This window comes from Gandjariella thermophila (genome assembly GCF_005405885.1).
In the GTDB taxonomy this organism is placed as follows: Bacteria; Actinomycetota; Actinomycetes; order Mycobacteriales; family Pseudonocardiaceae; genus Gandjariella; species Gandjariella thermophila.
The window spans coordinates 1-57,671 of record NZ_BJFL01000029.1 but is presented as its reverse complement, the minus strand read 5'-3'; the positions used below and the strand labels follow the sequence as shown (position 1 = coordinate 57,671).

General features: G+C 72.7%; 50 protein-coding genes, 1 pseudogene and 1 riboswitch (1 of these 52 running past the window's edge). Of the genes and pseudogenes, 43 read left to right on the top strand and 8 right to left on the bottom strand.

What is annotated here, in order from left to right; genetic code table 11:
- On the bottom strand, positions 1–642 hold the 5' portion of the coding sequence (locus FFT21_RS22015) for an AAA family ATPase (protein WP_137815824.1). The gene continues 450 nt to the left of window position 1, outside the view; only the first 642 of its 1,092 coding nucleotides appear in the window; its start codon is at positions 640–642; its stop codon lies off the left edge, out of view.
- Positions 643–1,152: 510 nt separating this feature from the next.
- Between FFT21_RS22015 and mraZ the strand changes: the two genes are divergently transcribed.
- From mraZ to FFT21_RS29270, 8 genes are all read left to right on the top strand, one after another.
- The gene (gene mraZ / locus FFT21_RS22010) at positions 1,153–1,584 is read left to right on the top strand and encodes a division/cell wall cluster transcriptional repressor MraZ (RefSeq protein ID WP_137815823.1); all 432 of its coding nucleotides are present in this window, start codon (positions 1,153–1,155) and stop codon (positions 1,582–1,584) included.
- Positions 1,585–1,917: 333 nt separating this feature from the next.
- A complete protein-coding gene (rsmH, locus tag FFT21_RS22005) occupies positions 1,918–2,898 on the top strand; it encodes a 16S rRNA (cytosine(1402)-N(4))-methyltransferase RsmH (protein WP_137815822.1) in 981 nt (326 codons plus the stop codon).
- Entirely contained in the window at positions 2,895–3,542 is a 648-nt protein-coding gene (gene ftsL / locus FFT21_RS22000; RefSeq protein WP_137815821.1) for a cell division protein FtsL, read from the top strand. Before rsmH ends, ftsL begins: the two co-directional genes overlap by 4 nt.
- Complete coding sequence (locus FFT21_RS21995; RefSeq protein ID WP_137815820.1) at positions 3,542–5,431, top strand: peptidoglycan D,D-transpeptidase FtsI family protein; 1,890 nt, start codon at positions 3,542–3,544, stop codon at positions 5,429–5,431. The genes ftsL and FFT21_RS21995 overlap by 1 nt, the downstream gene beginning before the upstream one ends.
- A gap of 122 nt (positions 5,432–5,553) precedes the next feature.
- Positions 5,554–6,021 (top strand): hypothetical protein, encoded by a 468-nt coding sequence (locus FFT21_RS21990; RefSeq protein WP_137815819.1) that lies wholly within the window; start codon positions 5,554–5,556, stop codon positions 6,019–6,021.
- Positions 6,022–6,029: 8 nt separating this feature from the next.
- Complete coding sequence (locus tag FFT21_RS21985; RefSeq protein ID WP_192909686.1) at positions 6,030–6,596, top strand: DUF3558 domain-containing protein; 567 nt, start codon at positions 6,030–6,032, stop codon at positions 6,594–6,596.
- Positions 6,597–6,632: 36 nt separating this feature from the next.
- Entirely contained in the window at positions 6,633–7,997 is a 1,365-nt protein-coding gene (locus tag FFT21_RS21980; protein WP_192909685.1) for a PPE domain-containing protein, read from the top strand.
- A gap of 7 nt (positions 7,998–8,004) precedes the next feature.
- A complete protein-coding gene (locus tag FFT21_RS29270; RefSeq protein ID WP_192909684.1) occupies positions 8,005–8,799 on the top strand; it encodes an ESX secretion-associated protein EspG in 795 nt (264 codons plus the stop codon).
- 53 nt (positions 8,800–8,852) lie between these two features.
- Here the strand turns inward: FFT21_RS29270 and FFT21_RS21970 are convergent, their stop codons facing one another.
- Positions 8,853–9,311 (bottom strand): hypothetical protein, encoded by a 459-nt coding sequence (locus tag FFT21_RS21970; protein WP_137815815.1) that lies wholly within the window; start codon positions 9,309–9,311, stop codon positions 8,853–8,855.
- 126 nt (positions 9,312–9,437) lie between these two features.
- On the opposite strand from FFT21_RS21970, the gene FFT21_RS21965 reads away from it, so the two are divergent.
- From FFT21_RS21965 to FFT21_RS21920, 10 genes are all read left to right on the top strand, one after another.
- The gene (locus tag FFT21_RS21965; protein WP_137815814.1) at positions 9,438–10,292 is read left to right on the top strand and encodes a helix-turn-helix domain-containing protein; all 855 of its coding nucleotides are present in this window, start codon (positions 9,438–9,440) and stop codon (positions 10,290–10,292) included.
- A gap of 23 nt (positions 10,293–10,315) precedes the next feature.
- Entirely contained in the window at positions 10,316–10,513 is a 198-nt protein-coding gene (locus tag FFT21_RS21960) for a DUF397 domain-containing protein (RefSeq protein ID WP_137815813.1), read from the top strand.
- A gap of 162 nt (positions 10,514–10,675) precedes the next feature.
- Positions 10,676–12,226, top strand: coding sequence for a UDP-N-acetylmuramoyl-L-alanyl-D-glutamate--2,6-diaminopimelate ligase (locus tag FFT21_RS21955; RefSeq protein ID WP_137815812.1), 1,551 nt, complete (start codon positions 10,676–10,678; stop codon positions 12,224–12,226).
- Entirely contained in the window at positions 12,223–13,710 is a 1,488-nt protein-coding gene (locus FFT21_RS21950) for a UDP-N-acetylmuramoyl-tripeptide--D-alanyl-D-alanine ligase (RefSeq protein WP_137815811.1), read from the top strand. The genes FFT21_RS21955 and FFT21_RS21950 overlap by 4 nt, the downstream gene beginning before the upstream one ends.
- Complete coding sequence (mraY, locus tag FFT21_RS21945) at positions 13,707–14,792, top strand: phospho-N-acetylmuramoyl-pentapeptide-transferase (protein WP_137815810.1); 1,086 nt, start codon at positions 13,707–13,709, stop codon at positions 14,790–14,792. Before FFT21_RS21950 ends, mraY begins: the two co-directional genes overlap by 4 nt.
- Before the next feature lie 4 nt (positions 14,793–14,796).
- A complete protein-coding gene (murD, locus tag FFT21_RS21940; protein ID WP_137815809.1) occupies positions 14,797–16,206 on the top strand; it encodes a UDP-N-acetylmuramoyl-L-alanine--D-glutamate ligase in 1,410 nt (469 codons plus the stop codon).
- The gene (ftsW, locus tag FFT21_RS21935; protein WP_137815808.1) at positions 16,203–17,627 is read left to right on the top strand and encodes a putative lipid II flippase FtsW; all 1,425 of its coding nucleotides are present in this window, start codon (positions 16,203–16,205) and stop codon (positions 17,625–17,627) included. Before murD ends, ftsW begins: the two co-directional genes overlap by 4 nt.
- A 33-nt stretch (positions 17,628–17,660) precedes the next feature.
- The gene (murG, locus tag FFT21_RS21930; protein ID WP_137815807.1) at positions 17,661–18,773 is read left to right on the top strand and encodes an undecaprenyldiphospho-muramoylpentapeptide beta-N-acetylglucosaminyltransferase; all 1,113 of its coding nucleotides are present in this window, start codon (positions 17,661–17,663) and stop codon (positions 18,771–18,773) included.
- Positions 18,774–18,874: 101 nt separating this feature from the next.
- Positions 18,875–20,311, top strand: coding sequence for a UDP-N-acetylmuramate--L-alanine ligase (gene murC / locus FFT21_RS21925; RefSeq protein WP_264081665.1), 1,437 nt, complete (start codon positions 18,875–18,877; stop codon positions 20,309–20,311).
- The gene (locus tag FFT21_RS21920) at positions 20,308–21,099 is read left to right on the top strand and encodes a cell division protein FtsQ/DivIB (protein ID WP_137815806.1); all 792 of its coding nucleotides are present in this window, start codon (positions 20,308–20,310) and stop codon (positions 21,097–21,099) included. The genes murC and FFT21_RS21920 overlap by 4 nt, the downstream gene beginning before the upstream one ends.
- Before the next feature lie 5 nt (positions 21,100–21,104).
- Here FFT21_RS21920 and FFT21_RS21915 read toward each other — a convergent pair whose 3' ends face one another.
- Positions 21,105–22,238, bottom strand: coding sequence for an alpha/beta fold hydrolase (locus tag FFT21_RS21915; protein WP_137815805.1), 1,134 nt, complete (start codon positions 22,236–22,238; stop codon positions 21,105–21,107).
- A 72-nt stretch (positions 22,239–22,310) separates the two neighbouring features.
- Entirely contained in the window at positions 22,311–22,523 is a 213-nt protein-coding gene (locus FFT21_RS21910) for a DUF5999 family protein (RefSeq protein WP_137815804.1), read from the bottom strand.
- Between the two features lie 636 nt (positions 22,524–23,159).
- Here FFT21_RS21910 and ftsZ point away from each other — a divergent pair.
- The 13 genes from ftsZ to FFT21_RS21845 all read left to right on the top strand — a co-directional run bounded on the left by ftsZ (position 23,160) and on the right by FFT21_RS21845 (position 37,030).
- The gene (gene ftsZ / locus FFT21_RS21905; protein WP_137815803.1) at positions 23,160–24,428 is read left to right on the top strand and encodes a cell division protein FtsZ; all 1,269 of its coding nucleotides are present in this window, start codon (positions 23,160–23,162) and stop codon (positions 24,426–24,428) included.
- Between the two features lie 9 nt (positions 24,429–24,437).
- Positions 24,438–25,178, top strand: coding sequence for a peptidoglycan editing factor PgeF (gene pgeF / locus FFT21_RS21900; protein ID WP_137815802.1), 741 nt, complete (start codon positions 24,438–24,440; stop codon positions 25,176–25,178).
- Positions 25,175–25,921: a YggS family pyridoxal phosphate-dependent enzyme gene (locus FFT21_RS21895; RefSeq protein WP_137815801.1), complete on the top strand. Its 747-nt coding sequence runs from the start codon at positions 25,175–25,177 to the stop codon at positions 25,919–25,921. The genes pgeF and FFT21_RS21895 overlap by 4 nt, the downstream gene beginning before the upstream one ends.
- 69 nt (positions 25,922–25,990) lie before the next feature.
- On the top strand, positions 25,991–26,572 hold the full coding sequence (locus FFT21_RS21890; protein ID WP_137815800.1) for a cell division protein SepF: 582 nt from the start codon (positions 25,991–25,993) through the stop codon (positions 26,570–26,572).
- A gap of 14 nt (positions 26,573–26,586) precedes the next feature.
- Positions 26,587–26,877 (top strand): YggT family protein, encoded by a 291-nt coding sequence (locus FFT21_RS21885; protein WP_371856848.1) that lies wholly within the window; start codon positions 26,587–26,589, stop codon positions 26,875–26,877.
- A gap of 43 nt (positions 26,878–26,920) precedes the next feature.
- Positions 26,921–27,739: a DivIVA-like cell division protein Wag31 gene (gene wag31 / locus FFT21_RS21880; protein WP_137815798.1), complete on the top strand. Its 819-nt coding sequence runs from the start codon at positions 26,921–26,923 to the stop codon at positions 27,737–27,739.
- Positions 27,740–27,809: 70 nt separating this feature from the next.
- Positions 27,810–28,418 (top strand): hypothetical protein, encoded by a 609-nt coding sequence (locus tag FFT21_RS21875; protein WP_137815797.1) that lies wholly within the window; start codon positions 27,810–27,812, stop codon positions 28,416–28,418.
- A 292-nt stretch (positions 28,419–28,710) separates the two neighbouring features.
- Entirely contained in the window at positions 28,711–31,842 is a 3,132-nt protein-coding gene (ileS, locus tag FFT21_RS21870; protein ID WP_137815796.1) for an isoleucine--tRNA ligase, read from the top strand.
- A 30-nt stretch (positions 31,843–31,872) separates the two neighbouring features.
- Positions 31,873–32,139, top strand: a complete 267-nt coding sequence (locus tag FFT21_RS21865; RefSeq protein WP_137815795.1) for a DUF167 domain-containing protein — start codon at positions 31,873–31,875, stop codon at positions 32,137–32,139.
- Positions 32,140–32,292: 153 nt separating this feature from the next.
- Positions 32,293–33,789, top strand: a complete 1,497-nt coding sequence (locus FFT21_RS21860; protein ID WP_371856847.1) for a potassium/proton antiporter — start codon at positions 32,293–32,295, stop codon at positions 33,787–33,789.
- A gap of 175 nt (positions 33,790–33,964) precedes the next feature.
- Positions 33,965–34,079, top strand: a riboswitch (SAM riboswitch).
- Positions 34,080–34,112: 33 nt separating this feature from the next.
- Complete coding sequence (locus FFT21_RS21855) at positions 34,113–35,462, top strand: aminotransferase class V-fold PLP-dependent enzyme (RefSeq protein WP_137815794.1); 1,350 nt, start codon at positions 34,113–34,115, stop codon at positions 35,460–35,462.
- Between the two features lie 45 nt (positions 35,463–35,507).
- Positions 35,508–36,104: a signal peptidase II gene (lspA, locus tag FFT21_RS21850; protein WP_225978631.1), complete on the top strand. Its 597-nt coding sequence runs from the start codon at positions 35,508–35,510 to the stop codon at positions 36,102–36,104.
- A 41-nt stretch (positions 36,105–36,145) separates the two neighbouring features.
- Positions 36,146–37,030: an RluA family pseudouridine synthase gene (locus FFT21_RS21845; RefSeq protein WP_137815839.1), complete on the top strand. Its 885-nt coding sequence runs from the start codon at positions 36,146–36,148 to the stop codon at positions 37,028–37,030.
- 7 nt (positions 37,031–37,037) lie between these two features.
- Here FFT21_RS21845 and FFT21_RS21840 read toward each other — a convergent pair whose 3' ends face one another.
- The gene (locus FFT21_RS21840; RefSeq protein ID WP_137815792.1) at positions 37,038–38,354 is read right to left on the bottom strand and encodes an Lrp/AsnC family transcriptional regulator; all 1,317 of its coding nucleotides are present in this window, start codon (positions 38,352–38,354) and stop codon (positions 37,038–37,040) included.
- 356 nt (positions 38,355–38,710) lie between these two features.
- Between FFT21_RS21840 and FFT21_RS21835 the strand changes: the two genes are divergently transcribed.
- The 7 genes from FFT21_RS21835 to FFT21_RS21810 all read left to right on the top strand — a co-directional run bounded on the left by FFT21_RS21835 (position 38,711) and on the right by FFT21_RS21810 (position 44,852).
- Positions 38,711–39,943 (top strand): cytochrome P450 family protein, encoded by a 1,233-nt coding sequence (locus FFT21_RS21835; RefSeq protein ID WP_137815791.1) that lies wholly within the window; start codon positions 38,711–38,713, stop codon positions 39,941–39,943.
- 62 nt (positions 39,944–40,005) lie between these two features.
- Positions 40,006–41,286: an adenosylmethionine--8-amino-7-oxononanoate transaminase gene (locus FFT21_RS21830; RefSeq protein WP_225978630.1), complete on the top strand. Its 1,281-nt coding sequence runs from the start codon at positions 40,006–40,008 to the stop codon at positions 41,284–41,286.
- A 184-nt stretch (positions 41,287–41,470) separates the two neighbouring features.
- On the top strand, positions 41,471–41,593 hold the full coding sequence (locus FFT21_RS30370) for a hypothetical protein (RefSeq protein ID WP_264081664.1): 123 nt from the start codon (positions 41,471–41,473) through the stop codon (positions 41,591–41,593).
- Between the two features lie 352 nt (positions 41,594–41,945).
- Positions 41,946–42,665: a dethiobiotin synthase gene (gene bioD, locus FFT21_RS21825; protein ID WP_137815789.1), complete on the top strand. Its 720-nt coding sequence runs from the start codon at positions 41,946–41,948 to the stop codon at positions 42,663–42,665.
- Positions 42,666–42,896: 231 nt separating this feature from the next.
- Positions 42,897–43,892: a biotin synthase BioB gene (bioB, locus tag FFT21_RS21820; RefSeq protein ID WP_371856849.1), complete on the top strand. Its 996-nt coding sequence runs from the start codon at positions 42,897–42,899 to the stop codon at positions 43,890–43,892.
- 96 nt (positions 43,893–43,988) lie between these two features.
- A complete protein-coding gene (bsaP, locus tag FFT21_RS21815; protein WP_137815787.1) occupies positions 43,989–44,192 on the top strand; it encodes a biotin synthase auxiliary protein BsaP in 204 nt (67 codons plus the stop codon).
- A gap of 54 nt (positions 44,193–44,246) precedes the next feature.
- Positions 44,247–44,852, top strand: coding sequence for a DUF2567 domain-containing protein (locus tag FFT21_RS21810; protein ID WP_225978629.1), 606 nt, complete (start codon positions 44,247–44,249; stop codon positions 44,850–44,852).
- On the opposite strand, the gene FFT21_RS21805 is transcribed toward FFT21_RS21810, so the two are convergent.
- Both FFT21_RS21805 and FFT21_RS21800 read right to left on the bottom strand, forming a co-directional pair.
- Positions 44,849–45,529, bottom strand: coding sequence for an LON peptidase substrate-binding domain-containing protein (locus FFT21_RS21805; protein WP_137815786.1), 681 nt, complete (start codon positions 45,527–45,529; stop codon positions 44,849–44,851). The genes FFT21_RS21810 and FFT21_RS21805 overlap by 4 nt on opposite strands.
- A 52-nt stretch (positions 45,530–45,581) precedes the next feature.
- On the bottom strand, positions 45,582–46,280 hold the full coding sequence (locus FFT21_RS21800) for an NUDIX hydrolase (RefSeq protein WP_137815785.1): 699 nt from the start codon (positions 46,278–46,280) through the stop codon (positions 45,582–45,584).
- Between the two features lie 254 nt (positions 46,281–46,534).
- Here FFT21_RS21800 and nadA point away from each other — a divergent pair, with 254 nt between their 5' ends.
- Genes nadA through nadC form a run of 3 tightly spaced genes read left to right on the top strand, consistent with a single transcriptional unit; the run spans position 46,535 to position 50,003 of the window.
- Positions 46,535–47,542: a quinolinate synthase NadA gene (gene nadA / locus FFT21_RS21795; RefSeq protein ID WP_137815784.1), complete on the top strand. Its 1,008-nt coding sequence runs from the start codon at positions 46,535–46,537 to the stop codon at positions 47,540–47,542.
- Positions 47,539–49,152: an L-aspartate oxidase gene (locus FFT21_RS21790; protein ID WP_137815783.1), complete on the top strand. Its 1,614-nt coding sequence runs from the start codon at positions 47,539–47,541 to the stop codon at positions 49,150–49,152. Before nadA ends, FFT21_RS21790 begins: the two co-directional genes overlap by 4 nt.
- Positions 49,152–50,003, top strand: a complete 852-nt coding sequence (gene nadC / locus FFT21_RS21785) for a carboxylating nicotinate-nucleotide diphosphorylase (protein ID WP_137815782.1) — start codon at positions 49,152–49,154, stop codon at positions 50,001–50,003. The genes FFT21_RS21790 and nadC overlap by 1 nt, the downstream gene beginning before the upstream one ends.
- Before the next feature lie 7 nt (positions 50,004–50,010).
- Here nadC and FFT21_RS21780 read toward each other — a convergent pair whose 3' ends face one another.
- Entirely contained in the window at positions 50,011–50,706 is a 696-nt protein-coding gene (locus FFT21_RS21780) for an SGNH/GDSL hydrolase family protein (RefSeq protein ID WP_137815781.1), read from the bottom strand.
- A gap of 833 nt (positions 50,707–51,539) precedes the next feature.
- Here FFT21_RS21780 and FFT21_RS30565 point away from each other — a divergent pair.
- A pseudogene (locus tag FFT21_RS30565) lies at positions 51,540–53,501 on the top strand (PA14 domain-containing protein); the annotation flags it as partial.
- Positions 53,502–54,735: 1,234 nt separating this feature from the next.
- Positions 54,736–57,516, top strand: coding sequence for a PA14 domain-containing protein (locus FFT21_RS29915; protein WP_264081663.1), 2,781 nt, complete (start codon positions 54,736–54,738; stop codon positions 57,514–57,516).
- Positions 57,517–57,671: the final 155 nt, after the last annotated feature.

The window sequence follows — 57,671 nt, the reverse complement described above, 5'->3', positions numbered from 1 at the left end:
GGCCTGCGGGTCGGGGTAGCCGATGGACACGCGGGCGGTGAACCGGTCCCGCTGCGCCTCCGGCAGCGCGTAGGTGCCCTCCATCTCGACCGGGTTCTGCGTGGCGATCACCATGAACGGCCGGCCCAGCGGGTAGGTCTGCCCGTCCACGGTGACCTGGTGCTCCTCCATGCATTCCAGCAACGCGGACTGGGTCTTCGGGGAGGCGCGGTTGATCTCGTCGCCGACCACGATGTTGGCGAACACCGGGCCGGGACGGAACTCGAAGTCGCCGTCGTGCCGGTTGTAGATGGACACCCCGGTGATGTCGCTGGGCAGCAGGTCGGGGGTGAACTGGATGCGGCTCACCGTGCAGTCGATCGACCGGGCCAGCGCCTTGGCCAGCGAGGTCTTCCCGACCCCCGGCACGTCCTCGACCAGCAGGTGCCCTCCGGAGAGCAGGGTGACCAGCGCCGTGCGCACCACCTCGGGCTTGCCGACCAGCACGCGCTCCACGTTGGCGGCGATGCGCTGGGTGATCTCGTGCAGCTCGTCCAGCGATTCGGCCGGTCGTGCGGGCGCATGCGGCGCACCCGCGCCTCCGCTCCCACCGCGGCCGTAGGTCTGACCGGAGAGTGCGGTGGGCTGGGTGCTCGGCGTCACTCGACCTCCTGCTGCTGCTCGGTGACCGTGGCCCCGATGGCCCTGCGGGGACCGGTGCGGGCGAGCTGCCCGCCGTACGGGCGATCGTGCCGGCGGCGACCAGCGTCGCACGCAGTGTGTCAAAACTCGGCGAAGAGACCCAGCCCGTCACACGGCGCGAGCAGGTCGCGGCCTCTCCCGGGGACCCACCCGCGACGTCCCACTTTCCACCACCGCCGCTCGACGGTGCGCACCGGGGGCGGATCGGCGGCTGGTCGTTGCGCCCTTCGGGCGCGCGCCTCGGCGGGGTGTCGCGAGCGCGGAGAGTGTCGGTCCGGTATCGACGCGTACCGCCGCACCACCGCCCCCCACTCGACCCCACCGGGTCTACCAGCGTAAACGCCGGGTGAATCGGGTCAGGACGGCTGGCGTCCGCGTTGACTGTGGGGAAAAGTGGGGTACTGTGGCGGCCGGTGGGGCAAGCGGGGTCCCGCCGCCGGTCCACATCGGATCGGTGGGGAGGTGTGTGCCGTGTTCCTGGGTACGCACACCCCAAAACTTGACGACAAGGGGCGGCTCACGCTGCCGGCGAAGTTCCGGGATGCGCTTGCGGGGGGTCTCATGGTCACCAAGGGCCAGGACCACTGCCTGTACGTGTTCCCGCGGGCGGAGTTCGAGCAGTTGGCGCGCAAGGTGGCGGAGGCACCGTTCACTAACGAGGCCGTCCGCGCCTACCAGCGCTACCTGTTCGCCGGCACGGACGAGCAGCGCCCGGACGGCCAGGGCCGGATCTCGATCGCGCCGGAGCTGCGGCGCTACGCGGGGCTCGCCAAGGACTGCGTGGTGATCGGGGCGATCAACCGGCTGGAGATCTGGGACGCCGAGCGCTGGGAGTGCTACCTCGCCGAACACGAGGACAGCTACGCCAGCGCCCAGGAGGAGGTGCTGCCCGGCATCTTCTGACCAGGAGGGGTCGCGCTCGCGCCGCGAGGGAGCCGCGGCGGCGAGGACGGCGGGGCGATCCGGGTGTCGTGAGGCCTCGGTCCGCTCGGCTATCGGCCCTGGCGCAACTTCCCCGGCGCCAGGTCCGACGGGCGGGCGGGGACCTGACGGCACCCGCTCCTGGTTGGGACGCGCCAGGGCGAAGCCCCCCGGTCGTGGCGGGGCGGCCCGTCAGGAAGGTGAGACGCGCGACCACGCCCGAGCCCAGGCGGTGCGAGCGCGCCGCGCGTCAGGAGGGACACCGCCGGGCACCGGCGTCCACCACGGCAGGCGGTACGGAGAAGGGGGTGGGGCATGCCCGAGCCGCCGCGGCACGTTCCGGTCCTCGTGGATCGGGTGCTCGCGCTGTTCGCACCCGCCCTCGCCGACCGGCCGGCCGTGCTGGTGGACGCCACGCTCGGGCTCGGCGGGCACGCCGACGCGCTGCTGTCCGCGCATCCCCGGCTCACCCTGGTCGGCCTGGACCGGGACCCGCAGGCCATCGCCCTGGCCGGTGAGCGGCTCGCCCGCCACGGGAACCGGGTGCACCTGGTGCACGCCGGCTACGACCGGATGCCGGAGGTGCTCGCCGAGCTTGGCATGCCGGATGTCCAGGGCGTGCTGTTCGACCTCGGGGTGTCCTCGCTGCAACTGGACGCCGCCGAGCGGGGATTCTCCTACGCCCAGGACGCGCCGCTGGACATGCGGATGAACCCGGAAACCGGGCTGACCGCGGCGGACGTACTGAACACCTACCCGGCCGAGGAACTGACCCGGGTGCTGCGCGACTACGGCGAGGAACGGTTCGCCGCGCGGATCGCCGCCGCGGTGGTCCGCGAGCGCGACCGCGAGCCGTTCCGCACCAGCGACCGGCTGGTTCGGCTGGTCTACGAGTCGGTGCCGGCGGCCACCCGGCGCACCGGCGGCCACCCGGCCAAGCGCACCTTCCAGGCGTTGCGGATCGAGGTCAACGGCGAACTGGAGGCGCTGCGCCGGGCACTGCCGGCGGCGCTGCACGCGCTGGCCGTGGGCGGCCGGATCGTCGTGGAGTCCTACCACTCGCTGGAGGACCGCATGGTCAAGCGCGCGTTCGCGGACCTGGCCGTCTCCCGCACCCCACCGGACCTGCCAGTGGAGCTGCCCGAGCACGCCCCCCAGCTGAAGCTGCTGACCCGGGGTGCGGAGAAGGCGACCGACGCCGAGGTGGCCGCCAATCCCAGGGCCGCGTCGGTGCGGCTGCGTGCCGCCGAGCGGATCCGGAGGCCGGCGGACGCGAGGGGGGTGGTGCCGGCATGACCGCACCGGAGCGTGTCGGCGACCCGCCGGCCAGGGGACGGGTGAGCGCGCCACCGCGGGAACGGGTCAACCCGGCCCCACCCCGGCGTACCCGCGGCAGCCAGGGCGGCGGCGGTGCGCCGCGGGCCCGGTCCGCGGCCGCCGAGCCCGCGCGGCCGCGCCGCACGCCGCGCGGCGACCGCTGGCTGCGGCTGGTGCCGCGGCGGGCGTCCGCGATCGCACCCAAGGCGCCGTTCGTGATCATGGTGATGGCGGTGCTGGCCACCGGCCTGGCCGCGATCTTGTGGCTGTCCACCCAGGCGGCCACCGACTCCTACCGGCTGGAGACGGCGCGCAAGCAGACCACCGACCTGTCCTCCCGGGTGGAGCAGCTGCGGCGGGAGGTGGCCGAGATGGACTCGGCGCCCTCGCTGGCCAGGCGGGCCCAGGAACTCGGCCTGGTCCCGGCCGGCGACCCGGCCCGGTTGGTGGTGCGGCCGGACGGCACGATCACCGTGTACGGCAGTCCGACGCCGGCCAAGGCCCCGCCGGCACCCCCGCCGACCACGCAGGCCGTGCCACCACCAGCGCCGGCCCCGCCGGCGCCGACCAGCCCGGTGCCCACCACCCAGCAGCAGGGTCGAGCCGGCGGAGGCGGTGGCTGATGCCGCGCGGCCCGGCCGCCCGGCCGGCGCGTCGCCGGCCACCCACCGTGCGCCGCGACCGGCGCACCGGTACCCGCAGCCACCGCGCCCGCATCCTGATCGGCCGGCTGCTCATGGTGCTCGCCCTGCTGGTCGCCGGGGTGCGGCTGGTGCAGGTGCAGGGCTTCGAGGCCACCGCCCTGTCCACCCGCGCCGAGCAGCAGCGGACCACCACCAAGGACATTCCCGCGGAGCGCGGCTCGATCCTGGACCGCAACGGCACCCCGCTGGCGTTCAGCCAGGAGGCCCGGTCGCTGTGGGTGCTGCCCCGGCTGATGAAGAAGACCTGGACCGAAGAGGCGCGGAAGGACCCGTCCCGGGGCAACTTCGACACGCACACCGCCGAGATCGCCGCCACCATGCACCGGGTGCTCGGCGACGCGGTGAACGAGCAGGACCTGCTGGCCAAGCTGCGCGCGGACACCTCGTTCGTCTACCTCGTGGACAACGTGGACCCGGTCAAGGCCGCCCAGATCACCAAGACGTTCCCGGACGTCGGTTCCGAGTACCGGGCCATCCGCGAGTACCCGCAGGGCACCGTGGCGTCCAACATCGTCGGGCTGGCCAACTGGCGTAAGGACCAGCAGCCGCCCGGCACGCACGGCATCGCCGGCCTGGAAAGCTCGCTGGACAACGTGCTGTCGGGCAGCCCCGGCCGGATGGTGGTGGACACCGAGCAGGGCAACAACGACGTGGTCATCCCGGGCACCGAGCGCGACCTGGTGCCCGCCACGCCCGGCTCGGACGTGCAGCTCACCATCGACACCGACGTGCAGTACACCGCGCAGCACCTGATGGCCGACTACGTCCGGAAGACCGGCGCCCGTGACGGCAGCATGGTCGTCATGGACGCGCACACCGGCGAGGTGTACGCGCTGGCCAACGACACCGCCTTCGACCCGAACTCGCGCGTGGTAACCCTCAACCAGCTCGCCAACCCGGCGGTGACCACGCCGTACGAGCCCGGGTCGGTGAACAAGGTGGTCACCGCGGCCGCGGGCATCGAGTACGGGGCGGTCAAGCCGGACACCGTGATCCAGGTGCCCGGCGAGCTACCGGTCGCCGACCGGGTGATCCACGACGCGTGGCCGCACGGCACCATCAACCTGACCTTCACCGGCGTGCTGGCCCGCTCCTCGAACATCGGCACCGTGCTCACCGCGCAGAAGGTCGGGCCGGACCGGTTCGCCGACATGCTGCAGCGGCTCGGCCTCGGCCAGCGCACCGGCATCGGCCTGCCCGGGGAGAGCCCCGGTTCGGTGCCGCCGCGCAACCAGTGGTCCGGGTCGACCTTCGGCAATCTGCCGATCGGTCAGGGCCTGTCCATGACGGTGCTGCAGATGGCCGGCATGTACCAGGCGATCGCCAACGACGGGGTGCGCGTGCCGCCGCGCATCGTCCAGGCGGAGATCAGGCCGGACGGCACCCGCCAGGAGGAACCCCGACCCGCTGGGGTGCGCGTGGTCAGCCCGGACACCGCGAGGACGGTGCGGGACATGCTGCGCGCGGTCACCCAGGACGCGCCGGGCGTGGGTGAGCGGGGCACCGGCACGTCCGCGGCGCTACCCGGCTACCAGATCTCCGGCAAGACCGGCACGGCCCAGCAGGTGGACCCGAACTGCGGTTGCTACAGCGACTCCAAATACTGGATCACCTTCGCCGGCATGCTGCCCGCGGAGAACCCGCGCTTCGTGATCGGCATCATGCTGGACGCCCCGGACTACAGCCGGCCCGAGGGCCGCTCCGCCGCGCCGATCTTCCACGACATGGCCAGCTACCTCGCCCAGCGCTACCAGATCCCGGTCTCCCCGCGACCCAGCCCGATCGTCCCGCTGACCCTTCAGCCCTGATCCGGGACGCGCCGCTTACCTTTCCGCGCGGCTCAGTTCACATTGTCAGAATGCGCCCACTGGCCTTCGTGATCACTGCTACTTTTTGACCATGACGGTCCGGGTCGGCCGAAGGGGGCGCGATGAACATCAGTGACACCACCGGCAGCGCGGCGAACGCCTGGGCGGCGCAGGCCACGGCCGGCGCGTTACTTCCGGGCGTGAGCGGCATCGCCGCCGCCGCCATGGCGGGCGCACAACAGCTCGCCGGCATGGTCCGCTCCGGCGCGCTCCAAGTGGACCCGGCCCAGCTCCCCGCAGCGATCTCGGAGATCGAAGCTCTCCGCGACGAGGCGAACGAAGCGCACGCGGCGGCACGGCGTCTGGCAGAGACACCGCCGAAGTTCGGCACGAGTCCGGTGGCGCAGGTGATGTCGCAGCGGCTGGTCCGGGTGGCGTCCGACGAGCGGTACGGGGGCTCTCAAGCATGGGCATACCTGAAGTACGCGGATGCCCTGCAGGCGGTCATCGACGCGCTGAGCGAGGTCAAGAGGCGCTACGAGACCGGTGAGCAGGCCAGCGCAGATGTGTTCCGGAAGCAGGGAGCTTGATGAGACGGATGACCAAGCGAACCGGCGGGACGGCGGCGCTGGTGTGTGCCGGGCTGCTGGCTGCGGGTTGCAGCAGCAGTATCGGCGGCGAGCCCTCGGCGACTCACACGGCGGATTCCCGGACCGCGTCGTCCGCGCCAGCTACATCCGCATCGGGGTCCGCCAGCAGTTCGCTCGCCAACGTCGACCCCTGCACTCTGCTCACGCCGCAGGCGACGCAGCAACTCGGCGTGATCAAGAACGGCCACCAGCCGACAATCAAGGATCAGTCCCTGGCCGGCATCTGCGAGTGGAACACGGATAAGGCACAGATCGCGGTTGCCTTCGACTTCAAGCGCACGTATGCCGACCCGTCGATCCCCGGCGTAGATCGCTTGCAGCGCACGCAGATCGCCGGCCGTCCGGCGGTGCTTGGCGACAACCTCGGTGATGGTCACGGGTGTCTCGCGCGGGTGGAGGTCGGGACCGGCCAGGTGGTCGACGGCGATGTTGAGCCCAATCGCAGCGGTTTGATTGATTCGTGTGCGCTGTTGAGGCAGGTAATGGACCTGGTGATGGCGCAGATTCCGGCTTGAGCAGCAAGGGGGGTTCTCATGGGGTGGATCAACAGCATGAGCGACGCGGCCGTGCGTGGGGTGTTGGACGCGGAGGGCGACGGGCTGCGCGGCGGCGTGGCGAGGATGGACCCGCCCGCGTTGACCGAGACGTATCACTGGCAGGGCTTTCGGCACCGGCAGCTCTACGACATGGTGCACACCGACAACGATCCCGGTCGGGCAGGCGAGTTTGGTGAGACGTCCCGGCAGATCGGCCAGGTGATCGGCGCCCACCAGCAGCGGTTGACCAGTGCGTTGGCCAAGGCGGGGGTCTGGCAGGGCGCGGCAGCCGACCAGGCCACCGCCGCGTTACAGCCGCTGGCGAACTGGAGTCAGACGGCGGCGGCCACGTCCGGCTTCTATGCCAACCGGGTGGCGCTGCAGGCGAATGCGGCGCAGCAGGCTCGCGACGCCATGCCGGAACCCGTGGACTTCGACCCCAAGCAGGTCTTCCTGCAGAGTTTGCACAACGATCCGTTCAACGTGTTCAAGGCGGGCACCGACGTCTACGTCAAGTACAAGCAACAGCAGCAGGCCGAGGAGCAGGCTCGGCAGGTGATGTCCACATTGGAGTCCAGCTCGCGGTCGGTCGACACGAGCACTCCACAGTGGACGGTGCCGCCGGACGCGACCGCTGGTGGCCCAGCCCAGCCGGGTCAGCAGCCGCCTCCGGGGTCGCCGCCACCGCCCGGCGGCCAACCGCCGCCCGGGCCGGGAGGGTGGACTCCGCACCAGTGGGGCACGATCGACGGACCCGGCGCAGGTGGAGGTGGCACCACCACAGGGCCGAACCCCGGGGGCCGGACGTGGACTCCGCCCGGTCCGACGACGGGCACCAGCGTGGCCGCAGCCGGTCCGCCGCCGGGTAGCTGGGCGCCCCCGGTCACGAGTCCGTCGCCGACGCCGGGACCGGAGCCGATCGGGCAGCCGCCGGCCGGGTTCGGCCCGTGGTCGCCGGTATCGCCGGTTGGCGGCGAGGAATTCGGTTCCGGTGGTCGCGGCACGGGTACCGGCTTCGGTCCCGGTGGTCGCGGCACGGGAACCGGTTTCGGTCCCAACGGCCGCGAGTCCGGAACGAGCTTCGGGCCGCGGGGCAGCGCCGGCGGCGTCGAGGCGCGGCCGGGCACGCAGGGACCGGGCAGCCGCACCGGCGTCGGCTCCGGGGCGCTCGCCGCGGAGGAAGCGGCCGCCAGCCGTGGGGCTGCCGGCGCACGCGGTGCCGCCGGCGGGCCGGGCGCGATGGGCGGCACCGGCGCGGGTCGCGGCAAGGGCGGCGAGGACAAGGAACACCGCCGGCCCGCGTACCTGCTGGAGACGGACGACGTCTTCGGTGACGGTCGACGGGTGGCGCCGCCGGTCATCGGCGAGGAATTCGAATGAGCGGTCGGTGAGCCTGGACAGTGGGCTGTGGCTGGACGACCTCGAACTCGACGTGCTGTGGCATCTGGCCGGTGGTGGGCGGGTGCCGTATCCGCTGGAGATCACCTGGCACGGTGTCACCGGTTCCGAGCGGCGCGTGCTCGAACAACGGGCGCTGGCCGGCCTGCGGACGCGAGGGCTGGTCGAACGTGGGCCGCGTGGGCCACGGCCGGCACCGGAGGTCGAGGACGTCTTCGCGCTGTTGGCGCGGCCACGGTTGACCGTCGACGCGTTCCTTGGCTTGGACGACCTGGTCCGGGCGGTCGCGGCGAGTTTCGGGCGGGCGGCGGTGCTTGCGGTGCAGACGGCGGACGGTACGACGTTCCGTCGGATTCGGTCCACCAACCTGGTCGGCGAGATCGTGGGACTGTTGCCGGCGCGGCCAGCCGGTCGCGGGTATCCGGTGAGCGTGCCCGCCGAGGTCCTTGCCGAGGCCACCGATGCGGCGGGCGGTGAACCGGGACGCTTCGAGGCGTTGCTGAGCCGAGGCGGGGTGCCCGGCAACCAGGCCCGTGCATTACTGGTCGCCGCACAGGGCGCCACCGGAAGCGGCCAGTTCGGGGCGACGGCGTCGGACCGGGTGCATGGGCTGCGCCGTGCCAGCCGGGTGGTGAGCTGGTTCGACACCGAGGAGGGCCGGTTCTTCCTGAGCAACCGACGCGGCATGGACGGTCGTGTGTGGACCACCGTGGTGGGCGCTGATACCCCCAAGCTCATCCAGGCCGTGACCGAACTGGTGGCCGAGGTCGATCCGGACGCATGAGATGACCGGGCGACGCGGAGGGGTAGGACACGTCGCCCGGTCGGCTTGTGGGGTCAGGCATGCCCCGCGCGGGCACAGGCCAGTGCGACGGCGAGGTGCCCGGCGACCTCGGGGGAGAGCGTGGCCGACGGGTAGCCGTGCACGCAGAGCTGCACCTGGTTCTTGGCCGGCTCGGCGAGCACGATGATCGTGCAGTCGTCGTCGTTCTTGGCGTTGCGGCCCTTCACCATCCAGCGGTTGGGCGTCTGTCGCACCGTCTGGGCGAACGCGGAGGTGTTGCACGCCGCTTGCAAGGTCGCCTCATCGAGCACGCCCAGTAACCGAAGGGCCTGCGTGATGCCGAACCGGACCGTTCTGCCCCCGGGCCAGCTCAGCACTACCTCGTCGTTGTCAACCGCCACCTCCAGCGTGATCCGCTCGACGCGGTCGTGACAGCTCACCCCGACCGGAGCCCTCTCGGCGAACGAGGACGGTCCAGGCATCTCGAAGTTGGTCAAAGCGTCCCCTGTCATAGTCCGACTGGATCAAGAGGCTCACAGTAAGCGTCGCATCGTGCAACTCCCACAATGGTCATCCTTTCGAGGGATTCTTGTTCAGCGACGCCCGCGCTAGCTTGCTACACCGAAGGAGGATTGATCATGGCTTCTGCGCAGAGCCCCACCGTCCGTCGTCGTCGCCTGGCAGGCGAACTGCGCCGTCTACGCGAGGCGCGGCAGATGACCTGCCAGCAGGTCGGCGCGGAGCTGGACTGGTCCAAGTCGAAGGTCTCGCGAATGGAGACGGGCCACGTTCCGCTCAAGATCACGGATGTCAGGGCGATGCTGGAGCTGTACCAGGTGCCTCCAGCGGAGCGGGAAGCCCTGATCACGTTGGCCAAGGATGCCAAGCAGAAGGGCTGGTGGCACGCGTACGGCGACGCGATCCCGAACTGGTTCGAGACATTCGTCGGTTTGGAGGCCGAGGCGGCCTCGATCGACAACTTCGAGATCGACTTGCTGCCCGGACTGCTGCAAACCGAGGACTACGCCCGTGCGATGTACCAGGCCGCCCGGCCGACCGTCGCCGAAGAGGAGGTCGAGCGGCTTGTTCGGCTTCGGATGGCCCGGCAGGAGCGGATCACTGGTGAGAACCCTGTGCGGTTGTGGGCGATCGTGGACGAGGCGGCCACTCGCCGCGTCGTGGGACATGCGGGACTCATGCGCCTCCAGTTGGAGCATTTGGTCGAGATGGGCCGCCTCCCGCACGTCACGGTGCAGGTGTTGCCCTTCTCGGCGGGAGCGCACCCGGTCGTGGGTACTCCGTTCGCGATCCTCGGCTTTCCTGAGGCCGTCGACCCTGACGTTGTGTACATGGAGAGCCCGACAGGGAGCCTCTATCTGGAGGAAGCGACCGAGGTTGACTGGTATAGGCTCGCTTTTGACCATCTGAAGTCGGCAGCCCTGCCGGATCATGAATCGGCTCGCTTCCTGGCGCAGGTGGCGAAGGAGTTGTAGCCGCCGGTGAGAGGAGGCGCGGCATGTCCACAGTGGACGTGGCCCGCGCTAAGTGGCGCAAGAGTAGCCGCAGCAACAATGGGGGCAACTGCGTCGAGGTGGCGTTCGGCGGCACGGAGGTTGCGGTGCGCGACTCGAAGAATCCGGGCGGCGCGGTGTTGATCTTCGGCCGTGGACAGTGGGACGCCTTCCTGGCCGGTGTCAAGCACCGCCGAGGGTGACGCCATCCTGGTTGATCAGGATTACTCTCGGATCACCTGGATCGCTGTCGGCCTTCTTGTGGTGCGCCCACCGACCGGTGTCCATGCAGGTGAGTGGCCCCGGAGGTGGGAACGGTACCGGCGCGACGAGGGCGAGGCAGGCCGCCGGTAACCTTTCGCGACGTGCCTGCCAAGCTCGAGGGCAAGCTGGCGCCCGCCCCGCCCCGCCCGTCGGTGACTGAGCCGGTCGCCGTGACGGCGCTGGCCACCGAGCCGGGTGTCCGGGTCCGGCCCGCCGGCACCGAGGCCACGGTCAGTGGCGTGACGCTGCGTGCCCAGCACGTCCAACCGGGTGACCTGTTCGCCGCGCTGCCCGGGGCTCGCGTGCACGGCGCCGACTTCGCCGAGCGCGCGCTGACCGCCGGCGCCGTCGCGGTGCTCACCGACCCGGCCGGTGCGGAGCGCCCCGCGCTGCGCGAGCCCGGCGTCCCGGTGCTGGTGCACGACGACCCCCGCGCGGTGCTCGGCGCGCTGTCCGCCCGCATCTACGGCGAGCCGTCGGGGAAGCTGGCCGTGCTCGGGGTGACCGGCACCTCCGGCAAGACCACCACGACCTACCTGCTGGAGGCCGGGCTGCGCGCGGCGGGGAGGGTGACCGGGCTGATCGGCACGGTGGAGACCAGGATCGCCGGAGAGCGGCTGGCCAGCGCGTTCACCACGCCGGAGGCGCCGGACCTGCAGGCGCTGTTCGCGCTGATGGTCGAGCAGGGCGTCACCCACGTGCCGATGGAGGTGTCCAGCCACGCGCTCGCGCTGGGCCGGGCCGCCGGCACCCGGTTCGCGGTCGGTGCGTTCACCAACCTCTCCCAGGACCACCTGGACTTCCACCCCACGATGGAGGACTACTTCGCCGCCAAGGCGAAGCTGTTCGACGGCCGGTCCGCGACCGAGGTGGTGTGCGTGGACGGCGAGTGGGGCCCGCGGCTGGTCCGGGACGGCACGATCACCGTGTCCACCACCGGCGAGGCCACCTGGACGGCCGGCGATGTGCGGGTCGACGTGGACGGCAGCCAGGCGTTCACCGCGCACGGCCCGGACGGGGTGCGCATCCCGATCGAGATCCGGCTGCCCGGCACCTTCAACGTGACCAACGCGCTGCTGGCCACCGCCTGCCTGCACGCGGTGGGCGTACCGGCCGAGGCGATCCGGGAGGGGCTGGCCGGCGTGGACGTGCCCGGCCGGATGGAACGGGTGGACGCCGGCCAGGACTTCACCGCGGTGGTGGACTACTCGCACAAGCCGGCCGCCGTGGCGCTGGCCCTGGACGCGGTGCGCGCCCGGGCCGCCGGCCGGGTGATCGTGGTGCTCGGCTGCGGCGGTGACCGGGACGTGGCCAAGCGTCCGCTGATGGGTGAGGCCGCCGCCCGCCGTGCCGACCTGCTGGTGGTCACCGACGACAACCCGCGCAGCGAAGACCCGGCCGCCATCCGGGCCAGCATGCTGGCCGGCGCCCGCGCCGTGCCGGAAGGCGAACGCGGCGAGGTGATCGAGGTGGGTGACCGCAGGGAGGCCATCGCCGCCGCGGTGGCCAGTGCGAAACCCGGTGACGTGGTGGTGGTCGCCGGCAAGGGACACGAGACCGGCCAGGAGGTCGCAGGCGTGGTGCATCCGTTCTCCGACCGCGAGGAGCTGGAGGCGGCGATCAGAGAGACGCTCGGCGGGGTCACCCGATGATCCCTCGGACACTGGCGGAGATCGCCGAGGCGGTCGGCGGTCGGCTGCACCGCACCGACGGCACGGCGACGGTCACCGGGAGCGTGGAGTTCGACTCCCGCAAGGTCACCGAGGGCGGGCTGTTCGTCGCCATGCCCGGCGAGCGGGTGGACGGCCACGACTTCGCGGCCGCGGCCGTGGCCGCCGGAGCCGTGGGCGTGCTCGCCGCCCACGAGGTGGACGCGCCCGCGGTGATCGTGCCGCCGGTCAGCGAGGCGCACCGCCGGTCGGTCGCGCTGGCCGGGGACACCGACGGTTCCGGCGCCGCCGTGCTGGCCGGGCTGGCCGCGCTGGCCCGGAACGTGGTGGACGAGCTGACCGCGGGCGGGCTGACCGTGGTCGGGGTGACCGGGTCGTCCGGCAAGACCTCCACCAAGGACCTGATCGCCCAGGTGCTCGAGCCGATGGGGCCGACGGTGGCGCCGCCCGGGTCGTTCAACAACGAGCTGGGCCACCCGTGGACCGTGCTGCGCGCCGACGCGGCCACCCGGCACCTGGTGCTGGAGCTGTCCGCCCGCGGCCCCGGGCACATCGCCGCGCTGTGCCGCACCGCGCCGCCGCGGATCGGTGTGGTGCTCAACGTGGGCAGCGCGCACCTCGGCGAGTTCGGCTCCCGCGAGGAGATCGCGCGCACCAAGGGTGAGCTGGTCGAGGCGCTGCCGCCGGCCGAGCGGGGCGGCGTCGCGGTGCTCAACGCGGACGACGCGCTGGTGGCCGCGATGGCCGCGCGGACGTCGGCCCGGGTGGTCCGGGTCGGCCAGGATCCCAGCGCCGGCGTGCGCGCCGTCGACGTCCGGCTCGACGAGCAGGCCAGGGCGTCGTTCCGGCTGGTCACCCCGGCAGGTGAGGCGGACGTGACGCTCAGCGTGCACGGCGAGCACATGGTCGGCAACGCGCTCTCCGCCGCCGCGGTGGCGCTGGAACTGGGCGCGACCGTGGACCAGGCCGCCGAGTGGCTGTCCTCGGCCCGGCGGCGCTCCGCCCGCAGGATGGAGGTGACCACCCGGCCGGACGGGGTCACCGTGGTCAACGACGCGTACAACGCCAACCCGGAGTCCGTGCGCGCGGCGCTGAAGAGCCTGGCCACCATGGCGCGCTCCGCCGAGCAACCCCGGCGGAGCTGGGCCGTCCTCGGGGTGATGGGTGAGTTGGGCGAGGCCAGCGCCGCCGCGCACGACGAGATCGGTCGGCTGGCGGTGCGGTTGGACATCAACCGCCTGGTCGTGGTCGGTGAGCAGGCCGCGGCCATGCATCAGGGGGCGTGCCTGGAGGGGTCATGGGGAGAGGAGTCGGTGCTGGTGCCGGACGTCGATGCCGCGATCTCGCTGCTGCGCGAGGAGTTGCGTGCGGGTGACGTCGTGCTGGTGAAGGCCTCAAAGGTGGCCGAGCTGTGGCGGGTCGCCGAGGCGCTGCTGGCCGCGGCCCGGGACGGTGGCCCGGCGTGAAGAGCATCCTGATCGCCGCCGCGGTGGGGCTGGTCGTCTCCATCCTGTTCACGCCCTACCTGATCCGGGTGTTCTCCCGGCAGGGCTTCGGCCAGGAGATCCGTGAGGAGGGCCCGCAGAACCACAAGTCCAAGCGCGGCACCCCGACCATGGGCGGCGTGGCGATCCTGGTCGCCATGTGGGCCGGCTACATCGCGGTGCACGTGGACAACCGGTTCTCCGATCCCCGCGGGCCCGAACCCACCGCGTCCGGCCTGCTGGTGCTGTTCCTCACCACCGCGCTCGGCCTGGTCGGCTTCCTGGACGACTTCATCAAGATCCGCAAGCAGCGCAACCTGGGCCTGAACAAGACGGCGAAGCTGGTCGGCCAGTTCGTGGCCACGATCGCGTTCGCCATCCTGGTGCTGCGCTTCCCCAACCGGGACGGCCTGACCCCGGCGTCGGTGAACCTGTCCTTCGTCCGGGACATCACCATCGTGTCCTTCGGCGTGGTCGGCTTCGTGGTGTTCTGCTACCTGCTGGTCAGCGCCTGGTCGAACGCGGTCAACTTCACCGACGGCCTGGACGGGCTGGCCGGAGGCACCTCGGCGATGGTGCTGGCCAGCTACGTGTTCATCTCCTACTGGCAGTTCCACTACGACTGCAGCCAGCTCGCCACCGCCGGCTGTTACCAGGTGCGCGACCCGCTGGACCTGGCCGTGGTCGCGGCCGCGGCGATGGCCGGCTGCGTGGGCTTCCTGTGGTGGAACGCGGCCCCGGCGAAGATCTTCATGGGGGACACCGGCTCGCTGGCCCTCGGCGGGCTGATCGCCGGGCTGTCCATGTCGACCCGCACCGAGCTGCTGCTGGTGATCATCGGCGGGCTGTTCGTGGTGGAGTCGCTGTCCGTGGTGCTGCAGATCGCGATGTTCCGGGCCACCCGGCGGCGGCTGTTCCGGATGGCGCCCTTCCACCACCACTTCGAGCTGGCCGGCTGGGCGGAGACCACGGTGATCATCCGGTTCTGGCTGCTCGGCGGGATCTGCTGCATGTTCGGCCTCGGCCTGTTCTACAGCGACTGGCTGGGCGCCGTGGGGGGTTGATCCCATGACGAGGACAGCCGGGCTCGCCGGCCGGCGGGTACTGGTCGCCGGCGCCGGCGTGACCGGCCGGTCCGCCGCCGAGGCACTGCTCGCGCTGGGCGCCCGGGTCACCGTCACCGACGCCGCCGAGGACCGGCTCGCCTCGCTCGCCTCGGTCGGCGCCGCCGGTGCCGAGCTGGTCGCCGGGCTCGCCGCGCCACCCGACGGCACCGACCTGGTGGTGACCAGCCCCGGCTGGCGGCCGGGCAGCCCGCTGCTGGCCGCCGCGGCCGCGGCCGGCGTCGAGGTGATCGGCGAGGTGGAGCTGGCCTGGCGGATGAGCCGGGACCGGGACGACCCGCCCACCTGGCTCGCGGTGACCGGCACCAACGGCAAGACCACCACCGTCGGCATGCTCGAGTCGATCCTGCGCGCCGCCGGCCTGGACGCGGTGGCCTGCGGCAACGTCGGCCTGCCCGTGGTGGACGCGCTGCGCGCCGGGCACCGGGTGTTGGCCGTGGAGCTGTCCAGCTTCCAGCTGCACTGGTCGCCGTCGGTGCGGCCGGCCGCCGGGGCGCTGCTGAACATCGCCGAGGACCACCTGGACTGGCACGGCTCGCTGGACGCCTACGCCGCCGCCAAGGCCAGGGTGCTCACCGGCGACGTGGCCGTGGCCGGGGTGGACGATCCGATGGTCGCCACGCTGCTGGCCGCCGCGCCCGCGCCGCGCAAGGTCGGGCTGACCGCCGCCGAGCCGGCGCCCGGCCAGCTCGGCGTGGTCGGCGACCACCTGGTGGACCGCGGCTTCGCCGACGGCGTGCCGCTGGCCGAGGTCGCCGACGTGCACCCGGCCGGCCCACCCGGGGTGGCCGACGCGCTGGCCGCCGCCGCGCTGGCCCGCGCCCACGGGGTGCCGCCGGAGGCGGTCGCCGAGGGGCTGCGGGCGTTCCGGCCGGGCGCGCACCGGGCCCAGGTCGTCGGCGAGGTCGACGGGGTGCGCTACGTGGATGACTCCAAGGCGACCAACCCGCACGCCGCGGCCGCCTCGCTGCGCGGCCACCCGAGGGTGGTGTGGGTGGCCGGCGGGCTGCTCAAGGGCGCGTCGGTGGACGAGCTGGTCGCCGAGGTCGGACCCCGGCTGGCCGGGGTGGTGCTGATCGGCGCGGACCGTGACCTGATCGCGGCGGCGCTGGCGCGACACGCACCGCAGGTCCCCGTTCGAGTGGTGACCGCGGGAGACGATGGGGCCATGGACCAGGTGGTACGGGAGGCCGCCGCCGTGGCCGCGCCGGGCGACGTCGTGCTGCTCGCCCCCGCCGCGGCCTCGATGGACATGTTCACCGACTACGCCCACCGCGGCCGCGCGTTCGCCGAGGCGGTCGCCCGGCTGCGCGCCGCGCGGGACGCGTCGAGAACGTCCACCGGTGCGACATGACCAGCGCCGGGCAGGCCAACCGGGTGGCCGCGCTGCGGGCCGCGTGGACCGCGTGGCTCGCCCGCCCGCTGACCTCCTTCCACCTGGTGCTCGCGGTGTTCGGGCTGCTCACCGCGATCGGCCTGGTGATGGTGCTGTCCGCGTCGTCGGTCGAGTCGTACTCGCTGGTCCAGTCCTCGTACTGGATGTTCAAGAAGCAGCTCATCTACACCGGCGTCGGGCTGGTGCTGTTCTGGATCGGCCTGCGGGTGCCGCTGCGCGCGCTGCGCCGGCTGTCCGGGCCGGCCGTGCTGCTGTCCGTGCTGCTGCTGGCCCTGGTGCTCACCCCGCTCGGACACAAGGTGAACGGGGCCCGCGCGTGGTTCGTGCTCGGCGGGATGTCGTTCCAGCCGGTCGAGCCGGCCAAGCTGGCGCTCGCGCTGTGGGGCGCGCACGTGCTGGTCACCAAGCGGGCGCTGCTGCGCCAGTACCGGCACCTGCTGGTGCCCGTGGTGCCGGTGGCGCTGGTGATGTTCGCGCTGGTCATGCTGGAACCCGATCTGGGCAGCACGGTGACCCTCGGCGTGGTGCTGATCGGGTTGCTGTGGTTCGTCGGCGCGCCGATGCGGCTGTTCGCCGCCCTCGCCGCGGGCGGTCTCGCGGGCGTCGGGCTGCTGGCGGTGGGCGCGAGCTACCGGCTGGCCCGGGTGGCCTCGTTCCTCAACCCGGAGTCCGATCCCAGCGGCGCCGCCTACCAGGCCAGGCAGGCCCTGTACGCGCTGGCCGACGGCGGGCTGCTGGGCAAGGGCCTCGGCCAGGGCGCCTCGAAGTGGTTCTACCTGCCCAACGTCTACAACGACTTCATCTTCGCGCTGATCGGCGAGGAGTTGGGGTTCCTCGGCTGCGCGGTGGTGCTGGGCCTGTTCGCCACGCTGGCCGTGGTGGGCATGCGGATCGCCGCCCGCAATACCGACCCGTGGATCAGGCTGGTGGCCGCCACGCTGACCACCTGGCTGGTGGCCCAGGCGGCGATCAACATCGGCTACGTGATCGGCATGCTGCCCATCACCGGGATCACCCTGCCGCTGATCTCCTGGGGAGGGACCTCGGTGGTGACCACGATGCTGGTGTTCGGCATCCTTGCCAACTGTGCGCGGCACGAGCCGGAGGCGGTGGCGACGCTGCGGAACTCCGGCGAGGGCCGGCTCGGCCGGCTGTTGCGGCTGCCGGTGCCGGACCCGTACCGTCCCCCGGCCAGGCGGCGGCCGGCCCGGCCGTCCACGCCGCCGAAACGCGCCGGCCGGCCAACCGGCGCGGTCCGTGGCGGGGCCGCGCACCTGGCCGACGACCGGCGCCGGACGCGCCGGGCGGCGTCGACGAAGCAGCAGCGGCGCCGGGCCGCGGACCGCACCGCCCCGCGCCGGACCAGCCATGGACGTTGACGGGGAGCGGGTCGGAGTCGAAGGAGGAAGTCGTTGAGCGGGCAGGACCGTGTCCCACGGGTTGGTGGTCCGTGCGTGGTGGTCGCCGGCGGCGGCACCGCGGGACACATCGAACCGGCACTGGCACTCGCCGACGCGGTGCGCCGGCTGCGACCCGACGCGCGCGTGGTGGCGCTGGGCACCGAACGCGGGCTGGAGAAGACGCTGGTGCCGGCGCGGGGCTACCCGCTGGAGCTGATCCCGCCGGTGCCGATGCCCCGCAAGCCCACCACGGACCTGCTGAAGCTGCCGCTGAAGGTGCGCGACGCCGTCAAGCGGACGCGGGACGTGCTGGACCGGGTCGGCGCGGACGTGGTGGTCGGCTTCGGCGGCTACGTCGCGCTGCCCGCCTACCTGGCCGCCCGCGGCCGGGTGCCGATCGTGGTGCACGAGGCAAACGCCCGCGCCGGGCTGGCCAACAAGGTCGGCGCCCGGTTCGCCGAGCGGGTGGCCGCCGCGGTGCCCGGCTCCGGGCTGGCCGACGCCGAGGTGATCGGCATCCCGCTCCGGGAGTCGATCATCAACCTGGACCGGTCGGCGCTGCGCGCGCAGGCGCGGGCGCACTTCGGGCTGCACCCGACCGCGCCGACGCTGCTGGTGTTCGGCGGCTCGCAGGGCGCGCGCACGCTGAACAACGCCGCCTCCGCCGCGGCCGGCGCGTTCGCCCAGGCCGGGATCGGCGTGCTGCACGCGCACGGCCCGCGCAACACCGTCGCCGTGCAGTCCGTGCCGGGTGCCCCGCCGTACGTCACCGTGCCCTACCTGGAGCGGATGGACCTGGCCTACGCCGCCGCGGACGCGGTGCTGTGCCGGTGCGGCGCGATGACCGTGGCCGAGGTCTCCGCGGTCGGCCTGCCCGCGGTGTACGTGCCGCTGCCGCACGGCAACGGCGAGCAGGCGCTCAACGCCGAGCCGGTGGTCCGCGCCGGCGGCGCGCTGCTGGTGCCGGACGAGGAGATGACCGCGCAGAAGGTGATCGACACGGTCATCCCGATGCTGCGCGACCCGCACCGGCTGGCCGGGATGAGCGCGGCCGCCCGCGGCAGCGGGCACCGGGAGGCCGGCGACGTGCTGGCCAGAACCGTGCTGGAGGTGGTGCGCAAGTGAGCACGACTCGGCCCGCCCATCCCGCATCCAGCGGGCTCGATGGGGGTTTCGGGGACGCGCAAACCCCCGTTCAGCCCGCTGAACGCGGGTCGGGGGAGGAGGTGCTGGCCAGGGTGCACCTGGTCGGCATCGGCGGCGCCGGGATGAGCGGCATCGCCCGCATCCTGCTCGCCAGGGGCGACGCGGTGTCCGGGTCGGACGCCAAGGACTCCCGCACCGTGCTCGCGCTGCGGGCGCAGGGCGCGCGGATCGCCGTCGGCCACGACGCCGCCAACCTGGACCTGCTCGACGGCGGCCCGACCGCCGTGGTGGTGTCCAGCGCGATCCGGGCCGCCAACCCGGAGCTGGCCGAGGCGCGGCGCCGCGGTATCCCGGTGCTGCACCGGTCCGAGGCGCTGGCCGGGCTGATGGTCGGGCACCGGGTGGCGTGCGTCGCCGGCACCCACGGCAAGACGTCGACCACCTCGATGCTCACCGTCGCGCTGCAGCACTGCGGCCTGGACCCGTCGTTCGCGATCGGCGGCGACCTCAACGAGTCCGGCGCCAACGCGCACCACGGCAGCGGCGGCCTGTTCGTCGCCGAGGCCGACGAGAGCGACGGCTCCTTCCTCGCCTTCACGCCCTCGGTGGCGGTGGTGACCAACGTGGAGGCCGACCACCTGGACCACCACGGCACGGTGGACGCCTACGTCGCGGTGTTCGACGCGTTCGTGACGCGGATCGGACCGGGTGGGGTGCTGGTGGCGTGCGCCGACGACCCGGGCTCGGCGGCGCTGGCCGACCGCGCCGAGGCGGCCGGCGTCCGGGTGCGCCGGTACGGGTTCACCGCGACCGGCTCGGGCGACGCCACGCTGCGGGATTTCCGCGCGGTCAGCGGGGACGGCGAGGCGAGTGCCGGCGGCGAGGTGGACGTCACCCTCGACGGCCGCACCGTGCGGCTGCGCGTGTCGGTGCCGGGCGAGCACATGGCGCTGGACGCGGCGGCCGCGCTGCTGGCCGGGGTCGAGCTCGGCGCCCCGGTGGACGGCATGCTGGCCGGGCTGGCCGCGTTCGGCGGGGTGCGGCGGCGGTTCGAGTTCCGCGGCCGGGCCGCCGGGGTGCGGGTGTACGACGACTACGCGCACAACCCGACCAAGGTCACCGCGCAGTTGCGGGCCAGCCGGCTGGTCGCCGGGGACGGCCGGCTGGTCGTCGTCTTCCAGCCGCACCTGTACTCCCGCACCCGGGACTTCGCCGCCGAGTTCGGCCGGGCGCTCGGCCTGGCCGACGAGGTGGTGGTGCTGGACGTGTACGGCGCGCGGGAGGAGCCCATCCCCGGGGTGAGCGGCGCCCTGGTCGCCGAGGCGGTGCCGCTACCCGCCGAGCGGGTGCACCACGAGCCGTCCTTCGACCGGGTGCCCGCCCTGGTCGCCGGCCTGGCCCAGCCCGGCGACCTGGTGATCACCATGGGTGCCGGCGACGTGACCCTGCTCGGCCCGGAGATCCTTGCCGCGCTGGAGCGGATCGCCGAGCAGTCCGGGGAGCCAACCGACCCGTGACCCGACCGTCCCGTGCCGGCGAGGCCGCCAGAACCACCCGCCGCACCCCGCGCACCGGCGGATACGGCAGCCATCCGGCGCGTGCCCGGCGGACCGGGCGGCCGGTGCGGCGCCCGTCCCGCCAGCGGATCCTGTTCCGCCGCTGGATGGTGCTGCTCACCGCGCTGGCACTGGTCGGCCTCGGCTACGGGGTCACCTTCACCCCGCTGCTCGGGGTGCGGCACGTCGACGTCGTCGGCACCATGGGCGTCACCCCGGACCAGGTGCGGGCGGCCGCGGCGATTCCGCCGGGCAGCCCGATGCTGCGGCTGGACCTGCGCGGCATCCGCGACCGGGTGGCCGCGCTGCCCCGGGTGGCGGCCGTGCAGGTGGACCGCTCCTGGCCGGCCACCGTGTCGGTGCGGATCGTCGAGCGCAGCCCGGTCGGGTTGATCCGCGCGGAGGACGGCCTGCACCTGGTGGACCGCACCGGCACCGACTACGCGACCGTGGCCGACCCGCCGCCCGGCGTCCCCGAACTCAGGCTGCGGCGGGCCGATCCCCACGACCGGTTGACCACCGCGATGGTGGGGGTGCTGGCCGCGCTGCCGGACCGGCTGCGGGCCGAGGTGCTGTCGGTGTCCGCCGGCTCGCCGGGCAGCGTCCGGCTGAGCCTGTCCGGGGGCCGCGAGGTGCGCTGGGGCGGCGTGGAGTCCTCGGCGCGCAAGGCGGCCGTGTTGCAGGCCCTGCTCACCCGGGACGGTCAGGTCTACGACGTGTCCAGCCCGGAACTGCCCACGGTGTCCTGACGGCTTCAGCTCACGGGTTCCGCGCGGCCCTCGCCGTCCGGGGCGCCCGCGGCCCGGTTGATCAGGTCGAGCAGGTAGCCGGTGACCAACGCGGGGTGCTCCAGCAGCACCGCGTGGCCGGCGTTGGGGACGACCACCAGGTCGGCACCGGGCACCGCCTCGGCGATGACCCTGCTGTGCTCGGGCGAGGTGATCAGGTCGTTGGCGGCCGCCAGTACCAGGGTCTCCACCCGGCGCAGCACCGGCAGCGCCGCGAACGCGTTCAGGCCGGCGAACCGCGGCAGCAGGTCCACGACCACGTCCAGCGGGGTGGCGTGGATCATGTCCGCGAGGAAGGCGACCAGCGCCCTTGGCACGTCCGAGGCGAACGAGCAGCGGCGGGACAGCAGCAGGGTGAGCTCCCGCACCGCGGGCGAGCTGCGGGGCAGCGCCGGCAGCCGGGCGACCGCCGAGATCACCCGCAGCGCCGCCCAGTTCACGGCGGTGGCCGCCTGCGGGGGCAGCCCCAGGCTGGCGTTCACCGGCCCGGCCGAGGTGGCCAGCAGCGCCACCCCGGTCACCCGGCGGCCGAACAGCTCGGGGTGGGCCGCGGCCAGCGTCAGGATCGCCATGCCGCCCATGGAATGGCCGGCCAGCACCACCGGGCCCTTCGGCGCGGTGCGCTCCAGCACCGTGAACAGGTCCCGGCCGAGCATCTCGATCGTGGTGCCGCCGGACCGGGCCCGCTCGGAGCGCCCGTGGCCGCGGTGGTCCCAGGTCACCACGCGGGCCTCGCGGGCGAGCGCGGCCCGCTGGAAGTACCAGCTTTCGGCGTTGAGCGCGTAGCCGTGGCAGAGCACCACGGTGACCGGTGCGTTCGGCGGCCCGTCGATCTCGACGTGCAGCCGCACACCGTCCTCGGCGGTCACCACCGTGGTCTCGTGACGGGCCCGGCCGCGTAGCGGTACCGCCGCGTTCTCGCCGGCCACGGCTGCCGGGCCGCGCGACCGGTCCCGGGCCAGGCCCACGGTGGCCAGCCGCAGCGCGGTCCTGGTCACCGTGAGCCCGGCCGAGACCGCCAGCCCGAGCAGCGAGGCTCGCGGCCGCGCGGTCGCGCGGTGGCGACCGCTCTCGGGGCGGGGGTGGGACGGTCGGGTCATGGCGGTGTCGCCTCGGCGGGTCGGGCGGGTGGCGGGTTTACCGGGTCGTCGGGGGACGCTCGCGGGACGTGCTCAGCGCCCGGCGCCTGCGGCGGCCGGAACCGGCGCGCCCGCCCGGCTGCTCCGCACGGCGGTGCCGTCGGGGAGCAGTTCGCCGCCGTCGTCGAACAGCACCACCTTGTTGCACAGGAGGTACCAGCCCTGCTCAGGGTGCAGGGCCACGATCCGGGCCGCGTCTCGGTTCGGCGAGTCCGCTCCCGGGCACGGAGGCCAGTGGTCACACATGGTCGGGACTCCTCGTTACCTTTGCCTCGGGTGACGTGCGGGCGAACGTCACAACCCAAGAGTGCTCGTCGGCACCCATCCCGACGACGGAGAAACTACGTACTTGGGTACCTAAGTCCCGGACCTCAGTACCTGTCCTTGGACTCGGCTGGTCATCTCAGCGTCATCAGTCGTGCACCCGCCGTCGCGAGGTACGGGACCATGAACACTTCTCCGATACGCCCGACTACCCTTCCTGGTACGCGGCGTCATGGTTTGGGGCGGAGCTCGGCGCCGGCGTCCCCATCCGTCCCGGTCGCGATGTGTCCGCGAGATGTCAGGGTGCGGTGGGTGCTCGTTGGAGATGGTGCGCAGGACCTGCGGACGGTCCGGGCGGCGGATGCTTACTGGTGCGCTCCAGCACCGGGTGACCAGGCACGTCACGGTTGCGGAACACGTGTCCGCACGCACGGCGTGGCTGCTGGACCCGGTCGCCGGCGATGCATACCGTCCAGCAGCGACGCAAGGGGTTGACGGGGCTCTGAACCTGATGTTGGGGTTGAGGGCTTGGTCGAGGTCCCCACGAGTGCGGCGGGGGATCGAACGCCCTGACACCGCAGCACGAGAGCAGGAGCCACGATCAGGAAGGCGGATCCGATGACGCCCCCGCACAACTACCTCGCGGTGATAAAGGTCGTCGGCATCGGCGGCGGCGGGGTCAACGCCGTCAACCGCATGATCGAGGTCGGGCTCAAGGGCGTCGAGTTCATCGCGGTGAACACCGACGCCCAGGCGCTGCTGATGTCCGACGCCGACGTCAAGCTGGACATCGGTCGCGAGCTGACCAGGGGTCTCGGCGCCGGCGCCAACCCCGAGGTGGGCCGCAAGGCGGCCGACGACCACCGCGAGGAGATCGAGGAGGTCCTCAAGGGCGCCGACATGGTGTTCGTCACCGCCGGTGAGGGCGGTGGCACCGGCACCGGCGGCGCGCCGGTGGTCGCCTCGATCGCGCGCAAGCTCGGCGCGCTGACCATCGGCGTGGTCACCCGGCCGTTCTCCTTCGAGGGCAAGCGCCGCGCCAAGCAGGCCGAGGACGGCATCACCGAGCTGCGCAACGAGTGCGACACCCTGATCGTGATCCCCAACGACCGGCTGCTGCAGCTCGGCGACATCGGGGTCTCGCTGATGGACGCGTTCCGATCGGCGGACGAGGTGCTGCTCTCCGGTGTCCAGGGCATCACCGACCTGATCACCACGCCCGGTCTGATCAACCTGGACTTCGCCGACGTGAAGAGCGTCATGTCCGGCGCGGGCAGCGCGCTGATGGGCATCGGCTCGGCGCGCGGTGAGGGGCGCGCGGTGCAGGCCGCCCAGAAGGCCATCAACTCGCCGCTGCTGGAGGCCTCCATGGAGGGCGCGCACGGCGTGCTGCTGTCCATCGCCGGCGGCTCCGACCTGGGGCTGTTCGAGATCAACGAGTCGGCGTCCCTGGTGCAGGAGTCCGCCCACCCGGACGCCAACATCATCTTCGGTACGGTGATCGACGACTCGCTCGGCGACGAGGTCCGGGTCACCGTGATCGCCGCCGGGTTCGACGGCGGGAACCCCACGCACAAGAAGCTCGATCCGACCGCGGTCACCTCCCGGGGCGCCGTCGCCCCCGGTCAGGCCGGCCAGCTCGGCGGCTCCTCCGGGGACACGGAGTCCGCCGGGTCGGCCGAGCCGGCGCAGCAGGAGCAGCGCGGCCTGCCCACCGGCACCCAGCCGGTCGGCTCCGGCGGGTCGGGCACCGGTGCCACGCCGTCCTACCCGCGTACCCCGCCCGCGGCTCAGCGCCCCAGCGGGAGTTCGCTGCCGGGGCGGTCCGTTCCGGTGGACGACGATCCCGACGACGACGTCGACATCCCGCCGTTCATGCGCCGATAGAGTGCTTCCGTGCGCATCCGTCGCATCGTCACCACCCGGGAGGGCGGCCGGTCCGTCGCGCCGTACGACTCGTTCAACCTCGGCGACCGGGTCGGCGACGACCCGGACGCGGTGGCGGCCAACCGCCGCAGGCTGACCCGCGAACTCGGCCTCGCTGACGACCGGCTGGCGTGGATGGAGCAGGTGCACGGCCGCACCGTGGCCGTGCTCGACGCGCCGACTCCCGAACCGGTGGAGGCCACCGACGCGCTGGTCACCGCCGTGCCCGGGCTGGCGCTCGCGGTGCAGGTCGCGGACTGCGTTCCGGTGCTGCTGGCCGACCCGGAGGCCGGCGTGGTCGCCGCGGTGCACGCTGGCCGGGTCGGCGCCCGGGTCGGGGTGCTACCGGCGGCGCTGGACGCGATGCGCGCCGCGGGCGCGCGGATCGACCGGGTCGAGGCGCTGCTCGGGCCATCGGTGTGCGGCGCCTGCTACGAGGTGCCCGCCGAGATGCAGGCCGACGTCGAGGCACACCTGCCGGGCAGCGCCTGCAAGACCCGGTCCGGAACACCAGGGCTGGACCTGCGCGCGGGGCTGTGGCAGCAGCTCACCGAGGCCGGGGTGGCCCGGATCGGCGTCGACCCCCGGTGCACCGTGGAGGACCGCACCCTGTTCAGTCACCGCAGGGAGGGCACCACTGGGCGATTCGCCGCGATCACCTGGGCCGAACCCGAGCCGGAGGTGGACCCGGCCGGGGGGAGTGCCCGGTGAGCGCCGCCGAGGTCACCGGCGAGCGCCGCGCCGAACTGGCCGAGGCGCTGCACGCGGTGCGGGAGCGGATCGACGCTGCCTGCGCCTCCGCCGGGCGGGATCCGTCCGGGGTTCGGATGATCGCGGTGACCAAGACCTTTCCCGCCACCGACGTGGCCATGCTCACCGACCTCGGGCTGACCGACTTCGGGGAGAACCGCGACCAGGAGGCCCGGCGCAAGGTCGAGGAACTGGCCGGGTTGCGCCCGGACGCGGCCGCCCGCTGGCACATGGTCGGCCGGTTGCAGCGCAACAAGGCCCGGTCGGTGGTGCGCTGGGCGGCGGAGGTCCAGTCGGTGGACTCGCCCCGGCTGGCCGACGCGCTGGCCCGCGCGGTGGCCTCGGCCAGGGACGCCGGTGAGCGCGCCGGTCCGCTGGACGTGCTCGTGCAGGCCAGCCTGGACGCCGACCCCGGCCGGGGCGGCTGCCCGCTGCCCGAACTGCCCGCGCTGGCCGACACCGTCGCCGCGTCGGGTGAACTCGCCCTGCGTGGGGTGATGCTTGTCGCACCCATGGAGATGGATCCCGGCGCCGCTTTCGACGTCCTATCCAGGGCGTGGCAACGCATCCGCCGGGACCACCCGGAGGCCACCGAGTTGTCCGCGGGGATGAGCGGCGACATGGAGGCCGCCATCCGGCACGGCTCGACCTGCGTGCGTGTCGGAACCGCGCTGCTCGGCGGCCGGCGGATAGCCTCGCCGTAGCCGTATGCGGAGCCGGAGCGTGGGGTGGACGCTCCCGGCCCGGGGGGAGTCGCGAGGGAAGGGCTGGCAATGAGCGGGCTGCAGAAGCTGAAGGCCTACTTCGGGATGGTTCCGGCCGAGGACGAGTTCGACGACCCCGCATACGACTACGACGGGGAGGCCGACGACTACCCGCCGTACGGCAACCGGGGTGGACGGCGCCGGGTCGGCTACCGCGCCGACCTGGAGGACGTTGACGACTACGACGGCGCCCGCGGCCGTGGCCGGCGCGGCTGGAGCACGGAGAACCCGGTGCGAGGTGCGCTCGCCGTGGACACCCAGCGCGAGCCGGCCGCCCGGACCCGCCCCGCGGCGGAGGCCGGCGGCTATCCCGTGGGGAGAATCACCACCCTGCACCCTCGGAGTTTCAACGAGGCCAGGACCATCGGCGAGCACTATCGTGAGGGCACGCCGGTGATCATCAACCTGACCGACATGGAGGATGCCGACGCCAGACGACTGGTCGACTTCGCCGCAGGACTCGCCTTCGCGTTGCGGGGCGACATCGACCGGGTGACGAACAAGGTGTTCTTGCTCTCACCACCCAATGTCGACGTCACGGCGGAGGACAAGCGCCGGATCGCGGAGGGCGGGTTCTTCGCACGGGACTGAGTAGTGGCAGAGTTGTGCCCGTGGAAGCGGTCCTGTTCGTGGTGTACTACCTGCTCTTCTTCTTCTGGCTGCTGCTCACAGCCAGAGTGGTCGTCGAACTCGTCCGGGCGTTCGCCAGGGAGTGGCGTCCGACCGGAGGGGTTGCGGTGACGCTGGAGACCATCTACACAGTGACCGACCCACCCGTCCGGCTAGCCCGCCGGCTGATACCGGTCGTCCGGATCGGGGGCGTCGGACTGGACCTGTCCATTATGGTGCTGTTGCTGGTCGTGTTCATCCTGATGCGACTGGCGTATCCCGGGTGACGGGGACCCGGGTACCGCAGCCTGGAGTGCGTGAGGTGATCTGATGCCGTTGACCCCCGCTGACGTTCATAACGTCGCCTTTAGCAAGCCTCCCATCGGGAAGCGGGGCTACAACGAGGACGAGGTCGACGCCTTCCTCGACCTGGTTGAGGCCGAGCTGGCTCGACTGATCGAGGAGAACAACGACCTGCGTCAGCAGGTCGAGCAGCTCGATCAGCAGCTCGAGAGTGCGCGCGCGGACCTCGACGAGCGGGGCACCGCAACCTCCACCGCGCTCCCCACCCGCGGTGTGGACGAGCCGTCCCGGCGACTGGCCCCGGTACCCCCGCCCTCGGCGATGGAGCAGACCACACCGGGCGGCAGCGGTGACCACCATGTGCAGGCCGCGAAGGTGCTCGGCCTGGCCCAGGAGATGGCCGACCGGCTGACCGGCGAGGCCAAGGCCGAGGCCGACAGCATGCTCGCCGAGGCCCGCACCAAGTCCGAGCAGCTTCTTTCGGACGCCAGGGCCAAGGCCGACTCCATGGTCAACGACGCCCGCACCCGCGCGGAGACCATGCTCAGCGACGCCAGGACCCGCGCCGAGACGCTGGAGCGCCAGGCGCGCGAGAAGGCCACGGCGCTGGAGCGGGACGCCCAGCGCAAGCACGCCGAGGTCATGGGCAACATCTCCCAGGAGAAGAACGCGCTCGAGAAGAAGATCGAAGAGCTGCGCACGTTCGAGCGCGAGTACCGCACCCGGCTCAAGACGTACCTGGAGTCCCAGCTTCGCGAGTTGGGTGACCGCGGGTCCGCCGCTCCGTCCGAGACCCGCAGCGGTCAGCAGGGCTACTCCTTTGGCGCACGCGCCGAGGCCGGCTGATCCCTGCCGGTCGCACCCTGACCCGGTCGTGCGCGGCGGCCGCACGACCGACCAGGTGGGGTGTTAACCGGTGCTGTACGCGGTCCTGCTGGTGGTGCTGGCGGCCTTTGGGCTGCTGGTCACCGCGCTGGTCAGCACGCACACGCTGTGGGCGTGGCTCTCCGTCGCGCTGAGCGCGGTCGCGGCCGCGCTGCTGGTCGCCGACTGGTGGCTACGCCGCCGCGCGAGCGCTGCCGCACGCGTCCAGGAGGCTGACGGCACCGTCGTCATCCCGGAAGACTCTCCTACCGAGGGGGCGGAGAGTACCGCCGAGCGGGTTACGGACACCAGTGGGGTGGGCACCGGCGACACCGCCGAGGGCGATTCCGGCGAGCCGCTCGGCGCAACCAGCGGTCCGCCCGGCGATTCGTCGGCGCCCGACGTCCCGCCGCCGGAGGACGAGCCGGCGGTGGAGGACACGGACGCGGCGGACATCCTCATCGTCGCCGACCTCACCGACGAGGTGCGGGTGATCGACGAGCGCCCGCGGTACCACCTACCGTCCTGCGACTGGCTGGCCGACCGGCCGACCATCCCGCTGCCGGTGCGCGAGGCCCGCCAACTCGGCTTCACCCCGTGTGCGCGGTGCTCCCCGGACCGGTCCCTCGCCGCGGCGCACCGGCGTACCCGGCAGGGGTAACCGGCGGAACCGGTTTGCGGTCACCGGCTACCCTTGGTGGTGCGAAAGGCGTTGATCCGGCCATCACCGGGGAGCCTCCGGAAGAACGGGCGGGCCCACCCGCCTCAGTAGAACCGGACGGGTCCGGCCCGTCACAGCCGGTGACGAGTGGTCGCCGTGGGCGCCGTAGGCCCGTGGCGGCAAGCGGGGTGGTACCGCGGGACGCCGGATGGTCTCCGGTGTGTCGTCCCCGCGTGGGTCCCGTCCCCGGGACCCGTGCGCAGGCAGGACGAACCGCGAGGAGCACCACCCCATGGCCTATCCGAAGGTCCAGAGCGGCAGCGACACCGAGGGCGTGCCGGCGCAGCCGTCCTTCCCCGCGCTCGAACTCGAGGTGCTGCGCTACTGGGAGGCGGACCGCACCTTCCCGGCCAGCGTCGAGGCCCGGCCGGCCGGGGAGAACGGCGCCAACGAGTTCGTCTTCTACGACGGCCCGCCGTTCGCCAACGGCCTGCCGCACTACGGGCACCTGCTCACCGGCTACGTCAAGGACGTGGTGCCGCGCTACCAGACCATGCGCGGCCGCCGGGTGGAGCGCCGGTTCGGCTGGGACTGTCACGGCCTGCCCGCCGAGGTGGAGGCGGAGAAGCAGCTCGGCATCTCGCACAAGTCCGAGATCGAGAAGATGGGCGTGGCGGCGTTCAACGACGCCTGCCGCGCCTCGGTGCTGCGCTACACCCGGGACTGGCAGGAGTACGTCACCCGGCAGGCCCGCTGGGTGGACTTCGACCACGACTACAAGACGCTCGACCTGGACTACATGGAGAGCGTCATGTGGGCCTTCAAGACCCTGTGGGACAAGGGTCTGATCTACGAGGGCTTCCGGGTGCTCTGGTACTGCTGGCGCTGCGAGACGCCGCTGTCCAACACCGAGACCCGGATGGACGACGTGTACCGGGACCGGCAGGACCCGGCGGTCACCGTGGGCCTGCGGATGGAGACCGGCGAGCTGGCGCTGATCTGGACCACGACGCCGTGGACGCTGCCGTCCAACCTCGCGATCGCGGTGCACCCGGACGTCGACTACGTCACCGTCGAGCACGGCGGCGAGCGCTACCTGCTCGCCGAGGCCCGGCTCGCCGCGTACGCCCGCGAGCTCGGCGAGGACGCCGCGGACCACGTGGTCGCCCGGTACAAGGGCAGCGACCTGCTCGGCCGCCGCTACACCCCGCCGTTCGACTTCTTCCTCGGCCGGCGGAACGCGCACCAGGTGCTCGCCGCGGACTACGTGACCACCGAGGACGGCACCGGCATCGTGCACATCGCCCCCGCCTATGGTGAGGAGGACAAGGTCGTCACCGACGCGGCCGGGATCGACCCGGTGACGCCGGTGAACGCGCGCGGCGAGTTCGGCCCCGAGGTGGCGCCGTACGAGGGGCTGCAGGTCTTCGAGGCGAACAAGCCGATCATCCGGGACCTCAAGGCGGCGGGCGTGCTGCTGCGGCACGAGACGTACGACCACGCCTACCCGCACTGCTGGCGGTGCGACAGCCCGCTGATCCAGCGGGCGGTGTCGTCCTGGTTCGTCGCGGTGACCAAGTTCCGCGACCGGATGGTCGAGCTGAACCAGCAGATCAACTGGGTGCCCGGGCATATCCGGGACGGCCAGTTCGGCAAGTGGCTGGAGAACGCCCGGGACTGGTCGATCTCCCGGAACCGGTTCTGGGGCTCGCCGATCCCGGTGTGGGTCTCCGACGACCCGAACTACCCGCGGGTGGACGTGTACGGCTCGCTGGACGAGCTGGAGCGGGACTTCGGGGTGCGCCCGGCCGACCTGCACCGCCCGTTCGTGGACGAGCTGACCCGGCCCAACCCGGACGACCCGACGGGGAAGTCGACCATGCGCCGGGTGCCCGAGGTGCTGGACTGCTGGTTCGAGTCCGGCTCGATGCCGTTCGCCCAGGTGCACTACCCGTTCGAGAACGCCGACTGGTTCGAGTACCACTACCCGGGCGACTTCATCGTCGAGTACAACGGGCAGACCCGCGGCTGGTTCTACACGCTGCACGTGCTGGCGACCGCGCTGTTCGACCGGCCGGCGTTCCGCAACTGCGTGGCGCACGGCATCGTGCTCGGCGACGACGGGCAGAAGATGTCCAAGTCGCGGCGCAACTACCCGGACGTCAACGAGGTGTTCGCCCGGGACGGTTCGGACGCGATGCGCTGGTTCCTGATGGCGAGCCCCATCCTGCGTGGCGGCGACCTGGTGGTCACCGAGCGCGGCATCCGGGACGCGGTGCGCCAGGCCGTGCTGCCGCTGTGGAACTCGTGGTACTTCCTCGCGCTCTACGCCAACGCGGAGGGCGTGGAGGGTCGCTGGCGCACCGACTCGGAGCACGTGCTCGACCGGTACGTGCTGGCCAAGACGCACGACCTGGTCGCCGCGGTCACCGAGGCGCTGGATGGCTACGACCTGTCCGGCGCGTGCGCGGTGGTCCGGGACTACCTGGAGGTGCTGACCAACTGGTACGTGCGCCGCTCCCGGGACCGGTTCTGGGCCGGGGACCGGGACGCGATCGACACCCTGCACACCGTGCTCGAGGTGGTCTGCCGGGTGGCCGCGCCGCTGCTCCCGCTGACCACCGAGAACGTCTGGCGCGGGCTCACCGGCGGCAGGTCCGTGCACCTGACGGACTGGCCGTCGGTGGCCGACCTGCCGGCGGACGACGCGCTGGTCTCGGCCATGGACGAGGTGCGCCGGGTCTGCTCGGCCGCGCTGTCCCTGCGCAAGGCGAACAAGCTGCGGGTGCGGCTGCCGCTGGCGAAGCTCGTCGTGGCCACCCCGGACGCGGCCGCGCTGGAGCCGTTTACCGCGCTGGTGCGCGACGAGGTGAACGTCAAGGAGGTCGAGCTGACCACGGACGTCGCCGCGCACGGCCACTTCCAGGTCGCGGTCAACGCGCGGGCGGTCGGGCCGCGGCTGGGTCCGGACACCCAGAAGGTGATCCGGGCGGTGAAGGCCGGCGAGTGGACGCTGGGCGCGGACGACACCGTGGTGGCCGCCGGGATCGAGTTGTTCCCCGAGGAGTACGAGCGGCGGCTGGTGGCCACTGACCCCGGGGCGACCGCGGCGCTGCCGGGTGGCGGCGGCCTGGTCGTGCTGGACACGTCGGTGACGCCTGAGCTGACCGCCGAGGGCCTTGCCCGGGACGTGGTCCGGGTGGTGCAGCAGGCGCGGCGGGACGCGGAACTCGACGTGGCGGACCGGATCACGCTCACCCTCGACCTGCCGGACGAGGTGGCCGAGGCGGTCCGGGCGCACGAGCGGTTCCTCGCCAGCGAGACGCTGGCCACCACGGTCGGTTACGGGCGGCTCGGTGAGGACGCCTTCGCCGGCACCGCGGGTGACGGCCAGCCGGTGCGGGTCGCCGTGGCCCGCGCCTGACGCGTGGCCGGCACGCCGTTCCGGTTCTCGGTGCGCGTGAAGCCGGGCGCGCGCCGGGACGCGGTGGGCGGCCACCGGGACGGTCCTTCGGGGACGGCGCTGGTCGTCGCGGTCGCGGCACCAGCCGTGGAGGGCAAGGCCAACGACGCCCTGTGCCGGCTGCTGGCCAAGGCCTTTGGCGTGCGCCGGCAGGACGTGACGATCGTCGCCGGTGCGCGTGGCCGGGACAAGGTCGTCGCGCTGGACCCGGCACCTCCCGGCGCGGCCGAGCGACTCGCGGCGCTGCTGGCCCGCTGAGCGGCCCGTGCGAGGTGTGGTTCCGGTTCGGCGCCGGCACTTGACGTCCGGGATTGGCGCGCCGGGGTTCGCGTCCGGGTTCGGCGACGGCGCCTGGTCCGGCATCGTCCGCGAGTGCTTTGGGCAGGTACGGGACACAATGGACACGCGTGGGTGACGACGGGAGGTGGGGTGGCCGACCTGACCAGCGTTCTGGGGATCGGCGCGGCGGTGCTGCTGCTCGCGGTGCTCGCGGTCCGGGTCTCCGTCCGGCTGGGACTGCCGTCCCTGCTGCTGTACCTCGCGATCGGGTTGCTGCTCGGCGAGTCCGGGTTGGGTATCCGGTTCGACAACGCCGCGCTCACCCAGTCACTCGGATTGGCCGCACTGGTGCTGATCCTCACCGAGGGCGGTCTCACCACGCGCTGGGCTGCGGTGCGCCCCGCGCTCGGGATCGGCATCGCTCTGTCCACTGTGGCCGTCGCGGTGAGCATCGCGGTGACCGGAACGGCGCTGCACCTGTTGCTGGATCTGGGCTGGCGCACCGCGTTGCTGTGGGGAGCGGTGCTGTCCTCGACGGACGCCGCGGCCGTGTTCAGCGTGCTGCGCGGGCTGGGCGTGGGCCGGCGGTTGGTCGGCACGCTGGAACTGGAGTCCGGTCTCAACGACGCGCCGGTCTACCTGGCCGTGGTGCTGCTCGCGTCGAACGAGCCGGCCCAGTGGAGCACTCCACTGCTGGTCTGCTACGAACTGCTGGTCGGTGCCGTGATCGGCGGACTGCTCGGCTGGGCCGGCGGGGCGGCGCTGCGCCGCGCGGCGCTGCCGGCCACCGGCCTGTACCCGCTGGCCACCGTGGCGGTGTGCGTGCTGGCGTACGCCGTTGCCGATCTCGCGCACGCCTCCGGGCTGCTCGCCACGTACGTCGCGGGAGTGGTGCTGGGTAACGCCCGGCTGCCGCACCGGGCGGGCACGCTGTCGTTTGCTGAGGGGCTGGGCTGGCTGGCGCAGATCGGACTGTTCGTGTTGCTCGGCCTGTATGCGTCGCCTTCTCGCCTGCTCGGTGTGCTGGTACCGGCGCTGGTCGCAGGTGGCGTGCTGTTGATACTCGCCCGGCCGCTGTCGGTGTTGCTGGCCACCGTGCCGTTCCGGGTGCCGTGGCGGGAGCGCGGCTTCCTGGCCTGGTGCGGGTTGCGTGGCGCGGTGCCGATCGTGCTCGCGTTGATTCCATTGACCCGGGGCGTGCCGGACGCGCAGCGCCTGGTCGACGTCGTCTTCGTGCTCGTCGTGGTGTTGACGTTGGTGCAGGGCACCACGTTGCCGATGCTGGCCCGAGTGCTCGGCTTGCAGCCGCGCGGGGAGCCGCGCGAGGTGCAGGTCGACGTTGCCCCGCTCGACGAGTTGAAGGCCGAGTTGCTGCAGGTCCGTATCCAGGCGGGCTCGCGGCTGCACGGGATCGACGTGGCCGAGCTACGCCTGCCCCCCGGTTCGATGCTCAGCCTGGTGGTCCGCGACGGCGTCGGCTTCACGCCGCAGTCGACGACCCGGCTGCGGGAGGGCGACGAACTACTCGTGGTGGCCACCGAGGGCGTCCGCGCGCGGGCGGAGCGACGGATTCGGGCGGTCGACCGCGCCGGCCGCTTCGCCCGCTGGATGGGCGAGACGGGGGAATAACCGTCGGTGCTCGGACGGCCATCGGTGAAGGAGCAAACCGCACGCCGGCGACGCGACCATTGACCTGCTCACTCGGCGAGTGGCGAATAACCGGGCAGCCGAACGACGCGCCCCTCCCAGTATGTGGGCGCCGATTCGACTCAGTGGACGTGGGACCGTTATGGTCCCCAGTCAAGGTCATGAGCGCCAGCGCGAAGCCCCGGCTTGCTGGCCGGCAACCCTCCTTCCGCGGTGGGGTGCCCCGGGTGAGGACCTGGTCCGCCGTGAGGTGCGGCGGGCAAGCGCGGACCCCTCGGGGTCCGGAGGACTCCCAGGGAGGTCACGTGACGATCGCCGTCCCCCAGGCCCGTACCGAGCACCCGGCCGCCGTTCCGGCCGTGGTCGGCTCCCGCCTCACCGTTCCGCTGGTCACCGGCGAGCGGGTGCCCTACGCCAACCTCGACCACGCGGCCAGCGCTCCGTGCCTGGACGCGGTGCGCGCTGCCGTTGACGACCTGCTGCCGTGGTACGCGAGCGTGCACCGCGGCGCGGGCTTCGCCTCCCAGGTGAGCACCCGGGTGTACGAGCGGGCCAGGGAAACCGTCCGCGCCTTCCTCGGCACCCGCCCCAGCGACGCCGTGGTGTTCACCCGCAACACCACCGACGCGCTCAACCTGCTTGCCCGCGCCGTGCCGCGGCGCACCGCGGTGGTGGTCTTCGACACCGAGCACCACGCCGCGCTGCTGCCCTGGCGCGGTCCCCACGTCCGCCGCCTTCCCGCGCCGGAGTCGCCGGAAGCCGCGGTGCGTTCGCTGGACCTCGCGCTGCGCGAGTGCCCGGTCGGCCCGCGCCTGGTCGTGGTGACCGGCGCGTCCAACGTGACCGGCGAGCTGTGGCCGGTGCCGGACCTGGTGCAGGTCGCCAGGCGGCATGCGGCGCGGGTGGTGCTGGACGCGGCGCAACTCGCTCCGCACCGGCCGATCCGCATCGCCGACCTGGACGTCGACTACCTCGCGCTGTCCGGGCACAAGCTGTACGCCCCGTACGGCGCCGGGGTCCTGGTCGGCCGGGGCGACTGGCTGCATGCCGCGCAGCCGTACCTGGTCGGCGGCGGCGCCACCGCCGGCGTGGTGGACCACGGTGATCACCTCGGCGTGGCCTGGTCCGGAGTGCCCGAGCGGCACGAGGCGGGCTCGCCGAACGTGCTGGGCGCGCACGCGCTGGCGGCCGCCTGTGCGGCCATCGACGCGCACGGCTGGCGGCCGATCATCGCGCACGAGAACGCACTGCTGTGCCGGTTGCGCGCCGGCCTCGCCGACGTGCCTGGCCTGCGGGAACTGAACCTGTTCGGCGCCGGCCACGACCGGGTCGGCGTGGTCAGCTTCACCGTTGAAGGGCAGGACTCCGGGCTGCTCGCCGCCGCGCTGTCCGCCGAGTACGGCGTCGGCGTGCGGGACGGCGCGTTCTGCGCGCACGTGGCGGTCCGCCGGCTGCTGCTTGAGGCCGGGTCCACCGAGCAGCGGGCGGTACGCGTGAGCCTCGGCCTGGGCAGCACCGGGGAACACGTCGACCGGCTGGTCCGCGGCCTGCGCGAACTCGTCCTCGACGGGCCGAGGTGGTCCTACCGGCAGCGGGACGGGCGGTGGGTGCCCGATCCCGACCCGCGCCCGCTGCCTCCGTTCCTGGCCGGCTGAGGTGGGCTGGCCCACGGCGGGTGGCGCGTCCTGGACAATGGCCGGGTGAGCACCGAGCACAGCAGCGAGCCCACCCCATCCGCGGCCGCCTCGCCGGCGGATCGGACGCCGAGCGATCGGACACCGCCCCGGCGGCGGGTGGGGCTACTGATCCTGGCCGCCGCCGTGGTGATCACGCTGGATGTCGCCACCAAGGTGGTCGCGGTGGCGAGGTTGGAGGGGCGGCAGCCCATTCCGGTCGCGGGCGGCCTGGTGTACCTGCAGCTCATCCGCAACCCGGGGGCCGCGTTCGGGATCGCCACCGCGATGACCTGGGTGCTCGCCCTGATCGCGATGGGCGTCGCGGCGACGATCATCTGGTTCGCGCCTCGGCTGCGCTCCACCTGGTGGGCGCTCGGGCTCGGCCTGGTCTTCGGCGGTGCGGTCGGCAACCTGGCGGACCGGATCTTCCGCACCCCGGGCCTGCTGGAGGGCCGGGTGGTGGACTTCATCTCGGTGTTCGCGCCGGACGGCCGGGTGTGGCCGGTGTTCAACGTCGCCGACTCGGCCATCTGCGTCGGCGGCGCGCTGATCGTGCTGATGGCCCTGCTCGGTCGGGACTACGACGGCGGGGTCCGTAAGGCCGGCGAGGGTGGCGCGTGAGTAGGTACCGGACACTGCCCGTGCCCGAGGGCCTGGACGGCATGCGGGTGGACGCCGGGCTCGCCAAGCTGCTCGGCCTCTCCCGCACCACCGCGGCCGACCTGGCCGAGGCCGGCGACGTGCTGCTGGACGGGCGGCCGGCGGGCAAGTCGGACCGGCTGGTCGCCGGCCGGCTGCTGGAGGTGACCCTGCCCGAACCGGAGAACCCGGTGCGGGTGCAGGCCATCCCGGTGCCCGGCCTGGTGGTGCTGCACGAGGACGACGACATCGTCGTGGTGGACAAGCCGGTCGGCGTCGCTGTGCACCCGACCCCGGGCTGGACCGGCCCCACGGTGGTCGGCGGGCTCGCCGCGGCCGGTATCCGGATCGCCACCTCCGGCGCGGCCGAGCGGCAGGGCGTGGTGCACCGGCTGGACGTGGGCACCACCGGAGTCATGGTGGTGGCCAAGAGCGAGCACGCGTACTCGGCGCTCAAGCGGGCGTTCAAGGAACGCACCGTGGACAAGATCTACCACGCGCTGGTGCAGGGCCACCCGGACCCGAGCAAGGGAACCATCGACGCGCCCATCGACCGGCATCCCAAGTACGACTACAAGTTCGCGGTGGTCGCCGGGGGCCGGCCGAGCGTCACGCACTACGAGACGATCGAGGCGTTCCGGGCCGCGTCGCTGGTCGAGGTGCACCTGGAGACCGGTCGCACGCACCAGATCCGGGTGCATTTCGCCGCGCTGCGACATCCCTGCGTCGGCGACATCACCTACGGCGCGGACCCGGTGCTGGCCAGGAAGCTCGGCGTGACCCGCCAGTGGCTGCACGCCAGGACGCTGGGCTTCCGGCATCCCGCGGACGGCCGGTGGGTGGAGTTCACCAGCAGCTACCCCGACGACCTCGCGCGGGGCCTGGAACTGCTGCGCGCCGAGGCGTGACGCGCGGTCACTCCACCACGGTCCAGGTCAGCGAGTGCGCCTGGTCGTCCGGCCGCGGGCTCCACCGCACCGCGATGGTGTTGGCCGCCTCCGGCACCACGTAGACGGTGTGGCCCCCGGTGGTTTCGCCGGGTTGCACGCCGATCCGGTGCGGGGGCCGGGAGGACAGCGTCACCGGCGCCTTGGCCACGGTCCGCCCGTCCGTGGTGATCAGCACCAGGTAGAGGTCGGGCAGGGTGGTGAACGGCACGCGGCCCCGGTTGGTCAGTTCGGTGTGCACCACCACGGCGCGCTCGCCGTCCTGCAGCCGGTAGCCGGCCGCGGTGAACAGCACGTCGGCCGGGTCGACGACCTCGACCAGCCGGATGGACAGCCGCTCGCCGGCCAGCCCCTCGGTCTCCAGCGTCTCGCCCACGGTGCCGGTGCGGCGGGGAATCTGGCCCGGGGTGGACGGCTGGCCGGGGTCGCTCGTGGCGCCGGACTCGGCGGGCGCGGCTGCCTTTTCGCCCTGGTTCGGGCGGGCCGGCGAGTCCCCGGCCGCCACGGCGCCGTTGGGCTGCCGGTCGCCCCTGGCCCAGGACGAGGTCTGCGGCGGCCCCCACACGCTCATCGCGTCCACCTCCGAGGGCTGTGCCTCGATCACCGGCTGCCCTCCGCTGTCCGGACCGGTCGGCGTCGTGGCCTGGACTCCGCCGCCGCCCACGGTGCTCGATGCCGGCGCCGCGCCGGGAGCCGCCGCGGGCAGGGGGCCGCTCGTCGGCGCGGGGTTCGCGGCCGGTCCGCCGCCGGAACCGGCCTGCGCCGGGGCGGGGATCGGGCCGCTGGTCGGCGCGTTCGGCGTGGGGGCCGGGAAGGGGTCGCTGGTGGGCGCGTTCGGCGCGGGTGCCGGAAGCGGCCCGCTGCCCGGATGCGGACCGCCCGGGGCCTGGCCGGCGACCGGCGGGGCCGGCATGGGATGGCCCTGCGGAACCGGCTGCGCCACGCCCGGCACCGGGTACGGGCCGGACTGCGCCACGGGGTAGGGGTTGTGCGGCGTGGCGGGCACCGGAAACGCTCCCGACGGCGCGGCGTACGGGTTCGGGCCGTAGCCGGGATGCGCCGGGTGGCCGCCCCACCCGACGGCGGCCAGCGCGGCGCGGATGCCGTTGGGGTCGCACTCGGCGCCGACCAGCAGGGGTAGACCGGTCGCGGACAGCGAAACCAGCCGGACCGCCACCTCGCGCGGGTCCATGCCCATGCGGGCGGCGATGTCGTGCACGGCCGCCCGGCCCAACTCGGCCAGCACGGCGAGCAGGCGGGCGTCAACGGGATCCGGTGCGGACACGTCAGGCACGCTACCTTCCCCGGCCACACCGGGATTTCCCCGGTGCGGCGCCCACCACGGGTCCGGCCCGGCGGCCGCCGCGCCACCGCGCCCGGCGCGGATCCGCATCCCGCCCCCGTGATTCGTCGGCCGCAGCAGTTCGGCGGCCAGCTCGTGTGCCGCAGCCGACCGGATCGTCGGAACGCTGCCCGACGCGCTGGGCATCCTCACCGCGGGGTGACGCCGAACCAGTTAGGCCAAACGAGTGATGTGATGGTGAGTGGGGACACGCGAGGTCTCCACCGCGTTGTAGTGAACAGGGTTTAGCGCAACGCATTCGCCGCGGCCCCCGGCGGGCCAGCGAGGAGGTCTTCGCCATGCAGGGCACCGACACCGCACCCATCGAGCTGTTCGACCCGGACTTCGTGCGCGATCCGCATCCGATCCTCGCGCGACTACGGAACGAGCAGCCGGTCCGCGAGGTCCTGCTGCCCCGCGGCCTGAAGGTGTGGCTGGTGACCCGGTACGAGGACGTGCGCGCGGTGCTCGCCGCTCCCAGCGTGAGCAAGAACGTGCGCGTCGCGCAGGAGCTGTTCGAGCGGCACAACACCAATCCCGAGGCGCGCCGGATGTTCTCCGACGCGCTGTCCGCGCACATGCTGAACAGCGACCCGCCGGACCACACCCGGCTGCGCCGGCTGGTCGGCAAGGCGTTCACCGCGCGCCGGATCGAGGAGCTGCGGCCCCGGATCGAGGAGATCACCGAGGGCCTGCTCGGCGCGATGGCCGGCAAGGACGAGGTGGACCTGCTGGACGCGTTCGCGTTCCCGCTGCCGATCACGGTGATCTGCGAGCTGCTCGGCGTCCCCCAGGAGGACCGCGACGACTTCCGTACCTGGTCCAACACGCTGCTGTCCGGCTCGCGGGACATCGAAATGGTCAGCGGCGCGGCCACCGCGATGGCCGAGTACCTGACCAAGCTGATCGCGGACAAGCGGGCCAACCCCGGCGACGACATGGTCACCGCGCTGGTGCAGGCGCGCGACGAGGGCGACCGGCTGGACGAGAACGAGCTGGTGGCCATGCTGTTCCTGCTGCTCGTCGCCGGCCACGAGACCACCGTCAACCTGATCGGCAACGGCGTGCTCGCGCTGCTGCGGCACCCGGACCAGCTCGCCGCGCTGCGCGCCGACCCGTCGCTGCTGCACGGCGCGATCGAGGAGTTCCTGCGCTACGACGGGCCGGTGCAGCTCGCCACGTTCCGGTTCACCACCCAGCCGCTCGCCGTGGGCGGCACGGTGATCCCGGAAGGCGAGTTCCTGCTGGTGTCGCTGTCCTCGGCGAACCGGGACCCAGAGAAGTTCGCCGAGCCGGACCGGTTGGACGTCACCCGGCCCAGCGGCGGGCACGTCGCGTTCGGGCACGGCATCCACTACTGCCTCGGCGCCCCGCTGGCCCGGCTGGAGGGTGAGATCGCGATCGGCCGGCTGCTGAGCCGGTTCCCCGAGCTGCGGCTGGCCGCCGAGCCGGAGGAGCTGACCTGGCGGGTGAGCACCATCATCCGCGGTCTGGAGACCCTGCCCATCTCCCCGGGACGCCCAGCCGCCTGACGGGACGGCCAGCGGCGGGATGCCCGGCCGCCGGCCGGTTCTCGCTGGCTACAGTGCCCGGCGTGCACCCCGAGGAGCTTCTGGCGCGGGACCGCGCCCACGTGTGGCACCCGTACGGGCCCATGCCGGGCACCGTCGATCCGCTGGTGGTGGCCTCCGCCGAGGGCGTCCGGCTGCGGCTGGTCGACGGCACCGAGCTGGTCGACGGCATGTCCTCGTGGTGGGCGGCGATCCACGGCTACCGCCACCCGGTGCTGGACGCCGCCGTGCGCGACCAGCTTGACCGGATGAGCCACGTGATGTTCGGCGGGCTCACCCACGAGCCGGCGGTGCGCCTGGCGTCCACCCTGGTGGAGATCACCCCGGCCGCGCTGCGGCACGTGTTCCTGTGCGACTCCGGGTCGGTGTCGGTCGAGGTCGCGGCGAAGATGTGCCTGCAGTACTGGCGCTCGCTGGGACGGCCGGAGAAGCGGCGGCTCGCCACCTGGCGCGGCGGCTACCACGGGGACACGTTCCATCCGATGAGCGTGTGCGACCCCGAGGGCGGCATGCACAGCCTGTGGCGCGGGGTACTGCCGGAGCAGGTGTTCGCCGACGCGCCCCCGGCGGGGTTCCACGCCGGCGTGGACGCGCGGTACGTGGCGCACCTCACCGAGCTGGTCGAGCGGCACGCCGGCGAGCTGGCCGCGGTGATCGTGGAGCCGGTGGTCCAGGGTGCCGGCGGGATGCGCTTCCATGACCCCGGCTACCTGCGCGTGCTACGCGAGCTGACCGAGGCCCACGACGTGCTGCTGGTGTTCGACGAGATCGCCACCGGGTTCGGCCGCAGCGGCGCGCTGTTCGCCGCCGACCACGCCGGGGTCAGCCCGGACGTGATGTGCCTGGGCAAGGCGCTCACCGGCGGCTACCTGACGATGGCCGCCGCGCTGTGCACCGCGCGGGTGGCCGAGGGGATCTCCCGCGGCGAGGTGCCGGTGCTGGCGCACGGGCCGACGTTCATGGGCAACCCGCTGGCCAGCGCGGTGGCCAACGCGTCCATCGAGCTGCTGCTCGGCCAGGACTGGGCGGGCGAGGTCAAGCGGATCGAGGCCGGCCTGCGTGCCGGGCTGGCTGCCGCGGCCGAACTGCCCGGCGTCGTCGATGTGCGGGTGCTCGGCGCGATCGGCGTCGTCCAGCTCGACCACCCGGTGGACATGGCGGCGGCCACCGCGGCGGCGGTGGACGCGGGCGTGTGGCTGCGCCCGTTCCGCGACCTGATCTACACCATGCCGCCGTACATCAGCTCCGACGAGGACGTCGCCGCGATCACCCGTGCGGTGCTCGCCGCCGCGGCCGCCGGCTGACGCCCGGCCCCGGTGACCGTCAGGACTCGTTGTCAGCCCATGTCAGGCCGTACCGAACAGCGGATCTGACACGCAGTGTCGAGGTGCACCGGCGATCACGTCCGGTGTGCCACCGCACCGCGATGGTGCGGCGCGACACGGTTGAAGACGAGGAGCGAATCTGTTGTTCGACATGATTCGGACGATGCGCCGTGGGGCCGCGAAGTTCGGCGTGACCGCCCTGGCCGCCCTGGGCCTTGCCGGGGGCATGCTGGCGGTGACCGCCGGCACCGCCTCGGCGCCCGCGCCGGCACCCCGGCGGCGCTGACGAGCGACGCCGTCGCCGCCACGGCCCCGGCGACCGCCGCGAGCATCCGGCCCGACGTCTTCGGCGTGACCAGCGGCGCCGTCGCGCACCGGACGCGGGTGCGGCATCGCCGGCCGGGTCGGGGACGGGCGCCGGATCAGCAATGGGCTCGGCATCGGGAATGGGTGCCGGGTCGGGGACGGGTGCGGGCTCGGCGGCGGCCCGCTCCCATCGGGACCGCCACTGGGCCTCGTCGCCGCCGCAGACGCGGACGAACTCCCGAGTGCGCCATCCCGGCCGCCGCTGCTTGCCGAGCGCCGGTATCCGGGCCGCCGCGGACCGGCGCGCCGCCGGGTCGTAGCCTGAGGCATTTGTGAGCGTTCTGGTGATCACGGGTACGGGGACCGGCGTGGGGAAGACCGTGGTCACCGCCGCGGTGGCCGCCCTCGCCGTTGCCGAGGACCGGCGGGTGGCGGTGCTCAAACCCGCGCAGACCGGAGTCGCGCCGGGCGAGCCCGGGGACGTCGACGACGTGGCCCGGCTGGCCGGCAAGATCACCGGCAGGGAACTGCGCCGGTACCCGGATCCGCTGGCGCCGGAGGTCGCCGCGCGCCGGTCCGGGCAGCCGCCGGTGACGCCGGCCGACGTGGCCGCCGCCGCCGCGGAACTGGACGAGGATCACGACCTCGTGCTGGTCGAGGGTGCCGGCGGCCTGCTGGTCCGGTTCGACCCGGACGGCGGCACCCTGGCTGACGCGGCCTGGGCGCTGGGCGCGCCGGTGCTGGTGGTCGCCGAGGCCGGTCTCGGCACGCTCAACGCCACCGCGCTGACCGCGGAGGCGCTGCTGCGCCGCGGCATCGAGTGCATGGGCGTGGTGGTCGGCGCCTGGCCGGCCGACCCCGACCTCGCCGCCCGGTGCAACCTGGCGGACCTGCCCGTGGCCGCGGGCGCGCCGCTGCTCGGCGTGCTGCCGGCGGGGCTGGGCGGGCTCGCCCCGGCGGACTTCCGCACCACCGTGCGCGGCCGGCTGTCGCCGTGGTTCGGCGGCACCTTCGATTCCGAGGATTTCGCGAGCGAGGTATGCCGACAATGACCAGCGGCGTGCCGAACACGACCGGCGCGGGATCGCGGCGACGTGACGCAGGTCGCCGCGATCACGGCGCACGGTGAGGCACACTGCAGCGGACCCACACCGCAGGACCGGTGACGGGCGCTCCGGCGATGCGATCGCGGGGCGCGCGAAGCCGCGGAAGGAGAGGCAGTGACCGCAGCCACGGAGCGGACCAGCGACGGCGCACGTCCCGCCACCCCGGCCCACCCCGACATCCTGGCCGTGGCGCGGGATCAGGTGCTCGAGCGGGGGCAGGGGCTTTCCGAGCAGCAGGTGCTGGAGGTACTGCGGCTCGGCGACGACCGGCTGGAGGAACTGCTGGGGCTGGCGCACGAGGTACGCATGCGCTGGTGCGGTCCCGAGGTGGAGGTCGAGGGCATCGTCAGCGTCAAAACCGGCGGCTGCCCGGAGGACTGCCACTTCTGCTCGCAGTCCGGCCGGTTCCCCACCCCGGTCCGGTCGGCCTGGCTGGATATCCCCGGCCTGGTCGAGGCGGCCAGGCAGACGGCGGCCACCGGGGCCACCGAGTTCTGCATCGTGGCCGCGGTGCGTGGCCCGGACGCACGGCTGCTGTCCCAGGTCCGGGCGGGCATCGAGGCGATCAGGGCGGAGCCGGAGACCCGGGACATCAACATCGCCTGCTCGCTGGGCATGCTGACCCAGGAGCAGGTGGACGAGCTGGCCGAGATGGGCGTGCACCGCTACAACCACAACCTGGAGACGGCTCGCTCACACTTCCCCTTGGTGGTCACCACGCACACCTGGGAGGAGCGCTGGAACACGCTGCGGATGGTGCGGGACGCCGGCATGGAGGTGTGCTGCGGCGGCATCATCGGCATGGGCGAGTCGCTGGAGCAGCGCGCCGAGTTCGCCGCCCAGCTCGCCGCGCTGGAGCCGGACGAGGTGCCGCTGAACTTCCTCATCCCGCAGCCGGGCACCCCGTACGCCGACTACGACGTCGTCGAGGGACCGGACGCGCTGCGGGTGGTGGGCGCGTTCCGGCTGGCGCTGCCCCGGACCATCCTGCGCTTCGCCGGCGGCCGCGAGCTGACCCTCGGCGACCTGGGCGCCAAGCAGGGCATGGTGGGCGGCATCAACGCCATCATCGTCGGCAACTACCTGACCAACCTCGGCCGGCCGGCCCAGCAGGACCTGGACATGCTGGACGAGCTGAAGATGCCGATCAAGGCGCTGAACGAGACGCTGTGAGCGCCATTGGCCGGCGGATCGCACGGGGTCGCTGAAGGACACGCGGACTTCTGAATACGTCACTGTGACGCGGAGCGGGAAGGACAACTGGGTGCGGTGAGCGAGACCTTCTGCGCGTGGTGCGGAAAGCCCGTCGACGAGGGTGACCACGCCGCGTGCCGGCGGCGGTTGGCCACGATCGACCCACCGCGGTTCTGCCCGGTCTGCGCCCGCCGGATGGTCGTGCAGGTGACTCCGTCCGGCTGGACCGCGCGGTGCAGCCGGCACGGTGAGTCCACCTCGGCGCAGCCGACCGGCTAGGGTCGCGACTGTGGCCTGCCCCGGCCACCGTCTCGTCGTGGAGGAGGTCCGCAGGTGGCCGAGCAGCCGGTGTGGAACCGCGGCGAGCCGGCCCTGCCGACCGGCCTGTCCGATCCCGCCCACCCGATGGTCATTCCCTGGCCGCGCCGCCGGCCGGCGGTGGTGGTACGCGCCGACCTGCGCTTCGGACTCGGCGTGTTCGTGGTGGTGGCGCTGCTCGGCGTGCCGATCGGCCTGCTGTGGTCCCGGCTCGCGCCGCCGCAGCGGATGGCGGTGCTGCCCAGTGGCAGCCTCGTCCCGGAGAACTCGGAGAGCTACCACCGCTTCGACGACCTCGCGCTGTTCGGCCTGATCGGGTTGGCCGCTGGGCTGGTCGTCGCGGTCGCGCTGTGGCTGCTGCGGCGGCGGCGCGGCCCGGTGGCGCTCGTCGCCGCGGTGGCCGGATCGGCGCTGGGCGCGTGGCTGGCCATGCGCACCGGGCTGTTCTTCGCCGGCCACCTCTACCCGCCGGGTGCGCTGCCGCCGGTCGGGGGCACCGTGCTGCGCGCGCCGCAGCTGAACAGCGGTTGGGGTGTGCTGGCCCAGCCGCTGGCGGCCGCGTTCGTCTATGGCACCCTGGTCGCCTGGAACGGCGCGGACGATCTCGGCCGGCCCGGCTAGTTGGTGCTGGGCGGCTGGCCGAGGTCGGCGAGTGGCGCGGGGACGGCGCCCAGCGACCGCAGGATCTCGGTTTCCCGGCCGAGGATCTGCCGCACCAGGCGCAGCCGCCGGACCGGGCAGGTCTCCTCCAGCAGCAGTTGCCGGTCCTCCAGCGCGAGCAGGCAGTCGGCGGCGATGACGTGCGCCAGCGTGGCCGGGTCCGCGTCGGCGGCGGGCTTCACCCACTCCGCGCGCTGCATCGCCGCGCTGCGGTAACGGGCGTGTGCCGCGCGCGCCGCGTCGGCCAGCAGCGGAGCGGACAGCGCCGCCTCGGTCGGCGGCTCGGTGTCCGGCACCCACTCGATCGTCGCGAACAGGTACGGCGCGCTGGTGCTGTCCAGTTCCAGCAGCCGGAACCGGCGGTCGCCGCGGGCGAGCAGGTCGAACCGCCCGTCCGGCAGCCGCTTCACCTGTTCCAGCACCGCCGAGCAGCCGATCTCGTGGAGCTGGCCGCGGTCCAGCACGTCGGTCTCCCAGCCCTGCCGGATCGCGGTGACGCCGAAGCAGCGGTCCGGCAGTGTCTCGGTGACCAGGTCCACGGTGAGCTGCCGGTAGCGGGGTTCGAAGATGTGCAGCGGCAGCGACGCGCCCGGCAGCAGCACCGCGCTGAGCGGGAACAGCGGCAGCGTCTCGGCCATTCGTCCACGCTACGATGCCGACTTTGCCAGTGCCGAGTCACCTCCGCCGGAGCTACCCGCGGGGCGGCCGGAGCACGGCGAACGGGTCGGTGACCCGCATGCCGTGCCCGGTGAACCGGAACAGCGCCGCCGGCCGGCCGCCGGAGGGACCGGGTGGCGCGGTGCGCCCGGTGGCCTCCAGCAGGCCACGCCGGGACAGCACGCGTTGCAGGTTGGTGGCGGACACCCGGTAGCCCAGCGCCGCCGAGTACAGCTCGCGCAGCGCGGAGATGGTGAACTCCTTCGGCGCGAGGGCGAAGCCGAGGTTGGTGTAGGACAGCTTGGCGCGCAGCCGGTTGCGCGCACGCAGCACGATCGCGCCGTGGTCGAAGGCGGTTTCCGGCAGGTCGTCCACGGCGAACCAGCGGGTGTCCTCCGGCACCTCGGGGTCGATGTCGCACGGCACCAGGCCGAGAAACGCGGTGGCCACCACCCGCGGTGGTCCCGGCACCCGGTCCGGCGCGCTGAACACGGCGAGCTGCTCGACGTGCGCGAGCTGCCGCACGTCGACCTTCTCCGCGAGCTGCCGGCGGATCGAGGCCTCCACGTCCTCGTGGTCGCCGAGCCGGCCGCCGGGCAGCGACCAGCGGCCCGCGTGCGGTTCCCTGGCCCGCTGCCAGAGCATCGCCCGCAGTGATCTGGCCCGCACCTGGAGCACCGCGGCGAGGACCTCGTGTGCGGCGACCCCCGGTCGGCTGGTAGCATCGGCCATGTTTTCGATCCTAAGACGAAAACTTCGACCGCGACATCCGGCCGGTGAAACCTCCGTGACGGATCGGTGACCTCACCGGCGAGCAGCGCGACGCGGCCCGAGGGGCGAGGAGGTCCCGTGCGTTCGTCGATGCGCGGCACCCGAGGTGAGCAGGGCGCACGCCCCGCCGTGAGGCCCGCGACCGGGGTGGCGGGGCAGCGCCCTGCCGACACGGTCGCGGTCGCGCGCGAGGCCGCGGAAGGCAAGGAGGGGTGATGACCGCTACCGCGTCCGTGGAGCGGACCACGCACGAGGTCGTGCCGGACGCCGCATGGCGGGACGAGGTGCGACGCCTCGCCGAGCAGCGCAACGCGGTGATCCTGGCGCACAACTACCAGGTGCCGGAGATCCAGGACGTCGCCGACCACACCGGTGACTCGCTGGCGCTGAGCCGGATCGCGGCGGAGAGCGACGCGTCCACCATCGTGTTCTGCGGCGTGCACTTCATGGCCGAGACGGCCAAGATCCTCAGCCCGCACAAGACGGTGCTCATCCCGGATGCTCGCGCCGGCTGCTCGCTGGCCGACTCGATCGACGCCGAGCAACTGCGCGCCTGGAAGGCCGAGCACCCCGGTGCCGTGGTCGTCTCCTACGTCAACACCACCGCCGAGGTGAAGGCGGAGACCGACATCTGCTGCACCTCGTCCAACGCGGTGGACGTGGTCCGGGCCATCCCGGCGGAGCAGGAGATCCTGTTCTGCCCCGACCAGTTCCTCGGCGCGCACGTTCGGCGCGAGACCGGGCGGGAGAACCTGCACGTCTGGGCCGGCGAGTGCCACGTGCACGCCGGCATCAACGGGCCGGAGCTGGCCGAGCGGGCCGCCGCGAATCCGGACGCCGACCTGTTCATCCACCCGGAGTGCGGGTGCGCCACCTCCGCGCTGTACCTGGCCGGCGAGGGCACCGTGCCGGCCGAGCGGGTGAAGATCCTCTCTACCGGCGGGATGCTCACCGCGGCGCGGGCCACCCGGGCGCGCAGCGTGCTGGTCGCCACCGAGGTCGGCATGCTGCACCAGCTTCGCAAGGCCGCCCCGGACGTGGACTTCCGCGCGGTGAACGACCGCGCCTCCTGCCGCTTCATGAAGATGATCACGCCCGGCGCGCTGCTGCGCTCGCTGCGCGAGGGCGTCGACGAGGTGCACGTCGACCCGGAGATCGCCGAGCGGGCGCGCGGCGCGGTGCGGCGCATGATCGAGATCGGCAATCCGGGTGGTGGGGAGTGACCGCCTGGGAGGCCGCGGCGGACGTGGTGGTGGTCGGCACCGGCGTGGCCGGGCTGACCGCGGCGCTGGAGGCCCGCGCCCTCGGCCTGCGCGTGCTGGTGGTGACCAAGGTGACCGCCGAGGACGGCAACACCCGGTGGGCGCAGGGCGGGGTGGCCGTGGTGCTGCCCGGCGAGCACGACCCCGGCGACTCCGTACACCGGCACGCCGCGGACACCGTGGCCGCCGGCGCCGGCCTGTGCGAGGCGGACGCCGTCGCGGCGATCATCGCCGACGGCCCGGCCGCGGTGACCCGGCTGCGCGAGCGCGGCGCGGTGTTCGACGCCGCCGAGGGCGGCCGGCTGGCCCGCACCCGGGAGGGCGGGCACAGCGCGTTCCGCGTGGTGCACGCCGGCGGCGACGCCACCGGCGCGGAGGTGGAACGCGCCCTGCTCACCGCCGCCCGGGACGGCCGCGTCCCGGTGCTGGAGGGCCACATCGCGGTGCGGGCGCTGCACGCGCGCTCCGGCGCGGTGGCCGGACTGCTGGTGCTGGACGCGCACGGGGTGCCCGGCGTGCTGCGCGCGCCAGCGGTGCTGCTGGCCACCGGCGGGCTCGGCCAGCTCTACGCGGCCACCACCAACCCCGAGGTGGCCACCGCGGACGGCCTGGCGATCGCGCTGCGCGCCGGCGCGGCCGTGGCCGACGTGGAGTTCGTCCAGTTCCACCCGACCGTGCTCTACACCGGGCGGGACGCGCGGGGGCGGTGCCCGCTGGTCACCGAGGCGGTGCGCGGTGAGGGCGCGGTGCTCGTCGACGCGGCCGGGAACCGGGTGATGGCTGGCGTGCACCCGCTGGCCGACCTGGCCCCGCGGGACGTGGTGGCCGCCGCGATCACCCGGCGGGTGGCCGAGACCGGCACCGACCACGTCTACCTGGACGCCACCCACCTCGGCGGCGACGCGTTCCGCCGCCGCTTTCCCACCGTGCACGCCGCCTGCGTGGCGGCCGGCGTCGACCCGGCGACCGAGCCGATCCCGGTGGCCCCGGCCGCGCACTTCGCCTGCGGCGGCGTGATGTCCACCGTGGACGGTCGAACGTGGGTGACGGGGCTGTACGCGGCCGGCGAGGTGGCGCGCAGCGGGCTGCACGGGGCGAACCGGCTGGCATCGAACAGCCTGCTGGAGGGCCTGGTGATGGGGGCGCGGGCGGCTCGCGCGGTGGCCGGGGACCTGGCCGCCGGGCTGCTCGCCGACCCGCGTCACGCCGAGCCGGCCGAACTGCCGGCCGCCGCGGTGCCGGACCGGGACGTGCTGCAGCGCACCATGACCCGGTACGCCGGCATCGGTCGGGACGCCACCGGGCTGGCCGCCGCGCTGTCCACACTGGACGCCTGCGCGGTGCACCGTCCACTGCGGACCCGCCAGTCGGTGGAGGACGCCGCGCTCGGCCTGGCCGCGCACGCGCTGCTCACCGCGGCCACCGAGCGCACCGAGTCGCGTGGCTGCCACGTGCGCACCGACCACCCGGACACCGACGACATCTCGTGGCGGCGCAGCCTGCCGCTGCGCCTGGACGCCTCCGGCCACCTCGACTTCGTGGCGACCCCGACGCTCCGGGGAGTGGCCTGATGGAACTGGCCGCCGACGACGTCAAGCGGGTGGTGACCACCGCGCTGGAGGAGGACCTCCGCTACGGGCCGGACGCCACCACCGAGGCCACCGTGCCGGCCGACGCGGTCGCGCTCGCCGAGATCACCCCGCGCAGGCCGGGTGTGCTGGCCGGTCTGCCGGTGGCCCTGGCCGTGTTCGACGCCGTGCTCGGTGAGTCGGCATACGAGGTGCTGGACAAGCGCGCGGACGGCGACCGGCTGGCCGCCGGCAGGCCCGCGCTGGTGATGCGCGGCCCGGTACGCGGCCTGCTCACCGCCGAGCGCACCGCGCTGAATCTGCTCTGCCACCTGTCCGGCGTGGCCACGGCCACCCGGGCCTGGGTGGACGCGGTCGCCGGCACCGGCTGCGCGATCCGCGACTCCCGCAAGACCCTGCCCGGCCTGCGGTTGCTGCAGAAGTACGCGGTGCGCTGCGGTGGCGGGGTCAACCACCGGATGGGCCTGGGCGACGCGGTGCTCATCAAGGACAACCACGTCATCGCGGCCGGCGGGGTGACCAACGCCCTCGCCGCCGCCCGGGAACGTGCGCCCCACCTGGCCCGGGAGGTCGAGGTGACCACCCTCGACGAGTTGGACGAGGTGCTCGCCGCCGGTGCCGAGGAAGTCCTGCTGGACAACTTCAGCCCGGAGCAGTGCGCCGAGGCGGTGCGCCGCCGCGACGCCGCGGGCGCGGCCACCCGGCTGGAGGCATCCGGCGGCCTCACCCTCGACGTGGCCAGGGCGTACGCGGAAACCGGCGTCGACTACCTCGCCGTCGGCGCGCTCACCCACTCCGCGCCCGCCCTGGACCTCGGCATGGACCTGCGCTGACCGCCGTTCAGCAGCGGTTGATGATGTTCAGCACGGCGGTGTACTCGACCACGTTGCCCGCGTCGGTGGGGTGAATCTGGTCGGTGTTCAGCAGGTGGGTGTAGGTGTCGTCGGCGTAGTGCGGCGGGAAGAACTGCCGCAGGTCGATCCACCCGGCGCTGTACTCCACGGCCAGCTGCTGCATCGCCGCGCCGTACTCATCCCACGAGTGCATCGAAGTGGACTGTCGCGGGTCGAACGGCCAGATCGTCTCGTAGACGATGGTCGAGCGTGGCGAGACCTGCCAGATGTTCTGGGTCAGCGTCTCCAGGTTCGCCTTGTACTGGGCCGGGTCGCGGTCGATGTAGTACTCGTTGCCGCCCAACTCGATGAACACCAGGGAGGGTTGGTCGACGCCGATCCGCCGCACTGCGTCGGTGGTGTCCGGCCAGCGCCCGCCGGGCAGGAAGTCCGACACCATCGCACCGTCGTGCGCGTAGTTGTTGATCCTGGTGTTCGGCATGGCGAGGCGCATCTTGGCGACCCACCCGTTGTGCGGGTCGACCACGCCGTATCCGGTCGCGCCGGAATCGCCGACGATGTCCATTGTGGACTTGCTGGAACACCAGGTGAGCGGCGACGTGGTGGTGGCCGCCGCAGTGGACGTCGCGGTGCTGCCGAGCAGCACGGTGATCGCGGCGGCGAGCGCCGCCAGTGGGGACACCGCCGGGCCGTGTGGGTGAGTGTTCTGCCGCAGTGCGCGACGCTACCGCGCAGGATCGCCATGATGCTCGTCCTTACCTGAGTGTCTACTGAGGACTGATTGCGGAACCGCGGGAGACGTCTCGCCCGCGGGTCCACGGGATCGGTGCCTACGGGCGGCCGGTACCGGTGCCGTGCGGGTGGTCAGGCTCGTGGGCGCACGGCTGGCCGTTCCTCTCTTCCCCTGCCGGTAACGGCGGGGTGCGCGTGTTCGGGACGCGGGTCCCTCGGCCGCTCTTTCGAGCCGGGTCGAAGCGTTACCGCCGTCTCGACCCCGTGGGCGGTGCGCTGGCGAGATCGTGACCGACCAGGGCGCGTTGGTCTCTGTGAACCTGATTACAGCCGAATCGATAGGTTTGTCCCATTGTGGGTTGGAATCGCCCACTGTTGGGCCATTCGGCTGCTTGCCGGTCCTTGACCCTTCCTTGAATCTCTTTGCTCGGTTGTCGGCGTGCGGACCGTCGGGGGACCGCATCGGCTGGTGGAGGTTCGGTGTTGTCTCGCCCTCGGGGCGCACGCCTGCGTGCGCTCGTTCGCTCGTGTGCTCGTACCACGGCCGTGGTCGTCGCCCTGGCGCTGGCCGGATCGTCGGCCGAGGCGGTGGCCGTCCCGGTGCACGCGTCGGCCGCGAAGAGGATCGATCCGCGTGACGTTCCGGTGCTGTCCACGAAGCACGCGCCGCCGCCGGCCGGGGACCCGGCGAAGCCGAAGGGCGACTTCGCGCCGCTGTCCACCCTGTCGGGGCCGGGCGGTACGCACTTCGACCCGGCCCGGTCGAAGCTCATCTCGCGGTCGATGTTCAGCGAGGAGTACGTCAACCCGGACGGGACGCACAGCGTGCGACAGTCGACCGCGCCGCTGAACGTGCGGGACGCTGCGGGCCAGTGGCAGCCGGTGGACACCGGCCTGCAGGTCGACGCGGGTTCGAAGCGCGCGGTGGCGAAGCGTCACGTGCTCAACCCGTCCCTGGCGTCCCGGGCGGACGACCCGGCGCTGGTGTCCGTGGCCACCGACGGCGCGAAGGCGTCGCTGCGGTTCGAGGGTGCGGCACCCAGCCCGGCGAAGGTCAACGGCTCGGCGGTGTCCTACGCCGACGTCGCCCCGGACACCGACCTCGACTACGAGGTGACGTCCTCGCTGCTGAAGGAAACCGTGCTGGTCAAGCGCCCGCCGGCGGCCGGGAAGGCGTCCTGGCGGTTCCACCTGGACGTCGACGGCGTGACGCCGGAACTCGACCAGGCCGGTGAGGTGCTGTTCAAGGACGCCACGGGCGCGGTGCGGATGGCGATCCCGCCGGTCACCACCTGGGACTCCGCCGGCGGTGACAGCAAGCCCCCGGCGATCACGGGTGGCCGCTACCAGCTCGACCGGGCGGCCAGCGGGTGGACGCTGACCGTGTCGGTGGACGAGGCGTGGCTGCACGACCCGAAGCGGGTCTACCCGGTCCACGTCGACCCGACCTGGACCTTCGGCGTCACCGAGTCACACGCCTACAAGTCCGACGGCTACACCTGCGACTACTGCGCGCTGCAGGCCGGCAACAGCCTCTCCGGCCCGAACGGCGGCGACACCTACTGGCGCACGGTGTTCCACTTCGACTACTCGTCGCTGCTGGGCAAGAGCGTGGTCGGCGCGCGGCTGGACTTGCAGCGGGACACGTCCACGCCCGGCTCGGTGCGCACGTGGAACATGGACCTGTACCACGCGGCGGGGTTCGACTTCAACGGCGTCGGCGCCTACCTGGCCAGCGGGCTGATCGGCGACGTCGGCAGCATCTCCGGGTCCGGGCTGACCAACTTCCTCGCCGACCGGGTGAACAACCAGGACACCTCGGTGTTCTTCATGATCGTCGGCGCCGAACTGCCGGCCACCTGGACGTACAAGTACACCACCGCGACCATGGTGGTGGACACGGGTACCGCACCGCCGGCGACCAGCATCGTGGCGCCGGCCGACCAGAGTGTGATCACCTCGCTGACGCCGACGCTGTCGGTGAATTCGGTGACCGACCCGGACGGCGACCCGGTGTCCTACTGCTTCAAGGTGGCCACCGGCACCGACGCGAAGAGCGGCGTCGTGGTGGACTCGGGCTGCCTGTCCAGTCCGACGTGGACGGTGCCGGCCGGCGTGTTGCAGGACGGGACCTCCTACACGTGGCAGGTCTCCACGCTGTCCGGCATCACCATGACCACGCCGACCTGGGTCGGGCACTTCAAGGTGGACCAGCGGATCGGTGCGCACGGACCGTCCCCTGTGGACACCGAGGGGCCGGTGACGGTCAACCTGGCCAACGGCAACGTCTCGGCCAGTGACGCCGGACCGACGTTCACCACGGTCGGCGGCTCGGCCGGGGTGACGTTCTCCTACAACTCGCAGGCCGACGACCCGGCCGGGCTGCGGGCGTCGTACTTCAACGACCTCTCGCACAACGGCAACATCAGCCCCAGCCAGCAGCCGGTGCTGGTGCGCACCGAGCCGCAGGTCAACGTCGACTGGGGCACGGATTCCCCGTTCCCGCCGGTGCTGCCGGCCGACTACTACGTGGTGCGCTGGGAGGGCTACTTCCAGGTCCCGGCCACGGGCACCTACCGGTTCGCCGGGGTGCACTCCGGCGGCGCGGCGATCTGGATCAATGGCAACCAGGTCTACAACGGTCCCGGTCCCAGCGACGTCAGCTACAGCCTCACCTCTGAGGGCGGGCCGGTCACCGAGGTCGCGCTGACCGGAGGCACCCGCGTGCCGATCAAGGTCGAGCTGTACCACTCATCCGGGCCCGGCCGGATGCGGCTGTTCGTGAAGACCTCCGACGGCACCACGGTTCCGTCGCAGCTCGTGCCGGCGTCGTGGCTGTCCACCACCGACCTGCCCGCGCTGTCCAAGGGCTGGACCATGTCCGCGGACCTGGACGGCTCGGGCACCAGCTACACCAAGGCACAGGTCCTCGACCAGTCGATCGTGCTGACCGACGCCACCGGCACCAAGCACACGTGGACGAAGAAGTCCACCGGCGGCTACACCCCGCCGGCCGGCGAGGACGGCGTCCTCGGCCTCGACAGCACGGGCCGGGTCACTCTGCACGAGGGCGCCGACGTGTTCGTGTTCAACGTCGACGGCACGCTGTCCACCCAGTCGTCCAGTGTGGACTCCCGCAAACCCGCGGCGCTGCAGAACATCTACAGCGGCACGCCGCTGCGGCTGACGCAGATCAAGGACCCGGTGTCGGGCCGGGCGCACACGCTGTACTACAACATCGACGGCACCAACTCGTGCTACGGCGGCGCCACCCCGCCGCCGGGCACCGACCCGACGGCGCCGTCGCAGATGCTGTGCCGGATCGCCTACTGGGACGGTTCGGAGACGCGGATCTGGTACTCCGGGCAGACCGTGGCCCGGATCGAGAACCCGGGCGGTGACTCCACCGACTACGGCTACACCAGCACCACCGGCCCGCTGATCGCGGTGCGGTCCTCACTGGTCAACGACTGGATCGCGGCCGACCCGGCCAACCGGGCCAACCGCACCGACATCCTCACCGTGGTCGGCTACGACAACAGCGCCAACCCGAAGCCGAAGGCGACCAGCGTGACCCTGCCCGTGCCGGACGGCAGCACCACCACACCGCGGCCGGCGCACTCCTACCGCTACGACCCGCCCAACCAGCAGTCCTTTGTGGACGTCGCGGGGCTGAGCCCGGCGGTCGGGTTCGCGGAGAAGGTGACCTACGACGACGCCGACCGGACGCTGACCACCACGGACGCCACCGGCAAGACCACCAGCCACACGTGGAACGTCAAGGACCAGCCGCTGACCTCCACCGACACTGCGGGCCGGACGGGTGTCCACCACGGTCTACGACTACGCCGACCGCCCCACCGACGCCTACGGTCCCGCGCCGGCGTCGTGCTTCAACGGCCAACTGCCCACGGCGGCGTGCGCGAACACCGTGCCGCACACCCACACCGCATACGACGAAGGCTTCAACGGGCTGTCGGTGGCCTACTACGACAACATGACGCTCACCGGGGCGCCGAAGGTCTATGTCACGGGCACGGGCACCCCGGATGGCAGCCTGAACACCAACTGGGGCACCAACGCCCCGACCACCGGCATCCCCGCCGACCAATGGTCACTGCGGGCCACCGGGGAGATCACCTTCCCGCAGGCCGGTGACTACACCCTCAAACTGCTCTCCGACGACGGCTCCCGGCTGTGGATCGACGACACGCTCGTGGTCGACAACTGGCGCGACCAGGTCGCTACCTGGGCCCAGGGCGTCTACCACAACGACACCCCGGGGGCGACCAAGCGGATCCGGGTCGACTACTACGACAACACCGTCTACGCCCAACTCGAACTGGACTGGATCCCACCCGGCGGCACCCAACAGGTCATCCCCGGTACGCAGCTACACCCACGCTACGGGCTGACCACCTCCACCACCGCTTCCGAATCGGCTGGCGTCCCCGACAAGACCGCGACAACGAACTACGCCGAGAACGGGATCGACCCCGTCTATGGCCTGGCCACCAGCGCCACCGCCAACCCCGGCGGACTCAACCTCACCGGCCGGGTCGGCTACGAAACGCCCGGCTCCGGCTACCTGCGGCGCACCAGCAAGACCATGCCCACTGGGGCGCAGACCAGCTACGTCTACTACGGCGACACCGAAACCCGCGCCAACCCCTGTGTGACCGGCAGTCCCGCGGTCAACCAGGGCGGGCTGGCCAAGCTGACCACCTCGCCCAACCCGGCCACCGGCGGCCCGCGCACCGACGAGCAGGTCTACGACGCTTCCGGCCGGGTTGTGGCGCAGGCCGTCTCCGGGGACTGGATCTGCACCACCTACGACGCCCGCGACCGGCCCGTCCAGATCACCTACCCGGCCAACGCCACCGCGCCGGCCCGCACGGTCACCCACGATTACGCCGTCGGCGGCGACCCACTGACCAGCTCGGTCAGCGACGCCAACGGCACCGTCACCACGCGGGTCGACCTGCTCGGCCGCACCGTGTCCTCCACCGACGTGCACGGCACCCGCACCGACAGCACGTACGACCAGGCCGGCCGGGTCACCACCGAGGTGATCAACTTCGCGAACCCCGCGGACGGCACGGTCACCCTGGCCTACACCTACGACGACGCCGGTCGCCAGCTCACCGTCCGCGAGAACGCCGACGTGCTGGCCACCAGCACCTACGACGCCGCGGGCGAGCTGGCCTCGGTCGGCTATGCAAACGGCGCCTCGCTGGCCGCGATCGGCAAGGACGACGCCGGCCGCGTCACCTCGCTGACCTGGCAGACCTCCGACGGGCACCAGGTCGTGTCCGCGGTGACTCGGTCCCGGGCCGGCACGATCGTCGACGAGTCCCTGGGCGGGGTGGACCCCAATCCGTCCGGCCCGAACTACGTCTACGACGCCGTCGGCCGGCTCACCGAGGCCTACGTCGCCGGCCATCACCTGACCTACGACTTCACCTCCACCGCATCGGCTGCGTGCCCGACCGGCACCCAGGCCAACGCCGGGGCGAACACCAACCGGATGCGCCTGCTGGACGCCACCGCGTCCGGCACGGCGGAAACCGACTACTGCTACGACGCCGCCGACCGCTTGCTGGCCACCACCGGGGCCACCGCGATCAGCGGGTTCGCCTATGACAGCCACGGCAACACGACGGCCTTCGCGTCCGGCGGGGTGACGACCACGCTGGGCTACGACTCGGCGGACCGCAACCTCTCCGCGGCCACGTCGAGCGGTGATCCCAGCAAGGTCGCCACGATTGCCTACACCCGGGACGCCACGGACCGGATCGTGCGCCGCACCGCCACCGCCGGTGACCCGACCGGCACGGTCCTGTACGGCTACACCGGCAGCGGGGACTCCGCCGACGTCACCTACGACGTCAACAAGCGGCTGACCTCGTTCAGCGTCTCGCTGCCCGGTGGGGTGTTGCTGACCAACCAGAACCCCTCGGCGACCTGGGACTACCCGTCGGTTCGCGGCGATCTGGTGTTGAGCACGGACAACACCGGCAAGCAGTCGGGTGATCTGCGCACCTTCGATCCGTACGGCCAGCCGCTGCGGGCGGACGGGACGGTGGATGCGCAGAACGTGCCGGACAACCAGCCGGGCAAAATGGACTACGGCTGGCTGGGCCAACACCAGCGCCCGTATGAGCACGCCGGTGCCCTCGCCCTGGTTCAGATGGGTGCCCGCCCGTACAGCCCGCTGCTGGGCCGGTTCCTGTCCGTCGACCCCGTCGAAGGCGGCTCCGCCAACGACTACGACTACGTCCACGCCGACCCCATCAACAAACTCGACCTCGATGGCCGCTGCTTCTGGGATCTCTGCATTGCCGAAGGCATTGGCCTGTTTGAAGCGGCCGCCGCGCTGGTGGCGGTTGGCACGGCCATCTGGATGGTGCACCACCCCCCGCACGTATCTTTGCCGTCGTGGAGCGGTCCAGCGCCGACGTATGGCCCTGCGCCGCGGGTGGATAGCGGCCCTGCCCAATCGGGTGTCAAGGGGGCTATGTCAGCCGCTGTATCGCAGGCCAAGCCCGTGAGGGGCAACCATTCGAAAACCTACCCGTCAAAGCGGGCTGCAAAGAGGGCAGCCAAGAGAGCGGCTCGACGTGCCGGCGGGCGTGCCCGTTACCGTGGAACATGCAGTAGCGGAGACCACGTACACTGCGACTACTATCCGGACGCCAGGACTGCTCGGAAAGGCCGTAAGAGGGACAGAATCGGTACAATGCACTATCGGTGGCCCTAGGTAGGACTCGCTAGGTCACCTTTTCATGCGGGAGCGTTATTCAGAGCCCTTACCAGCCAAGTCGGTAGAACTCCAGTGCGGTGACGATTCGGATGACATTCGGAAGCTCGGCGAGGCGCCCTCGAAAGCCGGTGGCAAGTATCTTCCAGTTCTTG

Excerpts from the sequence above, each read along its gene's own strand:
- ileS (WP_137815796.1), top strand. The coding sequence starts at position 28,711 with ATGGCCTATCCGAAGGTCCAGAGCGGCAGCGACACCGAGGGCGTGCCG.
- FFT21_RS21950 (WP_137815811.1), top strand. The coding sequence starts at position 12,223 with ATGATCCCTCGGACACTGGCGGAGATCGCCGAGGCGGTCGGCGGTCGG.
- FFT21_RS21805 (WP_137815786.1), bottom strand. The coding sequence starts at position 45,529 with ATGGCCGAGACGCTGCCGCTGTTCCCGCTCAGCGCGGTGCTGCTGCCG.
- ftsL (WP_137815821.1), top strand. The coding sequence starts at position 2,895 with ATGACCGCACCGGAGCGTGTCGGCGACCCGCCGGCCAGGGGACGGGTG.
- FFT21_RS21990 (WP_137815819.1), top strand. The coding sequence starts at position 5,554 with ATGAACATCAGTGACACCACCGGCAGCGCGGCGAACGCCTGGGCGGCG.
- FFT21_RS21915 (WP_137815805.1), bottom strand. The coding sequence starts at position 22,238 with ATGACCCGACCGTCCCACCCCCGCCCCGAGAGCGGTCGCCACCGCGCG.
- ftsW (WP_137815808.1), top strand. The coding sequence starts at position 16,203 with ATGACCAGCGCCGGGCAGGCCAACCGGGTGGCCGCGCTGCGGGCCGCG.
- FFT21_RS21985 (WP_192909686.1), top strand. The coding sequence starts at position 6,030 with ATGACCAAGCGAACCGGCGGGACGGCGGCGCTGGTGTGTGCCGGGCTG.
- FFT21_RS21890 (WP_137815800.1), top strand. The coding sequence starts at position 25,991 with ATGAGCGGGCTGCAGAAGCTGAAGGCCTACTTCGGGATGGTTCCGGCC.
- FFT21_RS21960 (WP_137815813.1), top strand. The coding sequence starts at position 10,316 with ATGTCCACAGTGGACGTGGCCCGCGCTAAGTGGCGCAAGAGTAGCCGC.
- ftsZ (WP_137815803.1), top strand. The coding sequence starts at position 23,160 with ATGACGCCCCCGCACAACTACCTCGCGGTGATAAAGGTCGTCGGCATC.
- FFT21_RS21995 (WP_137815820.1), top strand. The coding sequence starts at position 3,542 with ATGCCGCGCGGCCCGGCCGCCCGGCCGGCGCGTCGCCGGCCACCCACC.
- FFT21_RS21965 (WP_137815814.1), top strand. The coding sequence starts at position 9,438 with ATGGCTTCTGCGCAGAGCCCCACCGTCCGTCGTCGTCGCCTGGCAGGC.
- nadA (WP_137815784.1), top strand. The coding sequence starts at position 46,535 with ATGACCGCTACCGCGTCCGTGGAGCGGACCACGCACGAGGTCGTGCCG.
- rsmH (WP_137815822.1), top strand. The coding sequence starts at position 1,918 with ATGCCCGAGCCGCCGCGGCACGTTCCGGTCCTCGTGGATCGGGTGCTC.
- murD (WP_137815809.1), top strand. The coding sequence starts at position 14,797 with ATGACGAGGACAGCCGGGCTCGCCGGCCGGCGGGTACTGGTCGCCGGC.
- nadC (WP_137815782.1), top strand. The coding sequence starts at position 49,152 with ATGGAACTGGCCGCCGACGACGTCAAGCGGGTGGTGACCACCGCGCTG.
- FFT21_RS21845 (WP_137815839.1), top strand. The coding sequence starts at position 36,146 with ATGCGGGTGGACGCCGGGCTCGCCAAGCTGCTCGGCCTCTCCCGCACC.
- FFT21_RS21980 (WP_192909685.1), top strand. The coding sequence starts at position 6,633 with ATGAGCGACGCGGCCGTGCGTGGGGTGTTGGACGCGGAGGGCGACGGG.
- FFT21_RS21800 (WP_137815785.1), bottom strand. The coding sequence starts at position 46,280 with ATGGCCGATGCTACCAGCCGACCGGGGGTCGCCGCACACGAGGTCCTC.
- wag31 (WP_137815798.1), top strand. The coding sequence starts at position 26,921 with ATGCCGTTGACCCCCGCTGACGTTCATAACGTCGCCTTTAGCAAGCCT.
- FFT21_RS21835 (WP_137815791.1), top strand. The coding sequence starts at position 38,711 with ATGCAGGGCACCGACACCGCACCCATCGAGCTGTTCGACCCGGACTTC.
- FFT21_RS21910 (WP_137815804.1), bottom strand. The coding sequence starts at position 22,523 with ATGTGTGACCACTGGCCTCCGTGCCCGGGAGCGGACTCGCCGAACCGA.
- FFT21_RS30370 (WP_264081664.1), top strand. The coding sequence starts at position 41,471 with ATGCGCCGTGGGGCCGCGAAGTTCGGCGTGACCGCCCTGGCCGCCCTG.
- FFT21_RS21970 (WP_137815815.1), bottom strand. The coding sequence starts at position 9,311 with ATGACAGGGGACGCTTTGACCAACTTCGAGATGCCTGGACCGTCCTCG.